The sequence below is a fragment of the Mammaliicoccus sp. G-M28 genome (assembly GCF_022386595.1).
GTDB classification, from domain to species: domain Bacteria; phylum Bacillota; class Bacilli; order Staphylococcales; family Staphylococcaceae; genus Mammaliicoccus; species Mammaliicoccus fleurettii.
The window spans coordinates 57,672-115,342 of record NZ_JAJNIF010000006.1; the positions used below are offsets into that span (position 1 = coordinate 57,672).

Sequence of the window (57,671 nt, forward strand, 5' to 3'; positions counted from 1 at the left end):
CACCATACTCAAGTTCATCTTTATTATGTGTATATGTTCCTGTTTGATTTATTTCATCTTGTATTTCTTGAATTCTTTTATGCGCTTTTGTTTCATCTATATTAAGTTCTTTATACATATCTATAATAAAAGTAGTCGCTTTTTCTTGTATCATAATTACACCTCTATGTACTAGTATAAGCGACTACTATATTTTGGCAATATGTGATTTATGACAAATTACCAATTATTAATATTCTTGCGTTCACCTTTGAAATTACCTGATTTTTTGTGACGTTCTTTCAATACATCAACTACTTCTTCAAATTTCACGCCTCGATCATGAAGAAGAACAAATAGGTGGTAAAGTACATCTGCTACTTCATTAGTTAGTTCCAAGTTATCATGTTTCATAGCAGCTATAACAACTTCGAAAGATTCTTCACCAAATTTTTTTGTAATTTTATCTATACCTTCAGATAACAAATAGTTAGTATAAGATTTTTGATTATTTGAGTTTACACTTTCTTGAATTGTTGACTCTAACGATTCAAGAGAATAAGGTTCATCGGTATTGAAACAACTAATCGAACCAGTATGACAAGTTGGTCCATCTGGATTAACTTGTAATAAAATTGTATCTTGGTCACAATCTAATTTTATATCTAAAACATGTTGAATATTATTTGAAGATTCGCCTTTTTTCCAAAGACGATTTTTACTTCTTGAATAAAACCAGCACACTTTTTCTTGAACTGTTAAGTTATAAGCTTCTTCATTCATATAGCCAAGCATTAGTACTTGACCTGATTGGTAATGTTGCAATATTGCAGGCACTAAACCTTTTGAAAAATCAGGTGTTAATTGACTCATCGTACATTCACTCCTTCGTTAGATAAATGTGTTTTAACGGCTTGAATTGTTGTTTCTTTATCATGGAAGATACTAGCAGCAAGTCCAGCTGATACGTCTGTTTCTGTGAATAAATCGACAAAATGTTGACTATTACCTCCGCCTCCTGAAGCGATGACTGGAATGTTTACGAGTTTAGTAATTTCGCTTAATAATGTGTGGTCGAAGCCTTGTTTAACACCATCATAATCCATACTTGTTACAAGCAATTCACCTGCGCCTAAACTTTCTACTTCTTTGACCCAGTCTAGCACACGTTTATCTGTTCTTTGTTTACCACCGTGAGTATAGCAATACCAATCTTGAAGTTGTTCTTCCCACTTAGCATCAACAGCTATACAAATACATTGTTTTCCAAACTTGTCACTTGCTTCACGTATGAAATTAGGATGACGTAAAGCACTTGAGTTTAAAGAAATTTTATCAGCACCATGATTTAGAAGGGAAGAAATATCGTCTAGAGTACTTATGCCTCCACCAATAGTTAGAGGGATAAAAAGTTTAGAAGCAGTTTGACTAATAATATCTAACATCATTTGATGTCCATTTTCAGTTTTAGATATGTCTAAAAACACGAGTTCATCTGCTGCTGCTTGGTTATAATATTCTGCTAATTCGACTGGGTGTCCTATATCTCTTAATCCTTTAAATTTTATTCCTTTAACGACTCGACCATCTTTTACATCTAAACAAGGGATGATTCTTTTCTTGATCATGAAATACCCTCCCAGAATTCATCAGTATTTGCTGCTTTTCCAACTATAGCTGCATGGACGTTTAATTGATTAAGTTGATCGATATCATCTTTGTTTCTTATTCCACCAGATGCAATAATTGGAATTGAAGTTGATTGCACTAATTTGCCAGTTAACTCAAAGTTAGGTCCAGATAACTTACCATCTTTTGATATGTCAGTATAAATAATACCTCCGATTGGAAGATGTTCAATTCTTTTAATGAAGTCGAATAGATTCATACCTGCATCTTCAATCCAACCGTTTAATTTGATTTCTTCAACGTATGCATCAACAGATAAATAAATTTTGTTTGGAAACTGGTTTGTAATTTGTTTTAACCAATTTAAATCTTGAATACCTTTTGTTCCGACAATGATGTATTCAATTCCTTTGTCGAAATATGATTGAATCGTGTCGATGCTTCTAATGCCACCACCAACTTCAATTGGTAAATGTGTTAAATTAACAAGTTGTTCTATGTAGTCCGCTTCTGTTGGTTGCTGTTTTTTTGCTCCTATTAAATCGATAACATGAATTCTAGAGACTTGGTCAAATTTTGAATAAAAGGCGATGGCTTCTTCAGCTGTGCGTGCCATGGATTCCTTTGAATCATATTTACCTTCAGTTAATCTCACACTTGTTGAATCAATTAAATCAATTGCTGGCCATATTTCAATCATTTAAAAACCCCTCTTTCAATGCTAAATCTAAAATTTCAAGTCCATAGTCACCACTTTTTTCAGGATGAAATTGAATGCCAATAATATTTTTTTGTTGAACAATTGCAGTAATCGGTTGCCCATAATCTGCAGTCGCTATGACAGGTAAATTAGTTGAAACATGATATGAATGTATAAAATAAACATCACCATTTAAAATAGGATGCTCACTTTGTAAATTATTCCAACCTAAATGTGGTACTGGATAGGGACTTTCTATAGGTTTAACTTTACCTTCAAGTAGACCGAGTCCTTTAGTAGCACCTTCCTCGCTAAATTCAAATAGAACTTGCATGCCTAAACAGATTCCAATAATTCTATGTGTATCTTTTATTTCATTAAGTACTTTATCTAAACCACTTTTTTGTAATTGATTCATTGCATCTTTGAAATGACCAACACCAGGTAACACTACATGTGTACTATTTTTTATAGTCGTAATGTCTGATGTTAATTCAGCTTCATAACCTAAATGAAGAAGGGCACGTTCAATATTCTTAATATTACCTAAACCGTAATCCATAATTGCTATCATTATTCAATCACACCCTTAGATGATGGGACACCATCGAAATCATCTTTACTTAAGGCAATTTTTAAACTTCTTGCAAATGCTTTAAATATAGCTTCAATTTCATGATGCGTGTTACCACCTCTAATTAAATCTATATGTGTTGTTAATCTAGCATTAATTACAAGTGCTCTAAAAAATTCTTCTACAAGTTCAGTATCAAAAGTTCCAACTTTTTCACGAGAAAATTGTGCATTAAATGATAAGAAGGGACGACCGCTAATATCTGTTACAACACGCGCTAGGGTTTCATCCATTGGAATATAAAAAGTGCCATACCTACTAAATGATTTTTTGTCTTTAATTGCTTCTAAAAGTAATTGACCAATTACAATACCTATATCTTCAACTGTATGATGGTCATCTACATGTGTATCACCATCTACATTTACTTTTAAAGTTATACCACTATGAAAACTAAATAAAGTGAGCATATGATCTAAAAATCCTACACCAGTATTAATTTGAGATGCTTCATCATTAAATAACAAATGAATATTAATATCCGTTTCTTTAGTTGATCTTGCTTTTTGATAAGTCATATCTTTGCCTCCATTCTTTTACGACTTTTTCTAAGTCTTCTAACTGTGGTTCAGTTGCGATAGAGTAGCGTACAGTTTGCTTCATGTTAGGTTCATCATAAAACCTAGGTAAAAACCCTTTACTATAAATATATTTGCCTAAATCTTGAGCTAAGTTACCATATGTTAATACGAAATTTGTTTTTGATGGCAAAACATTAATAATGTCACTTACATTATTTTCGAATATTGTTCTAAGTTTTACACATAATTGTCTTTGTCGGTTCAATAAAGAGCTTACAAGGTCCTTATCATTAAATAGCGCAGTCGCTATTGTTAAAGTTAAAGTATTTAAAGGATAGGGATGTGCAATACTATTTAAAGTTTGAATCGTTTTTTTCGTAGAAATAACTATACCAACTCTTAATCCGGCAAGTGCGAATGCTTTACTTAATGTCCTCATTTGAATGATGTGATCTTTCAATTCGATTTCATAAGCATCACCAAAATCTAAATATGCCTCATCAATAACAAAGTATCCTCCGATTTCCTTCATCAACTCAGAAATTTCTTCTAAAAATTCTGGAGAGTATTGAATACCTGAAGGATTATGTGGAACACTCATAATAAAAAATGCTGGTTTGATACGACGTATTTCATTTTTGATTTTGTCTAATGAAAATGTATAGTCTTGTTCAGCGTCAACATAATGGATAGGGCGATTAATTTGATGAGCATATGCTGTGTACATGAAAAAGTCAGGGTTCAATGTTAATACTGGACCATCTGGTAAAGCAATCATACATTTTTGAATCCATTCATCAGAACCATTTGCTGCTGAAATTTGATTAGGTGATAATTGATAATAATTAGCATAAGCATTAATAAATGCATCATATTCTTCATCAGGGTAAAAGTTAAAATCTGAATTGGATATAATTTCTTTTAATATTTCTTCATCCAAAGCAGGAATTGGACTTTCGTTTTTGTTAATTCTAATCATATTTCACGACTCCTTGTTGTTTGTTAATCTTACTTCTAATGATTGTTTATGTTGGTATAAACCTTCTTCTTCAGCTAATGCAATTGCACTTGGCGCAATTTCTTGATAAGCATGTTCATCAAGATGAATAACAGAGTGGCTAGTTAAGAAATCATTTACAGTAAGACCATTTGAAAACCTTGCTGTCTGATCTGTAGGTAGAACATGACTTGGACCTGCAGCGTAATCACCAATTGCTTCAGGTGAGTATTGACCTAAAAACATTGCGCCAACATATTTAATTTTGCCAATATATAAGTCTGGTTCAGTCGTTTGAATAGATAAATGTTCTGGTGCGATATAATTTACGACTTCAATCGTTTCATTAATATCTGTTGTTAAAATAGGATAATGAAAGTTTTTTATGCTTTTCTCAATAATGTTTTTTCTAGGTGCTAGATCTATTGCTTGTTGAAGCTTTTGATTAACTTTACTTAAAAATGACTGATCTGTTGATAATAAGAAAGTTCGAGCTTGTTCATCGTGTTCAGCTTGAGCTAAAATATCTTGAATGATATAGTCCACATTTGAATGCTCATCAGCAATAAGTGCAATTTCACTTGGACCAGCGATTTGATCAATACCAACTACACCATATAGTAATTGTTTACTTAGTGAGACAAATTGATTACCGGGACCAACAATTTTATCTACTTTAGGTATTGATTCTGTACCATATGCAAGTGCTGCAATACTTTGAGCACCACCTACTTGAAACACACGATTTACCCCTGTAATATGACATGCTGCTAATATAGCAGGGTCAATGCCATCTTTTTGTGGTGGGGTAACAACTATGATTTCTTTAACATTTGCTACTTTTGCAAGAGTAGCTGTCATTAAAACAGTTGAAGGATAACTCGCTTTTCCGCCTGGAACATAAATACCTACTTTTTCAATTGGATGGTAAAGTTGATAAGTTTGTCCTGTAGTTACATTTTCGTGCTTTATTTTTTGTTGAAACGCTTTAATATATTTATGACTCGTTTCGAGTGCTGATTTTAATTCATGTGAGATAAGATTAATACTGTTCTTAATTTCATGTTGAGGCACTTCAATTTGTTCTAGATCAACATTATCAAATTTTTTATTATATTTAAATATTGCTTGATCTTTATTTGTTTTTACATCTTCAATGATGTTTTTTACACTTTCAGTATTACGCTCATCAGCAATTCTGTCTTGCTCAAATTGTTTAATAAACTGTGTTTTAGATAGCATTGATAGACACCCCAATTTCTTCTATAAATGATTCGATAACATTAGATTTACTAAAGAAAGCATGTTTATTTGTTATTAATTTTGCATTTATATCCCCAATAGATTCTTTTTCAACAAGTCCATTAGATTTTAAAGTTGTGCCAGTTTGAACAATATCAACTATTGCATCAACCATATTCACAACGGCAGCTAATTCTACTGAACCAGATAGGGGAATGATAGAAACATCTTGTCCTTTATTTTTAAAATATGCTTTAGTAGTTTTCACATATGTTGTGGCAATTTTTTTATATTCTGTAACATCTGGTTTACTTGCAACAGCAAAATGACAAAACCCAAAAGGTAAATCAACTAAGTTATTAACATTGAGTTTGTCTTTTTCATCAAGAATATCACTGCCCGTTATACCAATATCAGCAATGCCTTGTTCAACATAAGTTGGTACATCATGACCTTTAACTAAGATAAATCTGACATTTTCGACTTGGATTTGCAGTTTACGCTCTCTTTTATTAAGCGCATCTGACCATTTTGAATTACCATTTGAATCTATAAATTTAATAAAATCTTTTAAAAGACGTCCTTTACTTAGCGCAACTGTTAACATAATAACCTCCTAAATTAATTTAATTGAATACCGAACCCAAAACCTTCTAAAGTACCGTTATAGTGTCCACCCGATGCGATAGGGTTACGATTATTATTTTGATAAAGTTGTATAAAACTTCCTACATAATATGATTTTGGAGGCATCGTTGTAATATCTAAATGGATATGATTAATGCCTGATGCCTCAAGAGTAGATTTCCAATACTGTAACGATTTATATGTTGGATGTTCAACATCAGCAAAATTCGTTAAGAAATCTAATTGATGATGTGTTGGTGTTTTTAATAGTTGAACTAAAGTATGGTTTTGAGAAAGTAATTTAGAAATTTTTGAAATATTTCTTTCACTTATTGCTAGAAATAATTCTTCAGTTTGTTCTTCTTTAGGCAATAAAAGGTCGAATAATTGATAATGACCAATAACTGCAAAGTCTACATTAAGTTCAAGCTCCTTTTGAATGAAATCATGAATGTACTGATAACATTGCAACATATCATTTCTTGTTGGATTAAATATCTCTACACCTAAATTAGTAAATATATGTTCATTAATTGAAATAGGACCAGCGTATGTGACACGAGACGCTTTTAATTGATATTCGCGGCTATAATGCTGAATTTGATCAGTCCAGTCATTTCTTAAACTATAAAAAGCATCACCATTTTTCCAAATACTTCTAGTATCTAGACTATTTAAATCATCCTGAGTCAATTGTTTCCATTGTAGTTTTTCAATGAAGTTCATATCGATGACTTCAAAATCTTTAGAACTAAAATACTTTAAGAACTTAAGTTCCTTTTCTTTCTTATTAATAACGTCATCTTTATATTTTACATAATCCATATTATAAACCTCGCTTTTACTCTCTACCAAGTTAAAGTATTTTTTTAATTATAAATGATACTATAACATGCATAAACTAACTAATCAATTGAAAGTTCTGAATATTTAAATTATCAAACAACGGAAAATAAAAAAAACCAAATTGCATATGCAATTTGGTTCCTCCGTATTTTATATTTCGTATATTATTCTATTTGTTGTGGTGTTCGGTGAACTAATAGTAGTATGAACACGATAAATACAAATACAGCAATCATTGTGAAGAATATCGTTCCGTTTGATATTTGAATAATTGTTCCGCCTAATATTGGTCCTATCATACTACCGATACTGAATGACATTGCGATCATTAAGTTACCAGCGGGTAGGTTATGCTTTGGTGTTAAGTCTGTCATATAACTTACACCTAAACCATAAAATGATCCTGTAAAGAGTCCTGCAATTAAAAATAATCCCATCATTATAAAGGTTGTATTAGGTAAAAAGTCACCTAAGAGGAATATGATACTTCCAATTAAAGTTAAACAGAGTAATACTTTTTTTCTACCATGAATGTCACTAAACATTCCTAACGGTACTTGGAATAGAATAGCACCTAAGCTGAACGCTGGTAATATTAATGTGATACTCGTAACATCAAGACCATTTCTTAAACCATAAACTGGAAAGTTACTATGTAGTCCCGCTTCGAATAATCCATATAATAATGGAAACATGAAAGCAATCCATGATGTTTTTATGACGTCTCCGAAGTTCTTCAATGTATTAATCATGCTAATAGGACGCACATTCGATGAAGGAAATTCATTATGAATTAAAAGTACTAACGAAATGGTAATGATAGAGAGCATTGCTGAAAGAATAAATGGTAATGCTTCTGAAACGTCTACGAGTTTAGCTAATAAAGGTCCAAGCATAAACCCTGCTGAAAAACTGAATCCATATACTGAAATTGTTCTACCAAGTTTATGTTTCGGTGTCATATGTGTTAACCATGTTTGTGTACTAAAATGAAGCATGTTATCACCAACACCAATTAAAAGTCTTAAAATAAACCATATAGATAAAGTTTTTAATGTAGGGAATAACAATAAAGATAAGGCAACTATAGCGCCACCAATTAGTATCATATATTTAAAACCGGATTTACGTACTAGTCCTTCAATAAAGAATGAAGAAAGAAATACGCCAATATATAAAGAAGTTGCATGTATACCGTTTACTGAACTAGAGATCCCGTTACGTTCAAATATTACTGAAATTAATGGTAAGAGCATTCCTTGTGAGAAACCGGAGATAGCTACAATAATTGAAAGTATAATAAATAATTTTTTGAATGAAGAATTTTTCATTTGTTAGCCTCCCACTTAATTTTACATCTTAAGTATTTTATCATAGAGATAAATGAGTTGATATATTTAAGTTACTTTTTAAAATTTAAATTAGAAAGTATGATAAAATAATATAAAATTATATAACCTGAGGAGTATTGAATAATGTATAAATATGAAGACGATAGTTTAATGTTACACACGGATTTATATCAAATCAATATGGGCGAAACTTATTGGAATGATGGGATTCATGAACGTAAAGCTATATTTGATCTATATTTTAGAAGTATGCCATTTAATAGTGGGTATGCTATTTTTAGTGGATTAGAGAGAATTGTACAATTTATTGAAAATTTCAAGTTTACAGATTCAGATATTGAATATTTGAGAGAAATTGGATATCAAGATGATTATTTAGATTATTTAAAAGCTTTACGTTTTACAGGTAACATTAGAGCGATGAAAGAAGGGGAGTTATGTTTTAATAATGAACCTCTCCTTAGAGTTGAAGCACCATTAATTCAAGCTCAACTAGTTGAAACAGCGCTATTAAATATCGTGAATTTTCAAACTTTAATTGCTACGAAAGCAAGTAGAATTAAGCAAGTGGTACGTGATGAAATTGTCATGGAATTTGGTACAAGAAGAGCACAAGAAATGGATGCTGCTATATGGGGTGCAAGAGCAGCGGTCATTGGGGGATTTGACTCAACAAGTAATGTTAGAGCAGGTAAATTATTTGGTATTCCGATTTCAGGGACACATGCACATTCAATGGTACAAACTTATGATGATGAATACATTGCTTTTAAAAAATATGCTGAAAGACATAAAAATTGTGTTTTCCTCGTAGATACATTCCATACACTTAAATCCGGTGTACCAAACGCTATTAAAGTAGCAAAAGAGTTAGGCGATAAAATTAATTTTATAGGTATTCGATTAGACTCAGGTGATATTGCGTATTTATCTAAAGAAGCAAGAAGAATGTTAGATGAAGCGGGATTCACTGATGCAAAAATATTTGCTTCAAATGACTTAGATGAAGAAACAATCACAAGTTTAAAAGCACAAGGAGCAAAAGTTACAGCTTGGGGTGTAGGTACTAAACTTATTACCGCATATGATCAACCAGCTCTTGGTGCTGTATACAAACTTGTGGCAATTGAAGATGAGAATGGTGAACTTTCAGATCGTATTAAAATTTCTAACAATGCAGAAAAAGTTACGGTTCCTGGTAAGAAAAATGTCTATAGAGTTATTAATACTTTAACGAACAAATCTGAAGGAGATTATATAACTTTAGAACATGAAGAGCCAAACAAAGAAGAACGTTTAAAAATGTTCCATCCCGTACATACTTATAAAATGAAATATATTAAAAACTTTAAAGCTGTTGATTTACATCACGATATTTTTACAAACGGTAAACTTGTTTATTCATTGCCAGAAATTAATGATATAAAACAATTTGCATTTGATAACCTTGAGATATTATGGGAAGAAAATAAACGTTATTTAAATCCTGAAGAGTACCCTGTAGACTTAAGTAAAGCTTGTTGGGATAATAAGAATAAAAAAATATTTGAAGTTGCAGAAAGAGTTGCAGAATCTATTAAGGATGTGGAACAGTAATGAGAGATTTGCAATCAACCATAGTTAAAGAAATGAATGTAAAAAAAGTAATAGACCCTAATAGTGAATTTGAAGAGATTAAACATTTTTTGAAATCTTATATAAAAGCTCATAGTTTTGTGAAGTCATTAGTATTAGGTATTTCAGGCGGTCAAGATTCAACATTGCTAGGTAAAATAGCACAGTTAACAGTAGAAGAATTAAATGCTGAAGAAAATGAACAATATCAATTTATCGCTGTTAGATTGCCGTATGGTGAACAGTTTGATGAACAAGATACACAAGATGCTTTAGATTTTATTAATCCAAGCAAACGTATAACAGTGAATATTAAACCAGCAGTTCAAGCAAGTATTCAATCATTAAAAGAATCAGGTGTTGAACTTACAGATTTTCAAAAAGGAAATGAAAAAGCGAGAGAGCGCATGAAAGTCCAATATTCAATTGCTTCAGCACATAGTGGTATTGTACTAGGAACTGATCATTCGGCTGAGAATATTACTGGATTCTTCACTAAGTTTGGTGATGGTTCTTGTGATATAGCTCCTTTATTTGGCTTGAATAAAAGACAAGGTAAAGCAATCTTAAAATATTTAGATGGTCCAGAACATTTAATTAATAAAGTACCTACTGCCGATTTAGAAGAAGATAAACCAGCTTTACCAGACGAAGAAGCTTTGGGAGTAACTTATGATGTAATTGATGACTTTTTAGAAGGTAAAAAAATAAATGAAAAAGATCAAGAAATTATTCAGAATCACTATGTAAGAAATGCACATAAAAGAGAAATGCCTTATACAAGATATACTTGGCCAAAATAATGCGTGACTTTCATAAGTTTGATTGATAAAATAATTCCAGTATTTTAATAAATGGAGGGTTTGCATGTCAGCTATATTAGATAATCCATGGCTAATGGTACTTTCTATATTTGTAATTAATATAGTATATGTATCCTGTTTAACAATGAGAACGATTTTAACACTAAAAGGATATCGATATATAGCCGCTGCTGTGAGTGTACTTGAAGTAGTCGTTTATGTTATCGGATTAGGTTTAGTAATAAATAGTCTTGACCAAATTCAGAATATATTAGCTTATGCACTTGGATTTGCAACGGGTATTATTGTAGGCATGAAGATAGAAGAAAAGATAGCATTAGGTTATATCGTTGTGAACGTTACAACTGCAGAATATGAAACAGATTTACCTAGAAAGTTGAGAGACTTTGGGTATGGTGTCACACATTATGTTGCAAAAGGAAGAGATGGAGATCGTCTTGTAATGCAAATATTAACACCACGTAGATTTGAATTGAAATTAATGGACACAATAAAACAGTTAGATTCAAAAGCTTTTATTATTGCATATGAACCTAAAAACATCCACGGTGGTTTCTGGGTTAAAGGTGTACGAAGTAAAAAATTAAAGGCGTATGATACTGATGAAGTTTAGAGTTGAAGAAAATGAAACGATAGAAATGTGTCTTAATAGAATGAAAGAACAAGGTTATACACCAGTGAAAAGATTTGAAAAACCTGTCTTTATTGAAAAGAAGAACGGTGATATTGAAGTACTTAGACAAGAAATACAATTTGTAGGCAAAAAAATGAATGATTAAATGATTGTTTGAAATCAAAATACCCTTGGAAGTTAGTCGAAAAATATAACTTCCAAGGGTGTTTTATTTTCATATTGTCTTTATTGTTTATGAAAAAACAAAGATGCGATTATAAGGACATATAAATTATAAATGGGAAACTACTTTCAATTTATTATCCGACTGTTACAATATATAATGAGAGAGATAAATGATTTAACAATCTAATTACGAACTTTATTTGATATTTTATAAATAATGTACGTGTTACAAAATGTTTGTTATAATGTAAATGACTAAAAAATGATAGGAGAATTTATCAATGATTGAACGTTATTCTAGAGAAGAAATGGCTAATATTTGGACTGAACAAAATCGTTTTGAAGCATGGTTAGAAGTTGAAATACTAGCGTGTGAAGCATGGAGCAAGTTAGGACATATTCCAGCTGAGGATGTTAAACTAATAAGACAAAATGCTAAAGTCGACGTTGATAGAGCTAAAGAAATTGAACAAGAAACGCGCCATGATGTCGTAGCGTTTACTAGACAAGTATCTGAAACATTAGGTGAAGAACGTAAGTGGGTACATTATGGTTTAACGTCAACTGATGTTGTTGACACTGCGCTTAGTTATGTAATTAAACAAGCTAATGAAATTATAGAAAAAGATATAGAAAGATTTTTAGAAGTCTTAAAGAATAAAGCGATTGAACATAAGACAACGTTAATGATGGGTAGAACACATGGTGTACATGCTGAGCCAACAACATTTGGTATAAAAATGGCACTTTGGTATACAGAAATGAAACGTAACTTAGAAAGATTCAAACGTGTTCGTGAAGAAATTGAAGTAGGAAAAATGAGTGGCGCAGTTGGTACTTTTGCGAATATTCCACCTGAAATTGAAGAGCATGTATGTAAAGAATTAGGCTTAGATTATGCACCTGTTTCTACACAAACACTACAACGTGATCGCCATGCTTATTACATTGCAACTTTAGGCTTAATTGCAACTTCTATTGAAAAATTTGCAGTAGAAGTACGTGGTTTACAAAAAACTGAAACACGTGAAGTAGAAGAAGCATTTGCAAAAGGTCAAAAAGGATCATCAGCAATGCCGCACAAACGTAATCCAATTGGATCTGAAAATGTAACAGGTTTAGCTCGTGTTATTAGAGGATATGTTACAACTGCATATGAAAATGTACCATTATGGCATGAAAGAGATATCTCTCATTCATCAGCTGAAAGAATCATGTTACCAGATGTTACAATTGCTTTAGATTACGCTTTAAATAGATTCACTAATATCATTGATAGATTAACTGTTTATCCTGAAAATATGAAACGTAATATCGATAAGACATTTGGACTTATTTATTCACAACGTGTTATGTTAACACTTATTAATAAAGGAATGGTTAGAGAAGAGGCTTATGATATCGTTCAGCCAAAAGCAATGGAATCATGGGAAACACAAACACCATTTAGAACTCTAGTAGAACAAGACGAGAAAATTACGAACTTGTTAAATGAAACTGAATTAGATGAATGTTTCGATGAAAAGCATCACTTAAATCAAGTAGATACTATATTTAGAAGAGCTGGTATTGAATAAAATTCTTTATACTGTACTTTAATAGGTTAGTGCGTTAAAATGCAATTAATGAACTTATATTAAACAGGGGTTGATTTTTTGCAAATCGAAAAATTAAGAGGTAAAGCATTAGACGAACTATTTGATGCTGTACTAACGCTAGAGACTAGAGAAGAATGTTATCAATTTTTTGATGATTTATGTACTGTCAATGAATTACAGTCATTATCACAACGATTACAAGTTGCGAAAATGATCAAACAAGGATTCACATATGCACATATCGAGAAAGAATCTGGTGCATCAACTGCGACTATTTCTCGAGTTAAAAGATCTTTACAATGGGGTAATGATGCATACACGATGATACTTGAAAGAATGAATATTGATTTTGAAAAATAAATAGTAAGAATATTTTTTGAGATTGGGATATAAATGTCCTAGAAATTTATAATAATCATTTTGGTAGCTCATAGAGCTATTATCAGAATGCCAGCAAAGTAATAGACTTTGTTGGCATTTTTTTATGCGCATGCTTTCCGCGGGCAGATAAGGTTAGTGTTAAAAGCAGTTCTAGGCAAAACTGCTGATAAGGGTAGCGTTAAAAGCATTTCTAGGCAAAACCGCTGATAAGAGGTGCGTTAAAAGCAGTACTAGGCAAAATTGCTGATAAGAGGTGCGTTAAAAGCAGTACTAGGCAAAACTGCTGATAAGGGTAGTGTTAAAAGCAGTACTAGGCAAAACTGCTGATAAGGGTAGTGTTAAAAGCAGTACTAGGTAAAACTGCTGATAAGAGTAGTGTTAAAAGCAGTTCTAGGCAAAATTGCTGATAAGAGGTGCGTTAAAAGCAGTACTAGGCAAAATTGCTGATAAGAGGTGTGTTAAAAGCAGTACTAGGCAAAACTGCTGATAAGGGTAGCGTTAAAAGCAGTACTAGGCAAAACTGCTGATAAGGGTAGTGTTAAAAGCAGTACTAGGTAAAACTGCTGATAAGAGTATCTATAAAAGCAGATTTGAATACAAAATGAAGCTTAAGACATAAATATCCTAAAACTTTAAAAAGAGCAGAAATTCAATTTTAATAATGAATTTCTGCTCTTATTTTTGAATAAAAATGAATATTCTCAACGATTTTGTAAAGTGCTGACGCCTGAGGGAATAGTATGAGTGAGAGACTACAGGCTCGAACCATACCCCTAGGCAAGCATGCACGAACAAAATCGTAAGATTGTATAAAAAGGTAGGCAAGCATGCACGAACAAAATCGTAAGATTGTATAAAAAGGTAGGCAAACATGCACGAACAAAATCGTACGATATGCTTATTTATTTTGATTAATTATTAAAATAGTAATATAATAATTAAATTCAGTAAATTAAGGAGCGTTACACATGAAGAAACTATTTTTAATCGTTGGAATATCTTCTATAGTGTTAAGTGCATGTGGCGTAAATAGTGATTCAAGCAATCATTCAAATACAGAAGATAAATCATCTACAGAAGAACAATCTAATGGTCAAAATAACAAAAATAATCAAAAAAATGAGCAACCTAATATTAAGAAGAAAGATGGCATAACTTATGTTGATGGTCATGTTTTCGCAAATAAGAAAGTAGACTTACCTAGTGATTACGCACCAGGTGAAAATAGAACTGCAAGAACTCAATTGAACCAACTGATTCAAGATGCTAGAAATGATGGATTAGATGTTGTTTTTAGAAGTGGATACCGTTCATATGAAGAACAAGAACAGTTATATAATGATTATGTAGCAAGAGATGGAGAAAAAGCAGCAAATCAATATAGCGCGAAACCAGGTAAATCAGAACATCAAACTGGATTAGCATTTGATGTGGGATCTAATAAAGCGACTGATGATTTTAGAAAATCTTTTGGTAATACAAACGAAGGAAAATGGATTAAAGAGCATGCACATAAATATGGTTTTATCGTGAGATATCCTAATGGTAAAGAGAACATTACAGGTTATCAATATGAACCTTGGCATTTAAGATATGTAGGTAAAGATTTAGCAAATGAAATAAATAAGCAAAATACAACATTAGAAGAATACTATAATTATGGTATGTAAGAAGCGAAAAGTTCGCTTCTTTTTTTATGTGAATCAACCTATTTAGTTTCGGAATTTAAAGGTAAAAATGCTATAATTAATCTTATGATATTTAAAGGAGTTTAACTATGTACGATATAAAGTTATGGAAACATGTGTTTAAATTAGATCCTGCTAAATCCATTACAGATGAGGATTTAATGATGGTATGTGAATCTGGTACTGACGCCATTATAATTGGTGGTACAGATAATGTTACAGAAGATAATGTATTAAATCTTATGAGTCGAGTTAGACGCTATCCATTACCATGTGCTTTAGAAATTTCTAATATTGAAAGTGTTGTACCTGGTTTTGATTTTTATTTTGTACCGAGTGTATTAAATAGTAATAAAGTTGATTACCACAATGGTATACTTCAACAAGCAATAAAGAAATATGGTTACATGATGGACTTTGATGAAATATTTCTTGAAGCTTATGTCGTCATGAATGAGGATAGTAAAGTTGCTAAACTGACAGAAGCTAGAACTCAATTGGATATTGAAGATTTGATAAGTTATGCAAGAATGGTCGACAAGTTATATCACATGCCAATATTTTATTTAGAATATAGTGGGAAATATGGAAATGTCGATGAAGTGAAAGAAGTGAAAGAACATTTAGAAAATGCTCAGTTAATATATGGTGGCGGCATTAACAATAAAGAAAAAGCTAAAGAGATGGCTGAATTTGCTGATACAATCGTTGTTGGCAATATTATATATAAAGATTTGAAAAAAGCTTTACAAACAGTAAAAGTAAAACAATAAAGGAAGGTTTTTATGAACGCATTGTTAGATAGAATGAATGACGAACAAAAACAAGCAGTCCAAACAACTCAAGGCCCATTACTTATTATGGCAGGTGCTGGTAGTGGTAAGACAAGAGTGTTAACACATAGAATCGCATATTTATTAGATGAAAAAGAAGTTAATCCTTACAATGTGTTGGCTATTACATTTACAAATAAAGCAGCTAAAGAGATGAAAGAAAGAATTAGTCATTTAGTTGGACCTGAAGCTGAAAGCATTTGGATTTCAACATTCCACTCAATGTGTGTAAGAATCTTAAGACGCGACATTGATCGTATAGGAATTGAAAGAAACTTTACTATTATTGATCCTACTGACCAAAAATCTGTTATAAAAGAAATTTTGAAAAAGGAAAACATTGATAGTAAAAAGTATGAACCTAGAACATTTATTGGAGCAATATCAAACCTCAAAAATGAATTAAAGACTGCCGAAGATGCAGAAAAAGAAGCAAATGATTTCTATGCAATGATGGTTGCACGTGTATATAAAGGATATCAAAATAAATTATTGAGAAATCATGCGTTGGATTTTGATGATTTAATTATGATGACGATTCAACTGTTTGATCGTGTACCTGAAGTATTAGAATTTTATCAAAATAAATTCCAATATATTCATGTGGATGAATATCAAGATACAAACAAAGCGCAGTATACACTTGTTAATTTATTAGCAAGTAAATTTCAAAATATTTGTGTAGTGGGTGACTCTGACCAATCTATTTATGGTTGGAGAGGCGCGGATATTAAAAATATTTTATCGTTTGAAGAAGATTATCCAAAAGCACAAACAATCTTTTTAGAACGCAATTACAGGTCTACAAAAACGATTTTAACAGCTGCTAATGAAGTAATACGTAATAATTCAGAGCGTAAACCAAAAGCTTTATGGACAGATAATACATCAGGTGAAAAAATTAAATATTATGAAGCTACAACTGAAAGAGACGAAGCGGAATACGTTATTCGTGAAATCTTAAAGAAAAAACGAGAAGGCTATAATAATCAAGATATAGCTATATTATATAGAACGAATGCTCAATCTCGTGTACTTGAAGAAACATTCTTGAAATCAAATATTCCTTATACAATGGTTGGCGGAACGAAATTCTATGATCGTAAAGAAATTAAAGACATACTTAGTTATTTAAGATTAGTTTCAAACAGTAATGATGATATAAGTTTTGAAAGAATTATTAATACACCTAAACGTGGTGTAGGTCCAACATCTGTTCAAAAAATCGCACAATATGCAGCTATGAATAACTTGAGTTACTTTGATGCTTTAGGTGAAGTTGATTTTATAGGATTATCTAAAAAGGTCACTCAAGAAGGTGCTGATTTTTATGAGATGATGAATAACTTAATGCAACAGCAAGAGTTTTTATCTATTACTGAACTTGTTGAACAAATATTAGATAAATCTGGATATAGACGTATGCTTGAAAATGAACAAACGATTGAATCTCAAAGTAGACTTGAAAATATTGATGAATTCTTATCAGTTCCTAGAGACTATGAGAAAAATACACCTATAGAAGAACAATCACTTATGAATTTCTTAACAGATTTATCATTAGTTGCAGATGTTGATAATGCTGATCTAGAAGCGGGCGTTACATTGATGACAATGCACTCTGCAAAAGGATTAGAATTTAAAGTTGTCTTTATAATTGGTATGGAAGAAAGTATTTTTCCACACTTTAGAAGTTTACAATCTGGCGAAGAACATGAAATGGAAGAAGAGCGAAGAATCGCATATGTTGCTATAACACGTGCTGAACAAGAGCTTCATTTATCTCACGCCACAACGCGTACATTATTTGGTAGATCTCAAGCTAATATGAAATCTAGATTCTTAAAAGAAATTCCAGAAGATTTACTGGATGGTGTTAAGCCGAAAACTTCATTTAAAACAAAACAGACTTCTGTACCGAAACGTGGATTTGCAGGACGTATGAATACGCAACAAAAACCAGAAACTTCATGGAATGTTGGTGATAAAGTTACTCATAAATCATGGGGAGAAGGTATGGTCAGTGCTGTAAATGATAAAAATGGTTCAGTTGAATTGGATATTATATTCAAAAAAGAAGGACCAAAACGTTTATTAGCTCAATTTGCACCAATTGAGAAAAAGGGAGAGTAAACTATGGATGAATTAAAAACAAGAGTTGAAGAACTTCATCAACTGTTACATCGTTATAATCGCGAATATCATGTATTAGATAACCCAACAGTACCTGATAGTGAATACGATAAGTTATTAAATGAATTAATTTCTATAGAAGAACAGCATCCTGAATTAAAGACGGCTGATTCACCAACTGTTAGAGTTGGTGGACCACCGTTATCTCAATTTGAAAAAATTAATCACGACACGCCTATGTTGTCTTTAGGGAATGCTTTTAATGAGGAAGACTTAAAAAAGTTTGACCAACGAGTTAAAGAAAAAGTAAATCATGTTAAATACACTTGTGAATTGAAAATTGATGGGCTTGCAGTTTCACTAAAGTATGTTAACGGACGCTTTGTGCAAGGCTTAACACGAGGTGATGGCACAACAGGTGAAAATATAACCGAAAACTTAAAAACAATACATGCAATCCCTTTAACAATTAAAGAACCACTATCTATAGAAGTTCGTGGTGAAGCATTTATGCCTAGAAAGTCATTTATGTCTTTAAATGAAATTAAAGAGCAAAATGGTGAACAACTTTTTGCCAATCCTAGAAATGCAGCTGCAGGTTCTTTAAGACAGCTCGATTCTAAATTAACCGCAAAAAGAAAACTTGATATATTTCTATATAGTGTAAATGATTTAACAGAAATAGAAGCGGCTAGTCAATCTGAAGCATTGAATAATTTAGACGAATTAGGATTCAAAACGAATAAAGAAAGAGAAACTTTTGATGATATTGATGGGGTCTTATCTTTTATTAGTAAATGGACGGAACAAAGAAATCAGCTGTCCTACGATATTGATGGTATAGTCATAAAAGTAGATGATCTCAGTCAGCAAGAAGAACTGGGCTTTACACAAAAGTCTCCGAGATGGGCAATTGCATATAAATTCCCAGCTGAAGAAGTGTTAACAACTTTAAAAGATATTGAGCTTAGTATTGGAAGAACTGGTGTCGTAACACCTACAGCAATACTAGAACCTGTTAAAGTAGCAGGGACAACTGTATCAAGAGCATCTTTACATAATGAAGACTTAATACACGAAAAAGATATTCGTATAGGTGATAAAGTTATTATCAAAAAAGCTGGAGATATAATACCTGAAGTTGTTAGAAGCATTGCTGAAGATAGAACTGACGATAGTGAAGTTTACCATATGCCAACGCACTGTCCTAGCTGTGAACATGAGTTAGTCAGAATTGAAGGAGAAGTTGCGTTAAGATGTATAAATCCTAAATGTCCTGCACAACTTGTTGAAGGTATGATTCACTTTGTTTCTAGACAAGCAATGAATATTGATGGTCTAGGTGATAAAATAATAGAACAACTTTATCAAAATGATAAAATTAAAGATGTTGCTGATTTATATTACTTAACAGCAGAAGATTTGTTACCTTTAGAACGTATGGGTGAGAAAAAAGTTCATAATTTATTGACTGCAATCGAAGCATCAAAAGAAAAGTCTTTAGAACATTTATTGTTCGGATTAGGTGTTAGACACCTTGGAACAAAAGCTAGTAGAATTATATCTGAAAAATATGAATCAATTGATCGATTATTTGAAGTGACAATTGATGATTTAACATTAATACCTGATGTAGGGCATAAGATGGCTCAATCACTTGTTACTTATATGGAAAATGAAGATATTAAAGTATTAATAGACAAGCTAAAAAAGAAAAATGTTAATATGTCTTATACAGGTACAAAACAATCTGAAATAGAAGGTCATCCTGATTTTAGTGGAAAAACATTTGTGTTAACTGGTAAAATGGCAGAGATGTCAAGACCAGAAGCTACAAAAGTAATCCAATCACTTGGTGCAAAAGTAACAGGAAGTGTAACAAAAAATACAGATGTTGTTATTGCTGGTGAAGATGCAGGTTCCAAACTAGAAAAAGCTGAAAAATTAAATATCGAAGTTTGGTCAGAAGAAGATTGGTTAAACAAATATCGTAATATCAATGAATAGAGGTTAAAGATATGAAAAAAGGGTTTCTTATTTTAGCGTCTGTAATATTGCTTTCAGCATGTTCATCAGATACTACTCAAAAAGCAGATCAAGAAAAATCTGATAAAGAAAAAGAGCAAACAAAACAAATATCTACAGGAATGCAAATTTCTAGCGATTATTACCGTACTTTATTACCATTCAAAGTCAGTGCTGCTAGAGGATTAACACAAGACAACATGATTTCAAGTTATAACAGTGAAGCATTCGAAAGTGGTTTGTTAGATATAAGTAAACAAACATTTTCACCAGATGATTACCTATATAGAGATGGACAGTTTTTAGATAAAGATACAGTAAGTGCGTATTTAGCACCTAAATATACTAAAGCAGAAATTAAGGATATGAGTGATGAAGAAAAAGAGCAAAGTAAAGCTAAAGAAAACCTAGGACTCAATCCAACGCATGATGGAGAAACAGATCCTGAAAAAATAGCAGATAACTCACCTACATACTTATCTCATATAATCGAACAAGACTATTTCACAGAAAGTGATGCTAAAAAACAAAAAATATCTGGAATGACAATTGGTTTAGCAATGAATAGTGAATATGTTTATCAAAAAGAAGATTATGGTGAAACTTATACTAAAAACTTAGATAATAAAGAAGTTCAGAAAAAAGGTAAAGAGATGGCTGAAGAAATATTATCTCGCTTACGTGTAAGAGATGATCTTAAAAATGTTCCTATTAATTTTGCTATCTTCATTCAATCAGGTGAAGGTGATATTAAACCTGGAAAATTTGTTGCCCATGCATCTAGTGAAGGCGGTAAAAGAACAGTAAAAAGTTGGGAAAAAATTAATCAAAAAAATGTTACACTCCCATCTTCTGAAGCATCAAACTTAGACAAAAATTTAAATACTAATTTTGAACAGTTTAATCAAGACTTACAAAAGTACTTCCCGAATTTCACACAATCAGTTGGTACTGGTAAGTTTGATGATGACAAACTTACTGAACTTGAAGTGAAAATTCCACTTGATTATTATGGAAAAGCTGAAGTAATAGGGGTAACTCAATATGTAGCTGATTTATCTCAAAAATATTTCAAAGGTGTAGATGATATTGAAATATCAATTGTTGATGGGGAAGAACCACAAGCTTTAATTACAAAAGATAAAGACGATGATGAACCACAAATTCATATTTATAAATAGTGATTAGAACAGAAATTTGATTTATAAAAATATTTATCTATAACAAAAAAGCTCTGAACAACCCTTAATAGGGTGTTCAGAGCTTTTTGTTTAATTAGTCTTCTTTTAAAACACGATTCATATGATCTAAACTATCAATAACTTCTTTTGTTGGTTTTTTAGTAAATGAACTTACTATTACTGTAACAACGACGTTCGTAAAGAAACCTGGAATGATTTCATATAGTTCGAATATGCCGCCATGACTCTTCATCATAATCCAGAATAATACAACGATAGAAGAAGTAACCATACCTGCAATAGCGCCGTTCTTAGTTAAACCTTTCCAATATAATGACATTAATACAAGTGGACCAAATGCAGCACCAAATCCTGCCCAAGCATTACCTACAAGGTTTAAGATTGTGTCGTTTGGTGTCCATGCAAGTAATATAGCTATAATTGCAACTAATAATACTGCAAATCTACCTATCAAAACAAACTCTTTATCACGGTCTGCTTCAAGACCACGCTTTTTAGTTATGATTCTGTAGAAGTCTTGTGTTAAAGCACTTGATGTTACTAATAATTGTGAAGATATTGTACTCATAATAGCTGCTAAAATAGCTGCTAAGAAGAATCCACCAACTAATGGATGGAACAATACTTGACTCATTAAAATAAATATTGTTTCTGGATTATCGATTGTATGACTTGTTTCATGAATGTAAGCAATACCTGTTAAACCTACTAAACATGCACCAATTAATGAAATAGCCATCCAACCTATACCAAAACGTCTAGCTTGAGGTAGTAATTTGTGAGATTTAATTGACATAAATCTTACTATAATATGTGGTTGTCCAAAATAACCAAGTCCCCATGCAATAAGACCAATAATACTAATAGCTGAAGTACCTTTAAATAAATCTAAGTTTGATGGTTTAACTTCTGCCACTGTATTAAAAGTGTCTAAACCATTTAATGTTAATAATGCCGCAATAGGTACCATTACCATTGCTATTAACATAATCACACCTTGGAAGAAGTCTGTAAGTGAAACAGCTAAATATCCTCCAAAGAAAGTATATAATACAACTATACCACCCGTTATGATAATACCTAGTCTGTAGTCAACTCCGAAAGCACTTTCGAATAAAGTACCACCAGAAACCATACCTACTGAGGTATACAACGTAAAGAATACTACGATAATAATCCCTGAAATAATTTTTAATACATGTGTATCATCTGCGACACGTTTCTCAAAGAAATCTGGAATTGTAATTGCATTTCCAGTATGTTCAGTATAGACACGTAATTTCGGCGCTACTAATATGTAATTTAACCATGCACCTACTGTTAAACCGATTGCTAACCAAGTTGCTGATAATCCAATGTTGTAAACTTCACCTGGAAGTCCCATAATCATCCAACCACTCATATCGGATGCACCAGCGGATAATGCTGTTACATAAGGACCTATACTACGGCCACCTAGCATGTACTCATCTAAATTGCTTGTTGATTGTTTATAAGCATAATAACCAATTGCTAATAAAACTACAAAGTAGACTATAATCATGAAGTAAGTCTGCCAGCCTGAAGCAACTCCAGCACTAGCGTCAATTTGTCCTAAAATAAACATATTCCCGCTCCTTTATTTTTTATATTTTTTAAAGTTGCACGTTGACCATTATACACAAATGAAATAATAATCAAAGGGTAAAAAGTAACTTTTGTGCATATCTAGTCTACCATGTTTATTAAATTGTGTCACAATTTGTCCACAAATATAAATTATGATAAGTTGCTTAATAGCTTGTTCTATAAGCGTTTCCTCAAGATGTGATTTAATATTTTTATAAGTCTAAATTTTAATGAATAAAATTTTAAAAAGAATTTTAATTTTTTAATATTTTTTCCATTTCGTCGAACTTTTTAATATCTTCAGGAGCTTTCGTAAATAGACTGACTAATATTGTTAATACGAGACTTGATATAAATCCTGGAATAATTTCATAGAATTCAAAAATGCCACCGTGATTTTTCATGAATATCCAGAAAATAACAACGATTGAACCAGATAAAATACCTGCAATTGCTCCATATTTAGTGAGTCGTTTCCAATATAAAGATAACAAGACGAGTGGGCCAAAAGCTGCACCAAAACCAGCCCATGCATTACCAACTAAATTTAAAATCGTATCATTTGGGTTCCAAGCTATGTACATTGCAACTATTGAAACGATTAATACTGATAAGCGTCCTACAAGTACGAATTCTTTTTCGTGATCTTTATCTTGTAATGTTTTGCCTCTTATTAACATATAAAAATCTTGAGTTAATGCACTTGAAGTTACAAGAAGTTGAGAAGAAATCGTACTCATTATGGCAGCTAAAATTGCTGCTAAGAAAAATCCAGCAATTAATGGATGAAACAAAATTTGGCTCATAACAATGAATATTGTTTCAGGATTATCTACTTTTACATTTGTTTGTTCGACAAAAGCAATGCCTAGAAGTCCTGTAATACAAGCCCCGATTAATGAAATTGCCATCCAAGATATTCCGATTTTACGAGCTTTAGGCATAAGTTTATGTGATTTAATAGACATAAAACGTACTATTATATGTGGTTGCCCAAAATATCCTAATCCCCAAGCAAGTAAACTGATAATGCCAACAGTCGTCGTACCTTTAAACCAATCTAAGTTCGTTGGCTTGAGTTGACCGACTTCTGCAAAAGTATCTAGTCCATTTAATTTTAATAAAGCTACTATTGGAACAAGGACTAAAGCAAGTATCATAATGACACCTTGAAAGAAATCAGTTAATGAAACGGCGAGATAACCACCAAATAATGTGTATAGAATAACGATACTCGCAGCTATTAATAGACCTACGTGGTAATCTATACCGAAAGCACTGTTGAATAACACACCACCTGCAACCATTCCTGAATGTGTGTATAAAGTGAAAAATACTATAATAACTAGTCCGGAAATCACTTTTACAATTCTTGTATTATCTGATAAACGCTTTTCAAAATAGTCAGGTAAAGTTATCGCATTATCGGTTAACTCAGTATAAATTCTTAATCGAGATGCAACGAGCATATAATTTAACCAAGCACCGATTGTAAGTCCTATCGCTATCCAAGTTGCAGATAAACCAGTGCTATAAACGGAACCAGGTAACCCCATGATCATCCAACCACTCATATCTGAAGCACCTGCTGATAGGGCAGTTACTAATGGCCCTAAGTCTCTACCACCCAACATATATTCATCGAGCGTACTCGTCGAACGTTTGTAAGCATAGAATCCAATTGCTAGTAGAATTGCAAAATAAACAGCAATCATGACATATGTTTCCCAAGTAGTTTCGACCTTAACATTCTTAAATGCATTTCCAAGTATAAACATGAAAAACCACCTCTTACTCATTGACATAAAATTCAGAAAAAATTCTGATAATTTATTATACACAATGTATGCGCTTTCATGAAGCTAATTTTCAATAACTTTAGATTTTTATATGAAAATTTGGTAAAATTGTATGATGTTAGATTAACTAAGGAGGCGTCGCACATGACGAAGGTAACATCTGAGCAAGTTGAACATGTTGCTAATTTAGCTAGACTTGAAGTTTCACAAGACGAAGTCAATGAATTCACAAAATCTTTAGAGAAGATCTTAAACTTTGCAGGACAATTAGATGAAGTTGATACTGAAAATGTTGAACCAACATTCCATGTATTGGATTTACAAAATGTTCTAAGAGAAGATAAGAGTGAATTAGGAATTCCTCAAGAACAAGCATTACTTAATGCTAAAGAAAAAGAAGCGGGACAATTTAAAGTTCCAGCTATTATGAATGAGGAGGACTAAGGCATGACAATTCGTTATGAAACAATTGAGCGTTTATCAGAAATGATTAAAAATAAAGAAATTAAGCCATCTGAAATTGTAAGAGATATTTTTGAAGCAATTGAAGCAGATGATATAAATGTCAAAGCATTCTTAGCTTTAAACAAGGAAGAAGCAATTAAAAAGGCTGAAGAACAAGATAAACTACAAGCTGAAGATAAAATGGAAGGTAAGTTATTTGGTATTCCAATGGGTATCAAAGACAACATTATTACTGAAGGTGTAGAAACTACATGTGCAAGTAAAATGTTAGAAGGCTTTATTCCTATTTATGAATCAACAGTGATGAAACAATTAAATGCTGAAAATGGTATTTTAGTTGGTAAATTAAATATGGATGAATTTGCAATGGGTGGTTCAAATGAGAACTCTTACTTTAAGACAACTGTTAACCCATTTGACCATAAAGCAGTACCTGGTGGATCATCAGGTGGTTCAGCTGCAGCAGTAGCAGCAAGCTTAGTACCATTTGCTTTAGGTTCAGATACAGGTGGCTCAATTCGTCAACCAGCATCTTATTGTGGTGTAGTAGGTATGAAACCTACATACGGTCGAGTATCACGTTTTGGTTTAGTAGCATTTGCATCTTCATTAGATCAAATTGGCCCAATTACACGTAGTGTTAAAGACAATGCATTAATTTTAGAAACTATTTCTGGACACGATGCTCAAGACTCAACAAGTGCGCCAATTGAAAATGTGGATTTCACATCTGAAATTGGTAAAGATATTAAAGGATTAAAAATAGCTGTTCCAGAAGAATTTATTGGATCTGGTGTTTCTGAAGACGTTAAGAACTCAGTTAATGAAGCAGTTAAGACACTTGAGTCACTTGGTGCAACTGTAGACCGTGTATCATTACCAAATACGAAATACGGTGTTGCGAGTTACTATATTATTGCATCTTCTGAAGCTTCAGCTAACTTAGCTCGATTCGATGGTATCCGTTATGGTTATCATTCAAAATCAGCTCATACACTTGAAGAATTATATAAAAAGTCTCGTGGAGAAGGTTTTGGAGATGAAGTTAAACGACGTATTATGTTAGGAACATTTGCATTAAGCTCAGGTTATTACGATGCTTACTACAAAAAAGCTCAAAAAGTACGTACTTTAATAAAACAAGATTTTGAAAAAGTATTTAATGACTATGATGTTATCGTAGGACCAACTGCACCAACAACAGCATTTAACATTGGTGAACAAGTCGATGATCCATTGACAATGTATGCAAATGATATTTTAACAATTCCAGTTAACTTAGCAGGTGTACCTTCTATCTCAATTCCTTGTGGTAAATCAAATGGTCGTCCAATTGGTTTACAAATTGTTGGTAAACCATTCGATGAAAAAACATTATACAAAGTTGCTTATCAATACGAAACTCAATTTAACTTACATGATGACTATAAAACATTACAAGGAGTGTGAATCTGAATGCATTTTGAAACAATAATCGGCTTAGAAGTACACGTCGAACTAAAAACAGAATCAAAAATGTTTTCACCATCACCAGCTCATTTTGGTGCGGAACCTAATACAAATACAAACGTAATTGACTTAGCATATCCAGGTGTCTTACCAGTAGTTAACAAGACTGCTGTGGACTGGGCTATGCGTGCAGCAATGGCATTAAACATGGACATTGCTAAAGAATCTAAATTCGATAGAAAAAACTATTTCTATCCAGATAATCCAAAAGCTTACCAAATTTCTCAATTCGATCAACCAATCGGCGAAAATGGTTGGATTGATATTGAAGTAGACGGAGAAACAAAACGTATCGGTATTACGCGTTTACACATGGAAGAAGATGCGGGTAAACTATCACATAAAGATGGTTACTCATTAGTGGATTTAAACCGTCAAGGTACGCCATTAATTGAAATCGTATCAGAACCAGATATTCGTTCACCTAAGGAAGCTTATGCTTATTTAGAAAAATTACGTGCAATCATTCAATATACAGGCGTTTCTGACTGTAAAATGGAAGAAGGATCTTTACGTTGTGATGCAAATATATCATTACGTCCATATGGTCAAGAAGAGTTCGGTACTAAAGCAGAGCTTAAGAACTTAAACTCATTTAACTATGTACGTAAAGGTTTAGAACATGAAGAAAAACGCCAAGCAGAAGTATTATTAGCAGGCGGAGAAATTTTACAAGAAACACGTCGTTTTAACGAATCAACTGGAGAAACAATTTTAATGCGTATAAAAGAAGGTTCAGATGATTATCGTTACTTCCCAGAACCAGACTTAGTACCATTATATGTTGATGATGAATGGAAAGAGCGTGTTCGTAAGACAATTCCTGACTTACCAGACGTACGTAAAGAACGTTACGTAAATGATTTAGGATTGCCAGCATATGATGCTCATGTATTAACATTAACTAAAGAAATGTCAGATTTCTTTGAAGAAGCTATTAAACATGGCGCAGATGTTAAATTAACTTCTAACTGGTTAATGGGTGGAGTAAATGAATACTTAAACAAAAATCAAATAGAATTAAATGATACTGCACTTACACCTGAAAACTTAGCAGGAATGATTAAGCTAATAGAAGACGGTACAATGAGTAGTAAAATCGCTAAAAAAGTATTCCCAGAATTAGCACAAAATGGTGGAGACGCTCATCAAATTATGAAAGACAAAGGTCTTGTTCAAATTTCAGACGAAGCGACATTATTAGGATTTGTTACTGAAGCTTTAGATAACAATCCACAATCAGTAGAAGACTTTAAAAATGGTAAAGGTAAAGCAATGGGCTTCTTAGTTGGTCAAATTATGAAAATTTCAAAAGGACAAGCTAACCCACAAGTTGTTAACCAAATACTAAAATCAGAATTAGAAAAAAGATAAATATAAAGATATAAGTTAGAATTGAGAGACTTATATTAATTAACGCTCATTCATTAGCTAAACCTAATGAATGAGCGTTTTTTTTTATCGTGTAAGGGACAAAATTCTGAGAAATGTTCGTAAGAGGGGCTGTCACTAAGGAGCATAATTCGGAATTCTGCCAGTAAGAACAATCTAAGGAGCATAATTCGGAATTCTGCTAGTAAGAACAGTCTAAGAAGCACAATTCAGAATTCTGCCAGTAAGAGCATTCTAAAAAGCATAATTCGGAATTCTGCCAGTAAGAACAACCTATTTACGCTCTATTATTTGCTGAAAATAACTTTCTTCATTTATGTTATTGCTTGCATGGTCGTTGAGTTAAAGTACAATGGTAATAAATCATATTGATAATGGAGGACTGACTGCACATGACACAATTAAAAATTGCTAAAAATGAAAATGAAGTTAATTTAGAATTAAGTCAAGCTAATAGACATGGTTTAATTGCTGGTGCTACTGGTACTGGGAAGACAATTACTTTAAAAGTTTTGGCTGAGCAATTCTCAAAAGCTGGTGTTCCTGTTTTTATGTCTGATATTAAAGGGGATATTTCTAGCATAGCTGAATCTGGTTCTATCAATGATAAAATTCAAGAACGACTAGACTTATTAAAGCTTGATGAATATAGCAATAATGCGTATCCTGTAACTTTATTTGATATTTTTCAAAAAAATGGTGTTCCTGTAAGAACAACTATTACAGAAATGGGTCCTCTTTTAATTGGTAAATTATTAGACTTGAACAATACTCAGCTTGGTGTTTTAGATATTGTATTTAAAGTTGCTGATGAGAGTGGACTATTACTAATTGATATGAAAGACTTTAAAGCACTCTTAAAAGAAATAAATGCTAATAGGGCCGAGTATGCTGAAAAGTACGGAAATATTTCTTCTGCTTCTATAGGTGCGATTCAACGTTCGTTGTTAAGATTAGAATCTGAAGGTGCAGAAACTTTCTTTGGTGAACCAGCTCTAGAGTTAGAAGATTTTATTAAATTTGATGAGTCTGGTAAAGGTATGATTAACGTATTAGACGCATCTGTCTTATATCAAAAGCCAAAATTATATGCTACATTCTTATTGTGGTTATTATCTGAATTATTCGAGAGTCTACCTGAAGTTGGAGATCCTGAAAAGCCTAAAATTGTGTTCTTCTTTGATGAAGCTCATTTATTATTTAATGATAGTTCCAAGGAACTTATTGAAAAAGTTGAACAAGTTGTACGATTAATTCGTTCTAAAGGTGTAGGGATTTATTTTGTAACTCAAAATCCAATTGATATACCTGAATCTGTTCTCGGACAACTTGGTAACAGAGTTCAACATGCATTAAGAAGTTATACACCTAAAGACCAAAAAGCAATTAAAAGTGCAGCACAAACATTCAGACAAAATGAAAATTTTGATACAGCTCAAGTGATTGGAGAATTAAAAACTGGTGAAGCTCTTATTTCATTCTTAAATGAAGAAGGACAACCAAATATAGTTGAACGTGCATTTATCCGTCCTCCAGAAAGTAAAATTGGTGTAATTGATGAACATGTCAAAAAAGACCTTATAAATAATTCGCCATTGAACGAAACTTATAAAGAAACATTTGATCGAGAAAGTGCTTTTGAAATGCTGCAGAAAAAAATAGAAAAGCAACCAGAAACATCTGAAGAAAGTAAAAGTTCTAAGAAAACTAAAAATACACAAAAAGACTCAGAACCAAAGAAAAAAGAGAAGTCTTCTCAATTCCAAAAAGAAACTTCAAAATTACTTTCTACGGTAGGGAGACAAATTGGAAGAGAAATTGTGAGAAATATTTTTGGAACAAAAAAACGCTAATCATTTTTTACTTTCTTATATTTAACATTTGCTTTAATATAAAGATATAAGAAAATACAAGAGGGATCACAATGAAGAAAAAAGCTAGGATCATTTATAACCCAACATCAGGACGAGAAGTATTTAAAAGGGCATTACCTGATGTGTTAATTAAATTAGAACAAGCTGGATACGAGACAAGTGCACATGCTACCACAAGTGCTGGTGATGCAACAAATGCAGCTAGAGAAGCATTAAAGTACGATTATGATGTTATCATTGCAGCTGGTGGGGATGGTACATTAAATGAAGTGATTAATGGAATAGCAGAAGCTAAAAAACGTCCTAAATTAGGATTAATTCCTATGGGTACTGTAAACGATTTTGGTAGAGCATTACTTATACCGAATAGTATTATGGAAGCCGTTGATACGATTATTAAAGGTGATTTAGTTCCAGTTGATGTAGGTAAAATGAATAATCGTTATTTTATAAACATTGCTGGTGGCGGAAAAATTACAGAAGTATCATATGAAGCACCAAGTAAACTTAAAACGATGGTAGGTCCATTAGCCTATTATATTAAAGGTTTAGAGATGTTACCTCAAATTAAGGCGACAGATATTCGCATTGAATATGATGGAAATGTATTTCAAGGTGAAGCAATGATGTTCTTAATTGGCCTAACAAATTCTATCGGAGGATTTGAAAAGCTTGTACCTGATGCAGATATTAATGATGGGAATTTCACATTGCTCATTTTAGAAAAAGTGAACATTGCTGAACTAGGTCATATTATGACGCTTGCTTCAAGAGGTGATCATATCAATCACCCTAAAGTTCATTATTCAAAAGCTAAAACAATAAACGTTTCATCATTTGAACAAATTCAATTAAATGTTGATGGAGAATTTGGTGGCGTATTACCTGCTAATTTCTTGAACTTAAAACAACATATAGAAGTATTTTCTAAACTTGAAAGAGTGAAGAGAGAACATGGTATTGAAACGGTAGAAAAAGAACGAGAAAGATTACACGAAGAACTAACAGAAGAATAAATACAGGGGGACATTATTTTGTCCCTTTTTTCTATGTTTAACGTGAAAGAAGGAGTTATTATGGCAGGTATAGTTAATAAAAACGAAATATACACAGGACAAGTGATCGATTTTACACATGAAGGACATGGTGTTGTTAAATTTGATCGTTATCCTATTTTCGTACCAAATGCAATAAAAGATGAAACGATTGAATTTAAAGTTATTAAAGTAAAAAAGCAATTCGCTATCGGTAAATTAATAACAATTAAAGAAGCATCTGAAAAAAGAATTGAACCACCCTGTGAGTATTATAGCGTGTGTGGAGGATGCCAACTTCAACATTTGAGCTATAGAGCACAATTAGAAATGAAAAAAGAACAAGTTGTAAACTTATTTAAACGTAAATCAAACTTTGAAGATACGGTTATTCATGAAACAATCGGAATGGAAAATCCATGGCAATATCGAAATAAATCACAAATACCAGTGGGTAAGAATGAACAAGGCGAAATTGAGTTAGGTTTCTATAGACAGAGAAGCCATGATATCGTAAATATTGACCATTGTATGATACAAGATGAAAAACATGATCAAATTATGATTAAACTTAAAGCTTTATTAGAGCAAATTAATATAAGCATTTATAATGAGCGAAAACATAAAGGTGAGTTAAGACATATCATATTGAGAAGCGGATATTATACTGGAGAAACAATGGTTATATTTGTAACAAACAGCAAACAATTAAGCCATAAAAACAAAATTATAGAATATATCACGTCAGAATTTGATAATGTTGTAAGTATTAAACATAATATAAACTTAGAAAAATCAAACGTTATAATGGGTAATACGTCACATACATTGTATGGACAAGACACGATTTCTGACAAACTCTCAGAATTTCAGTTTAAAATATCTGACTCTTCTTTCTATCAAATCAATCCAGTACAAACAGAGAAATTATATAACAAAGCTTTAGAATATGCACAATTAGATGGAGAAGAAACAGTTATAGATGCATATTGCGGAATCGGGACAATAGGATCTTATATGTCACCAAAAGCTAAACATGTTTACGGCGTTGAAGTTGTAGAGCAAGCTATAGAAAATGCGAAAGAAAATGCAGAAATCAATCATATAGATAATGCGACATGGGAAGCAGGAAAAGCAGAAGAAATCATTTTAAAATGGCAAAAAGAAGGTATAAAGCCAGAAGTCGTAATGGTCGATCCACCAAGAAAAGGATGCGATCAAACATTTATTGAAACTTTAATAGAACTTTCACCTAAGAGAATTGTGTATATATCATGTAATCCAGCAACACAAGTAAGAGATGTAGAGATATTAAAAGGAAGTGGTTATCAATTAAAAGAAATCACACCTGTAGATATGTTTCCACATACTACACATGTAGAGACAGTTGCTTTAATAGAAAAAATAACTGATTAAACAGCTAGCCATTATTACTAATATAATGAGAAGAGGCAGAGACAATTAATTTGTTTCTGCCTCTTCTTTTTGAGCTATTTTATTGTATGAATGCGCATACATCTGTATAAATAAATTAAGGAGGGTTGTTTATGAAGAACGTATTAATGAGTGCCATATCGGTCTGTTTTTTATTGTCTGCTTGTGGTAGTGATTCTAGTAAAGATGCTAGTGAGAAGACTGAAGAAACAAAAAACCAAACCCAAAATAATGCAACTAAACAACAGGGTGAATCGGATAATCAAAAAGATAGCAAGGAAACTAAAGGTGTTGAAACAGTGGTTGATAACTTAGATACGCCATGGAGTATTGCGAAGACTAGTGATACTTTTTATTTAACTGAGCGTCCTGGCAAGATTGTTAAGATTAAAGGGGATAAGAAGATAGAACAGAAAGTGAACTTAGAAGAAGATGTATCAACTGCTGCTGAGGCTGGTCTATTAGGTTTAGTTCTTGCACCAGATTTTGAGAATTCTAATGAAGCTTACGCGTATTATACGTATGAAAATAATGATGGACAGTTCAATCGCATCGTGAAGTTGAAACTAGATGGCGATACATGGAATGAAGAAGCATTATTGTTAGATGATATTCCTAGTGGTCAATATCATCATGGAGGAAGACTGAAAATTGGACCTGATAATAAGTTATATGCAACAACCGGTGATGCTTCTGATGAACAAAATGCACAAGATAGAAATTCACTAGGTGGAAAAATTTTAAGATTGAACCTTGATGGTAGTAAACCAAGTGATAATGCATTTTCTAATTCTTATGTTTATAGTTATGGTCATAGGAATCCACAAGGCATGGTTTGGACTTCAGATGATAAGATGTATGCGAGTGAACATGGTAATCAAGCGAATGATGAAATAAATGAAATTACAAAAGGACATAATTATGGATGGCCAGTAATTGAAGGTAATGAAGAAAAATCTATTATGGAATCTCCATTATTCACTTCAGGATCAGATGATACTTGGGCTCCATCAGGTCTTGCTTATCATGATGGGATAATTTATTCTGCTGCTTTACGTGGTGAAGGTATAATGAAGTTTGATATAAATAATAACAAAATGAATAAAGTTGCTTCTGATTATGGAAGAATTAGAGATGTTTATATCGTAAATAATGAAATATATTTCATTAGTAATAATTCCGATGGTAGAGGAAACCCTTCAGGTAATGACGATAAATTGTATAAAGTATCTTTAAGTCAATTGAAATAATAAAATGACATAAATTGTGTAATGATTAGTAATAACGGCAATTATATTTTATAATAAGCATGTAAAGATTATTAAGAATTGGTTTTATGGGGGAGTTAGATGCTTAAAATTGACTTAATTAACAACGTTTCTATTTTAAAAAGATTAGCGTTATTACAGTTTGTTCTATTTCTTTCACTAATACTAATTAGTTTTAAAGTTATAGCAAATGTTGTATATGTTTATGATGAGGGGTTTTTAAGGAATATCGTAACCGGGATAATTGGTTTAATTGTATTAGTATTTGTACATGAATTGATTCACGGTATTTGCTTTAAATTATTTAATCCTTCTTCTAAAGTTAAATATGGTTATATGAATGGTATGTTTTTTGCGACAATGCCTCATGCTATATTTAATAGGAAGCAGTTTTATATTATTTTGCTAGCACCTTTTGTCATAATAAGTTTAGCTTTACTTGTCTCTTTATTATGGCTACAAGTATCTTCTATCATTTATATCTTTTCTTTTCATGGTGCAGCTTGTATAGGGGATTTCTATATGGTTCAAATTATTTATAGTAATAAACAGATGAAATACGTTGAAGATACTGAAGTAGGAATTAATCTATTTTCAGAGAACAAAGACTTACAATCAACAAGTTAATAGAAATTTTGATATAATATATAGGAATTTGGGCAACCAACTTCCTATTTTTTTGTAGAGGTGTATACAATGGAACGGCGAATAATTCATATCGATATGGATGCTTTCTTTGCTCAAGTGGAAGTGAGGGATAATCCAACATTAAAAGGTAAACCAGTCATTATAGGTGGACGAGCTTCTGGTAGAGGTGTGGTTTCAACAGCTAGTTATGAAGCTAGAAAATTTGGTGTACATTCTGCAATGCCAATGGCTCAAGCACATAAACTATGTCCTGATGGTTACTATGTTCGTCCAAGGTTAAATCATTATAGAGAAGTTTCGAATGACATCATGGCTATCTTTAAGAGTTATACAGATATCGTTGAGCCATTATCATTAGATGAAGCATATTTAGATGTTACAGAGCTCGTTAGAAGAGACTTACCAGCTTCAATGATCGCACAGTATATCCAAAGAGATATTTACGATAAGACGCATCTTACATCATCTGCAGGTGTATCTTATAATAAATTTTTAGCAAAACTCGCCAGTGGAATGAATAAACCGAGTGGAAGAACAGTCATAGATTATGAAAATGCACACGATTTATTGATGTCATTACCTATAGGAGATTTTGCAGGTATTGGAAAAGTAACCGAAGAAAAAATGAAAGAAAAAGGTATCCATACTGGGAAAGACTTATATCAATATAATCAAATGGAAATGATTCAGCTATTTGGAAAAAGAGGCGTCAGTTTTTATAATAAAGTGCGTGGTATTGATCACTCTCATGTTAAACCTACAAGAATTAGGAAATCAATCGGAAGAGAAACAACCTTTGAAACAGACCAAAATGATGATGATTTCATATTAAACACTATACGTCAGTTAAGTGGAGAAGTTGCTAATAGAGCAGATAGACATGAATTAGCCGGAAGAACAATTACAGTTAAGTTAAAAACACACGACTTTGAAACACTTTCTAAACAAACTAGTAGCAATACACCAGTATACGATGAAGTGGAAATATATAATATCGCATATGATTTGTATAATTCTCTTAAAGATACCGACATAGCTATCCGCTTAGTTGGTGTATCCATTGGGAATTTAGTTTCTAGAACTTACCGTAATTTAACGATATATGATTTCATATAAACACTTAACTTGATATTTAATTTTATCCTTAGTATTCTAATATAAGTTATGAACGAGTTTCATTTAAAAGAAAAAAGGGTATTATTTAATACTTACAAATAAGAAGGTAGAGATTGATATGAAATTTAAATTTTCAATTATAGCGATTACAGTGTTATTGATTATATTATTTATTAAAAGCTCCATTGATACAGGTACATTTGATGTAATAAAATTACTAGGAATTGTTGCAATTGCAATATTGTTATTCTGGTTAGATAAAAAACTAGAAAGACCTGTTAACAAAGCAAGCTTGAGAAGAGATTTAAAAAAAGAATTTCAACACAAAGAATAATATTGAAAAACAGTGAAGAAATATAACATTTCGTCACTGTTTTTTTATACATATTTTTTATCAGATAATGATTTGCCATATATACTTAGGACTGAATCTAAATCTGGGTAATGTTTTAAGAGTCGGTACGTTATGATCGCACATGCTTTTGCATCATTTAAGGCATGGTGATGTCCTTTAAAATCAATATTATAGTACGACATCATAGGTGCCAAGCCATATCGGGGGTTGTTTATAGTTTTTCTTGCTAATATACATGAACAAAAATAAGTTAAATCAGGAATCTCAATATCAAGTTTCATGAGTGATTTAAACAATACATTCATATCAAATTTAGCATTATGAGCAACGACTGGTAAATCACCGATAAAGTCCATCATATATGGAAAGACAATATCAAATGTAGGTGAATTAGTTACGTCTGAAGGTTTGATTTTATGAATTTTAATATTCATACTAGAAAAATAATCTTCAGGATTCACTAAAGTATAAAAATTTTCCGTAATTTGATGATCAACTACTTTAACCATCCCTACAGAACATATACTTTCGGGACTACCGTTAGCAGTTTCAAAATCTAGTGCTACGAATGAAGACATTTCATCACTTCCTTTAGAACGTAATTATAATCATATAAGGACATAAAGTAAATCATGATGAATTATAAATATAAGGTGTTAAAAGTTGATTGAATGACCGTAAGTGAGTGTGTGTAAGGGACAAAATTCTGAGAAATGTCCGTAAGAGGTAGTGTAAGGGACAAAATTCTGAGAAATGTCCGTAAGAGGTAATGTAAGGGACAAAATTCTGAGAAATGTCCGTAAGAGGTGCTGTCTAAGGAGCACAATTCAGAATACTGCCAGTTAGCGCAATCTAAGGAGCACAATTCAGAATTCTGCCAGTAAGCCCCACAACCAAGCCCCACAACCAAGCCCCGCAACCAACTCCACCCTCATTTTCCACACAAAAACCTAGCTAGGACAATTAATTTGTCCTAGCTAGGTTATATAATTCTAAATAATCAATTTTATTCAGAGCCTTCATCAAAGCTACGTGATGCTAGTTCTTTTTCATATATAAATAGTGCGTTGTTGTCTTCTTGAATTCTTTCTAAGTAATCAATATGCGTTTCAAACATTGATTCTTCTTCAACTTGTTCATCTAAGAACCAATTTAAGAATGAAATTGTAGCAAAGTCTTTTTCATCTTTAGCAATTTCAGATAAATTATAGAAACGACGTGTTACATCTTGTTCTTGTGCTAAACCATCTTTAAATGTTTCTAATAAAGAATTGAATTCTGTTTTTGGAGCATCTAATGATGTGAAGATAGCTTTTTCACCACGATCATTAATATAGTTATATATTTTCATGCCATGGAAACGTTCTTCTTTAGCTTGTTGAATATAGAAGTTTGCAAATCCATCGTAACTCTTGTCTGCACAATAAGCTGCCATTGCCATATATGCATGTGCTGCGTAAAATTCATGATTTAATTGATTGTTTAAAGCATCTAGAATATTTTTTGATAACATAAAATATCTTCCCTTCTATAATGAAAATCTATTACATCTTTATTATACAATAACAACAATTGGAAACCAACGAATTAACATAGTGAAACTCTTTTTTTAAAGCTTTTGAACGTGGTATAATAATGTGACAGAATAAGGAGGTAACGTATGAAGAAGTATGTTGCGAAAAATGTAGCGAAACTTGCGCGTTATGCAAGTAGAAAAGTAGGTAAACAAGGTACGGATCTTCCGGGACAATTAGCACGTAAAATAGACCCACTTATTTTAAGAAAGTTAGCTAATGATGTAGATGAAATCGTGATGATCAGTGGTACGAACGGAAAGACTACAACTTCTAACTTAATCGGTTATACATTAAAGAAGAATAATATCGATATTATACATAATACTGAAGGTGCCAATATGGCCGCGGGTATTACTTCAAGTTTTATTGTGCAATCTAATAAAAATACTAAAATTGCAATAATTGAAATAGATGAAGGTTCAATTCCAAGAGTGTTAAAAGAAATGACACCTACAATGATGGTTGTAACAAACTTCTTTAGAGATCAAATGGATAGATTTGGTGAGATTGATACGATGGTTGATAATATTGCTAATTCTATTAAAGATAAAGGTATTAAATTATTACTAAATGCAGATGATCCTTTTGTTAGTAGATTGAAAATAGCTAGTGATGATATTGTTTATTATGGCATGCAAAAGGGCATTCATGACTTTGAGCAAAGTACGATGGTTGAAAGTAAATATTGCCCGAATTGTGGACGCTTATTAAATTATAGTCATGTCCATTACAATCAAATAGGTCATTATACATGTGAATGTGGATTTAACAGAGCAACGCCTCAGTATGAAGTAACTTCGTTTAAACAAGAACCTTTTATACATGTTGGTCTAAATGATGCACATTTTGATATGAAAATAGCAGGTGATTTCAATGTGTTTAACGTTATTGCTGCCTATACAGTATTAAGAGAATTAGGACTTAATGATCAATCTATCAAAACTGGGTTTGAATCTTATACATCAGATAATGGTCGTATGCAATATTATAGAAATAATAAAAAAGAAGCATTAATTAACTTAGCTAAAAATCCAGCAGGACTAAATGCTAGTCTATCTGTAGGTGAGCAAGTTGACGGTGAAAAAGTTTATTTAATTAGTTTAAATGATAACGGCGCTGATGGTAGAGATATTTCTTGGATTTATGACGCTGATTTTGAAAAATTATCTAGACAAAATATTAAAGCAATTATTTGCACAGGACAAAGAGCTGAAGAGTTAGCTTTAAGATTAAAATATGCAGAAGTCAATGCAGACGTTATAATTGAAAATTCAATAGAAAAAGCAACTGAACTTTCAATGACTTATTCGCAATTTACAGTTGCGATACCTAACTATACATCATTGGCACCAATGCATAGGACGTTAAATAAATCCTTTAAGGAGGAAGCATAATGTTACCTATAAAGATATTTCATTTTATGCCGGATAAATTAAATTTATATGGAGATATAGGCAATATTATTGCACTTAAACAACGTGCAAAATGGCGCGATATTGAAGTTCAAGTAGTAGATATAACAGATACTGAGAATTTGAACTTAGATGATTGTGATATCTTCTTTATTGGTGGAGGTAGCGATAGAGAGCAAAGTCTTGCTACAGAACAATTAAAGAAAATTAAAACACAACTTAAAAATGCTATAGAAGACGGTATGCCAACTTTAACGATTTGTGGAGGTTATCAATTTTTAGGTTCAGAATATGTAACACCAGATGGTACAAGATTAGAAGGATTAAATATTCTTGATATATACACAGAATCTAAGAAAGATCGTTTAATAGGAGATATTGTAATTGAATCAGAAACGTTTGGACAAATCGTAGGATTTGAAAATCATGGTGGAAGAACATATCACGAATATCCAACATTAGGTAGAGTAGTTGATGGATTTGGAAATAATGATAATGACAAACGTGAAGGCATTCACTATAAAAATCTATTAGGTACATATTTACATGGGCCGATTTTACCAAAGAACCATGAAATTACAGATTACTTATTAAAACAAGCATGTATTCGTAAAGGACTAGAGTTTAAACCTGAACAATTAGACAATACTGTTGAAGAAGCTGCTAAACAAGCTATCATTAAAAGGTTGTTGAAAGCTAAATAGCAGAAGTAGAACATAATATAAACAACCTCCCAATCGAGATGATTGGGAGGTTGTTTATATTTCTAATGATTAAGATTAGTAAACAAATTCATTAGAGTGCATTTTGAATATTATTTAGATATTTTAGAATATCTATCATTCAATATTTTATTGATCATCAATAGCTCATAAATGACATGACTTTTAATTTGATTTTCGTCAAATTCATCAAGACCTTTCACACTATTTTTAAGTGTTGATGCTGCTTTTTTCTGTTTCATAAATTCATTGGTTGATTCTAGGTGTTCATACGATTTTAAGAAATTCGAGAGTGCTATACGCTCTTTTTCTGTAAAAATAATATGAGTGTTCTCAGGTAAATAAATTAAATTTAATAAATGTGCATTAAGTAAACGATTTGTATGATATTTCATTTCAACTTTTCTTATGTGCGATTTTGATTCTTTCTTTGTTCGATGATAATCATATTCTTCTTTTTGATATTTAATGAGCTGTTCAATTTTAGTAGCTGACTGTTGCAACGTTGTCATATTTTTCATAGAAGTAGCAGATTCATATTCACCAAGTAAAAGTTCTTTAAGTCTGTTTATGTATATCTTTAATATTTTATTATCCATTTCACTATTAATACTTTCAATTTGATAAATATATTTAGGAGGTAAAATAATAAAATTAACGATACCTGCAGTAGCAAGCCCAATAGTGGTAGTTGCTAATCGAGAAACAAAGTTATAAACAAATGCTTCATGAATAACAGGTACCATAGCAACTGCAGTAATAGCAGCCACTAACATACCATCCATTAATTTAAGTTGATAGCATATTAAAATAGTTACAGTAGCTGCTAATGAATAACTTAAAGGCGATTCACCAAAGAAATATGTACTAATGACAGCAATGAATGCACCAAGTATAGAAGCGGGAAAACGTACATAAGCTTTTTTTAAAGAAGCTTTAGCTGTAGGTTCTATTGTTACGATAGAAGTAATTACAGCAAATATAGGGTTTAAACTTAAAGACATACAAATTAATGCAGTTAAAAATGTAGCCAATCCTGTTTTAATAATTCTTGCACCGATAATTCGAGATAACCAATTTTCCTTCATACACAAAACTCCGAAATCATTTTTTTATAGTATAACATGCATTTTCTGATATAATTAAAAACGACAAAAAAATTTTAAAAAGAAAGAACGGGATTTAAATGATAATTCAAAACAATGAAGAACTTGAAGGCCTAAAAGAAATAGGCAAAATATGTGCAATAATTCGTGATGAGTTGAAAGCAGCAACTAAACCCGGCATAACTACTAAAGAAATAGATAACATTGCAAAGGAAAGATTTGAAGAATTAGAAGCTGAATCAGCTCCTATTGCAGAATATGATTTTCCAGGGTATACATGTATAAGCGTAAACGAAGAGGTAGCACATGGTATTCCAGGTAAACGTGTAATACAAGAAGGTGATTTAGTTAACATCGATGTATCAGCACGTAAGAATGGTTACTATGCTGATACAGGCATCTCATTTGTTGTAGGTGAAGCGGATGATCCTAAGAAACAATTAGTTGTTGATGTAGCTGCAATGGCGTTTGAAGAAGCTATGAAAAAAGTTAAACCTGGTTCTAAGTTATCTCAAATTGGTAGAGCGGTTAATTCTACAGCACGTAAACATGGCTTAAAAGTCATCAAAAACTTAACTGGACATGGTGTAGGTTTATCTTTACATGACTCACCACAACACGTCATGAATTATTTTGACCCATTAGAAAAACAATTACTAAAAGAAGGAATGGTTCTTGCAGTAGAGCCTTTTATATCTTCTAATGCAACAATTGTAAGTGATGGAAAAAATGATTGGGCATTTGAAACGAAAGATAAAAGTTATGTAGCTCAAATTGAGCACACAATTGTCGTTACTAAAGATGGTCCATTATTATTAACTAAACTAGAAGATTAATATTAGAGGCTGGGACAATTAATTTGTCTCAGCCTCTAATTAATATATTGGCAGTAGATGACTGGGACGACGAAATCTTTTTTATGAAATTAGATTTCTGTCATAATCTCTTTTCTAAGACTAAGGACCGATTGTAATTTCGTCCCTAGGTCCATTTTGAAATATTGAATAACATTTTATAATAGAGTTTAATCTGACAGAAGTAGGTGATTCTATGTTTAATGTTGTTTCAAATCAATTAAAACAACTCATTCTTGTTTCTTATTATGAAAGTTTAGATACATGCGCTAAGCATTTAGATGTTAAAATAAAAGCTATGAAGCAATATATAAGTTATTTAGAACAGAAAAAATGTCAATTAAGTAAATTAATTGATAATTATACTTTAGAATTAGACAATAAGTATATGGATAAAATAGAAGACTTTAAAATTACTTGTGCTAAAAAACTTGAAGACTATGATTTACAATTTTTGCAAAAACAAATTAACATGTTAGAAAGTGAATTAGCTAAAATAGAAGAAGCAATTAAATGTACTTTAGACCAAATAGCTAATACGATTGCAGAACGTTCTATGCTTACACAAATGAATTCACTTCTCTAAGATTGGGGTGGTAAGTTGAAGAATAAATTTATATCAACAGAATTGTTAATTATACTCACTGTATTAATTCTGTTGTCGAACATTTACTATATTTTCTTTGAAAAAATAGGATTATTACTTGTCGTAGTAATGGGGATTATTTTTATTTATGTAGGTTATTTATATTTTCATAAATTACGAGGATTAATTATATTTTGGATTGGCGCTATATTATTAATTTATGCCTTACTTTCTAATCCATATATGCTTGCCATTTTATTTTTATCACTCATTTTTTTAGTAGTAAGATATATTATATATCGAAAAAAACCGCTAAAAGTGGAACATGTAGAAAATACATCCAATGAAAATATAAATGAATCATTTATAAAACAGAGATGGTTTTCACCACAAAAAACACCTCACTACATTTATAAATGGGAAGATATACAAATTCAACAAGCAATTGGAGATATAGAATTAGATTTATCATTAGCTGCTAATTTGTCCGAGAATAATGTAATTGTTGTAAGACAATATATTGGTAAGACACAAATAATTGTACCTTATAATTATCATGTGAATGTCCATATAACAGCATTATTCAGCAGGTTGTATATGAATGATCAAGTTTATAGAGTAAGAAATGAGACTGTGCATTACGAAGAAAACAGTCATAAAAATACTTTTAAAGTTAATATTTTCTTCTCAACATTTATGGGTGATGTTGAGGTGATATTCCGATGAATAACTACACTAGAATAATTGGGTCAATGCTCATTCTTATATATACAATTGTCGGTATATTATTTTTCTTAGATCGTATATTTATTAATATCATATATTTTCAAGGTATATTTTACACACAAATTTTAGGTGTACCTGCATTTTTATTTATAAATATAGTTGTCATCCTGTTATGTATTATTATAGGTTCAGCTGTAGCTTATAAAATTAATCAGCAACATCATTGGATAAAAGAACAAATAGAAAGATCAATACAAGGTGAAATATTAGGCGTAAATAATCATGAAATAGATTTACACCAAGAAACATTGGAAATTTACCACACTTTGATACCACTTCATGAAGAGCTTTATACTTTGAGATTGAAGTCACAAAAAATTATAAATGAATCGTATCAAATGAAAGACTCAGTCGTAAAAAAAATTATAGAAGATGAAAGACAACGATTAGCAAGAGAGTTACATGATTCAGTGAGTCAGCAATTATTTGCTGCTAGTATGATGCTTTCTGCTATTAAATCTTCAAATCTTGATGAACCACTTTCCAAACAAGTTGATTTATTAGAAAAAATGATACAAGATTCTCAATTAGAGATGAGAGCCTTATTATTACACTTAAGACCATTAGGACTTAAAAATAAATCATTAGGTGAAGGAATAAAAGATTTAGTAATAGACTTAAAACAAAAAATCCCTATGAAAGTTGTCTATGACATAGAAGATATAGATATTGCAAAAGGTACAGAAGACCATCTTTTCAGAATTACACAAGAAGCAATTTCAAATACATTGCGTCATTCTAAAGGTTCAAAAGTCTCAATCGAGTTAATTGAAACGAGTGATTATGTTATATTACGTATACAAGATGACGGAATAGGATTTGATACGTCGAATAGAGATTCACAAAGTTATGGTCTAAATACAATGAACGAACGCGCATTAGAAATTGGAGCAACTCTAAATATTATTTCAATGCCTAAATCGGGAACACGTATTGAAGTTAAGGTACCAAATAATAAGGAGGAACAGTATGACAATTAAAGTATTATTCGTAGATGATCATGAGATGGTTCGTATAGGTATTTCCAGTTATTTATCTACTCAAGAAGATATATCAGTCATAGGGGAAGCTGCTTCTGGTAGAGAAGGCATTGAAAAAGCCGAACAACTCGAACCCGATGTTATTTTAATGGATTTAGTAATGGATGATATGAATGGTATTGAAGCTACAGAACATATAAAGAAAAACCAACCAAGAGTTAAAATTGTTATGCTAACTAGTTTCATTGAAGATAGTGAAGTGTACCAAGCTTTAGATGCAGGTGTAGATAGTTATATATTAAAGACAACTTCTGCAGATGACATTGCAAATGCAATACGTAAAACATACAACAAAGAATCAGTATTTGAACCAGAAGTTTTAGTGAAAATGCGTAATAGAATGAACCAAAAAGCAGAATTATTTGAAATGCTTACTGAGCGTGAAATGGAAATCTTGCTATTAATTGCAAAAGGGTATTCAAATCAAGAAATAGCAAGTGCATCTCATATTACAATTAAAACAGTAAAAACACATGTAAGTAATATACTTAGTAAGTTAGAAGTTCAAGATAGAACCCAAGCTGTTATTTATGCATTTCAACATAACTTAATATCATAGGAAACATAGGCTGGACAAATATACTATATATTTAAAAGAGCAGAAATTCATTGTTAAAATTGAATTTCTGCTCTTTTTCTTGTATAAGTTTTTACACTTCTTTTGACTTGTGTGAATATGGATATCCATAGTTACACTTCTTTTGACTTGTGTAAATATGAGTATCCATAGTTACACATCTTTTAACTTGTGTGAGCATGGGTATCCATAGTTACACTTCTTTTGACTTGTGTGAGCATGGGTATCCATAGTTACACTTCTTTTGACTTGTGTAAGCATGAGTATCCATAGTTACACATCTTTTAACTTGTGTGAGCATGGATATCCATAGTTACACTTCTTTTAACTTGTGTGAGCAAGGGTATCTATAGTTACACTTCTTTTGACTTGTGTAAATATAGGCATCCTATAAGAAAAGAGGCTGAGACAAATTAAATTGTCTCAGCCTCTATGCATTATTTTGTGAATTCATATCCATTTTGAATGACTTCTAAATCACCATTGTGCGGATCAATTACGAATCCATGAATTGGAACGGATTGATCAAATAATGGATGGTTATAAACTTTTTGAATATTAGATTGTACGTTTTGTGTGACATCATCAAAGCCTCTTAAGAACTGTTGAATATCAATGCCAGAATGTTCTATCGTATTCAATGTATTATCGGTAACACCACGACTTTTCATAGTATCAATTACTGAATCAACATCTAAATTACCCATTCCACAATCTTTATGACCCATTATTATGATTTCTTCAGCACCAAGTGCATAAATCGCAACTAATAAACTACGCATTGTTGACCCATAGGGATGTGAAATTGTAGCTCCTGCATTTTTAACAACTTTCACATCACCATTTTTAAATCCTAATGCACGAGTAGATAGTTCTGTTAATCGAGTATCCATGCAAGTTAATAATACTGCTTTAGCGTTTGGTTTCTTTGTTGTAATAAAATTTTTGTATTCTTGGTTGGATACAAAAGTTTTGTTAAATTCTAATATATCATTCAATAGAGGCATTAGTCATTTCACCATTTTCTGTTAAGTTATTAAATGCTTGTTCTTCCGGTGACCCGTTCTTAAGCATTTTCTTTTGATGTAATACAGCATTAATTTCTGCACCTATAATTACGATTAATCCTGTTAGGAATAACCAAAGCATAAGTACAATAATACCACCGATACTACCGTATGTTTTTGAATAGTTCGCAAAGTTATTTACATATAATCCGAAAAGTGCACTTGAACCAAGCCACACAATTGTAGTGAAAGCTGCTCCAGGAATTACGGATAATACTTTAATTTTAATGTTAGGTGCTAACGCATAAAGTGTAACAAATACGATAAACGTAACTATTAGTGGTAGCACAACTTTTATTAAGCTAAAGACCCAACGTAGTTCAGATTCTAATCCTAAAGGTCCAAATAATAAATTACCTATTTGTTGACCGAAGATAGGTAATGCAATAGCAATACCAAAGACTACCACCATGATAACTGTGAAGAATACACTCATGATTTTTAGAACAACTGCATTTCTCCCATCTTCAACATCATATGCAACATTGAATGCATTCATCAAGGCAGTCATACCATTTGAGGCTGACCATAATGCTGCAATTAAACCAAATGAGAATAGTCCGCCACTCGCATTACTCATGACGTCATCAATTATTCCAGTTATAAGTGAAGCTGTATCTCCTGGTGCATTATCTGAAATCATTTTTGTGATAGTGTCAGGATCAACTTGGAATATTGGAATTAACGTCAAAATAAAAATAAGAGTAGGGAATAATGCAAGTAAGAAATAATAAGATAGTTGTGCTGCTAATCCAGTAGCATTATCTTTACCTATTCTATAAATTAATGTAGATAATATATTTCCATCTTTAGTGAACTTTGCTGGTTTATTAATTTTAGATACGAAAAATATTTGGTTATCTTTCTTAGCTGTTTTCGATTCAAATCTCTGTGGTGGAATATAATTTTCTTTTTTTATAGATTTCTTTTGTTCATCTTTAAAGTTTTTAGCTTGTTCTAAAAACTTTGAACTTGATTTATCATTTCCCATGAGAATTCTCCTAATTTAATATAATGTTAAAAAAGACTAGGATATTTGAATAAGCCTAGTCTTTACTATAAATTATGAATGATTTGGACCTGAGATTTGTCTTTCGTTCTTTTTCTCAATGAATGTATCTTTTGCATCCATAATTGATTGTTCTAATTCTGGATTTTTACGACGAATTTCTTCTATAACATCTTTCCAATATAGAACTTCATCTTTAATTTGATTTACTTTAGAAGGTTCTTTAGAGCTTTTACCTTCTTTAACGTTTTGAACTTGGTTAGATAATGATTGGCGTGTATTCTTATCAGCTAATGCGATAATTGCGCCAATAGTACCACCTATTAAAATAGCAGGAACTAATTTGTTTTGCATAATGTTTTTCCCCTTTCATATATATAACTTTAAAATTAACATTGACCTACATATCATATCATAAATATTTATTGATTTAGAGAATATAGGCACTAATACATTAAAATTATCACTAATCCTATTCATTCCCATAATTTCAAAGATGTAAACACAATTGTAAATTATAATAAAGCATTAGACAATAACTTTTCAAAAGGCATAATATCTAAGTTTCTACCGATTTTAATTTTGAAATGTCCAGCTCGCGTCCATAAAGTGATTTCACCGCTTAAATCGAGCAATTTACCAGCGTTCTCAGTAGACCACATGAGTATGATGTTATAAGGTATAGAGTATGTTTCAATTTTTTTACCTGTAATACCTTGTATATCACGTATGATGATTCGTTTATTAGTAAATACAGCTGTGTCTCTAAATGTTTTGAATGCACTATATGCTTGTTCACCATCAACAAGATATTGACTTATATTATCAGGTACAGCAACTTGTTCGAATAGAGTCCATGAAAGGATATCTTGTACTGCCATAATAAATCACTCCTAATGTACCGATTTGTATATATTGTATAAAAGTTTCATATTAATTGTAAAGCGAATATACGAGTTTGGTAGTTTTAATTGTAAGTACTTTTTGCTAAACTTAAATTTGAAAGGATGATAAAAAGATGACTGAATCAATTGAACAAATGGTAGATGATATAAAAGGCAAGTTAAGGCTCGTTAATACAAGCGTATTAAATAAAGATACGATTCCTGAAGAAAAGAAAGATGAATTAAAGGAAATACATACTATGGTCATGTCTAGAAAAAACATTTCAGCTAGTGAAATGACTGCAATTACTCAAGCATTAGGAGACCTTAGAAAATAGTCAAAGGGTGGTAATACAAATGGGATTTGAAAAGCAATTGCAAAAATATGCAGAACTATTAGTAAAAGTCGGGTTGAATGTTCAGGAGAAAGAACCTGTATATATTCAAGCTTCAATCGATGCAAGTGAGTTTGTTCACTTAGTTGTTGAAGAAGCATATAAAGTAGGGGCATCAGACGTTAAAGTAAAATATAAAGACGATAGAATTTCACAATTGAAATATCAATATGAGTCAGAAGAATTTTTCGAAGACGTTAAACAATATGATATAGATGAAAGAATGGATTATTTAAATAGAAAAGCAGCATTTTTATCTATTATTTCATCAAGTCCTGATAGCTTAAAAGAAGCAGATCCTAAAAAGATAAGTAAAGCGATGGCTGCTAATGGAAAAGCCTTTAAAGATTATATGGTAGCAGTGCAAAGTGACCATATGAGTTGGTGTGTTGCATCATACCCATCAGTAGGTTGGGCGAAAATGATGTTCCCAGAATTAGATGATCAAGAAGCGGTGAATAAACTTCTAGAAACAATTTTAAAAACTGTTCGAGTTGATCAAGAAGATCCTGTTAAAGCATGGGAAGAACATGATCGATTATTACATGAAAAAGCAAATTACTTAAATCAAAAGAAATATAAATCACTACACTACAAATCTGAAGGTACTGATTTAACGATTGAATTACCAACTGGACAATATTGGTCTGGTGCAAGTTCAATAAATTCTAAAGGTAATAGCTTCGTTGCTAATATGCCTACAGAAGAAGTATTTACTGCCCCACATAAAAATGGTGTTAATGGGACTGTAAGCAATACCTTACCTTTAAGTTATTCTGGTAATATAATTGATGATTTTACATTAACTTTTAAAAATGGCGAAGTTGTAGATTACAAAGCTGGAGTAGGTGAAGAAATTTTAAAAAGTATTCTAGAGACTGATGAAGGTGCTAAAAGATTAGGTGAAGTAGCCCTTGTACCTGTAGATTCACCAATATCAAATATGAATACTTTATTCTATAATACGTTGTTTGATGAAAATGCATCTTGCCATATTGCGTTAGGTTCTGCATATGCGTTTTGTATTGAAGGCGGCAAAGAAATGTCAGCAAAAGAGTTAGCAGAGAATGGACTAAACGACTCTACAACACATGTTGACTTCATGATAGGAAGTAAATCGTTATCTATAGATGGCGTATTAGAAAATGGTGTGAAAGAGCCATTATTTAGAGATGGTAATTGGGCATTTTAATATATAGCCATTTAAGATTACATCATGTATAATATAGATAAATAAGGTCATTATAGTTAGTCATTCAAAGGAGGGGATATCATGAGTACACCAATGGAATGGAGTGTTATGATTGCATTTGTGTTCGCAATATTTACATTTGGCGGAGCATTAATGATGTATCTAGTTGTTACATTCGATAGTAAAGAATCTGTACGAATTGATACTGCTGAAGAAGCACTAGAAAAGAAAGTTTTTGATGATGAGGAACATTATCATTAAAATAAGTGTTGGTGAGGCTGGGACAAATTAATTGTCTCAGCCTCTAATTATTATTAGTAAATAAGTAAACAACAAGTGGGGTTATTAAATTGGAAGAAAAAAAAGCAATGAAAAAATCAAGAAGTGTTAAATCAATACAAATTTTTCCAGAAGATACAAATCATCATAATACAATGTTTGGTGGTAAATTAATGGCTGAAATTGATGAAATAGCTGCTATAGCTGCGATGAGACATAGTGGGAACTCAGTTGTTACAGCTTCTACAGATTCAGTTGATTTTTTACAACCAATTAGAACAGGTGAAGTACTTTCGTTAGTGTCATTCGTTACACACGCTGGAACATCTTCAATGGAAATATGTGTGAAAGTAATCAGTGAAGATAATATAAATCATAAAAAACATTTAGCAGCTTATAGCTTTTTAACATTTGTAGCTTTAGATAAAGAAGGTAAAAAAGCAAAAGTACCTGCTATTTATCCCGAATCAGAAGATGAGAAATGGTTTTATGAAAGCGCAAAAGAAAGAGTTAAACTACGTCATGAAAGAAGACATGAAAGTAAGAAAACGTTAGACTTTATGTCAACGAAGTTATATATCTAATATAGGACATAAAAAACGCTCAATCTGTTGAAATACTTTACAGATTGAGCGTTTTTTTATGAAGTGATTTACACTTTCAATAATGGTTATTGATTCATTCTTAATTCATTTGCTTTAAAGTCTACATCTTTATAATACATATCTTTTACAAGTAAGTTAGGACCAAGGCATCTTACTTTAGGGCAATGGCAATTTAAAGATTTTGCTAAAGATGAATTCATCCATGTTTGATAAACATCTTCTAACTTATCTTGCTTAATATTTGCGATTGAACCTGTTTCATCTCCGAAATCTGTAACGATTACGTCACCTGAAAAAACATTAACGTTTAGACGGCTTCTTCCATCTGGATCATTTCTTAAGCTAACATTTTTTGCATCTTTTAATCTAGATAATAAATTTTGATCTGATTCATTCATAAAGCAAGGATAGAAAGGTAACGTACCAAATAACATCCAAGTATCTTCATTTCTAAAATCAAGTATTTCATGAATCGTTTCTTTCATCTCATCTAAACTCATAATATTTAATTGACTAGCAAAGTCTGATGGATACATTGGATGAATTTCATGTCTACTACACTTCATATCATGGACAATCTCGTTATGAATTTTATGTAAATATGGTTTTGTACTTTTATTTAACATCGTCTCAGCAGATACAAACATACCTTGCTCTGACAAAGTAGCTGAGTTTTGAATCATTTGTTCATAAAGTTTATATCTTGCTTTTAAAGGTGGTTTTTTATCCATAACGTGGAATCCAACTTCACTGAATTCATCAATTGTTCCCCAATTATGAGAAATATGCATAACGTCTATATATTCAGCAATTTCTAAATAACGATCTAACGGTAAAGTTAAGTTAGAGTTCATTTGCGTATATATACCTCTTTTATGAGCATATTTCAAAAGTGGTACGACGGTTTCTCTAATTGATTTTTTACTAAACATTGGCTCTCCGCCAGTTATAGAAATTGTCTTTAAATGAGGTACTTCATCTAATCTTTTTAAAATAAGTTCCATTGGTAAAGTATCTGGATCTCGTAATTGTAAAGTATATCCAACAGCACAGTGAGCACATCTCATATTGCATAGTGTTGTTGTAGTAAATTCTATATTGCTTAATTGCAATGAACCATGTTGATCTATATCATTGTAAGCTTCCCATGGATCATTTTGAATTGAGATAGGACTTTTTAAGTCGTATATCATGCTATATCCTTCTTTCTGAATTTTTTCCTATCTATGAGCGTACCACTTGTGAATAGATTTTCCAATACTGTTTTATGATTGTTTTTATACTTGTAATCATTCATAATAAAATTATTAAAAATAAAAGGAGTATTTAAATGAGTAAAAAAACATCACTCAATGAAATTAAACAAAGATTATCTGAATTTTTAGATGAGATGGAAGCAATGAACCCAGAAGATATGGAAGTGTCTGACGTTGATGAATGGATTGCTTTATTAGACGAACTAGAGAAAAAAGTACAATCTATGCATGATTAAATGCTAACTACTAATTACTTTTTTCAAAAAAAGGTATTTAAAATGATGAGTTGTATATAAAACATACGTTTAAAACTTTTCATAAGTGGTATACAAGTATTAGAATCATTATGAAAGGAAGAGATTGATATTATGAGTAAGAAAATAGCAGCAGTTGTAACTGACTTATTTGAAGATGTTGAATTAACGAGTCCACAAAAAGCATTAACAGACGCTGGACATGAAGTAGTCATTGTTGGTGAAGAAAAAGGAAAAGAAATCACTGGTAAAAAAGGCGAAAAAGTTAAAGTAGACTTAGGTATAGATGAAGTAAATGCTGCAGATTATGATGCAGTCTTAATTCCTGGCGGTTTCTCACCAGACTTATTACGTGGAGATGAACAAGGTCGTTTTGGTGAATTTGTTAAACATTTCGTACAAAATGAAAAACCATCATTCGCAATTTGCCACGGACCTCAATTATTAATAGATACTGATTTATTAGAAGGAAAAACTGTAACAAGTTTCTTATCAGTTCGTAAAGATCTACAAAATGCAGGTGCTAAAGTCGTTGACGAATCTGTAGTCGTTGACAAAGGCATCGTCACAAGTCGAACTCCAGATGACTTAGAAGACTTTAACCGCGAATCACTTGCATTGCTACAATAGATGCTTTTGATTGCCACTCACCTTTATGGTGGGTGGTTTTTTTGTATTTCATATTATATAATTTTTTTATAATATGAAAAGGAGTACGAATTATGGAGATAATTAAAGATGAAAAATATTTAAAATCAATAATAGGACGTGCTGAATTAAGCGACAATTTATTTAACAAAGTACAAAATAAATCTAGTGGAAATGATGGTGAAAGATATTTTAACGCTATTTTGAAATGTATGGAGCATATCGTTTATATAAATGATTTTCAATTTACATTAAATAACCAAGTACAAATTGATATGTTAGTTATTGATGATCGAGCAATATATTTATTCGAAATCAAAAATTATAAAGGCATTTATTACTTGGAAGATACCTTCTTTAAAAATAATTATGGTAATTCTATCATATCACCATTAATTCAAATCGAAAGAGCAAAGAATGAATTTCATAACCTGTGTAAATATCTCGAGATAGATAGACCCATTATATCTAAACTAGTATTTACAAACCCTTACTTCAACTTCAAAAATCCAACCCCTTATAAAGAAAGAATCATCTTACCCTCGGAATTAGGCATTATAAATCAACTTTTTTCAAATCAAAATCCAGAAGAAAATATAAAAATAAAACAAAAGCTATTAGCAGAAAGAAATAGTTTTGATAATCAATACTATAAAAGCATTACATTACCATTTAAAAACATAAAACCTGGAATTAAATGTCCAAAATGTAACCATATGTTTACAGTAAAGATAAAACATAAAAGACAAAAATGTACTTGTATGTATTGCGAATCAATAATGGATAAGAAATTTGTATACGAATATAACTTGAAAGAATTATGGTATTTAAAACAAGACAGTTTCACAATTTCAGAAGCAATTTGGTGGTTAGGAGGGGGAAATGACAAGACTATCAGAAGGTTATGTGATCAAATATTTTCCTACATTGGTAAGAGAAATAAAAATTACTTTCTTGATTAAAATAGCTGAAAATAAGGGACAAAATTCTGAGAAATGTCCGTAAGAGGTGCTGTAAGGGACAAAATTCTGAGAAATGTCCGTAAGAGGTGTTGTAAGGGACAAAATTCTGAGAAATGTCCGTAAGAGGTGTTGTAAGGGACAAAATTCTGAGAAATGTCCGTAAGTGGTGTTGTAAGGGACAAAATTCCGAGAAATGTCCGTAAGAGGTGCTGTAAGGGACATAATTCTGAGAAATGTCCGTAAGAGGTGCTGTAAGGGACAAAATTCCGAGAAATGTCCGTAAGAGATGCTGTAAGGGACATAATTCTGAGAAATGTCCGTAACGGAGCAACCTATGCACCACAATTCGGAATTCTGCCACTAAAGCCAAACTTTAGACTCATACAAAAAAGTGCGGTTCACGTCACATGTGAACCGCACTGCTTTATTTAGAAGAATCTTCTTATGATTGTTTTAAGAGGTGGCATTTTTTCGAGTCTGTTTTCTTCCATTGCTGTTCTTATTTCAAATTTTGCATATCCTTTAGCTTCATCCCATATGATTTTACCTGGGAGTGGAGCAGCGTCTGGATCTACTTTTACATTTATAACAACTGGTTTATTTGCATGTTTAGCTTTCTCTAATGTTGGTGCTAAATCTTCTACAGTGGCCACGTTATAACCAATACCACCACAGCTGTCTGCGAATTTAGCGAAATCAATATCACCTAAATCGATTGCATATTCTAGTTCACCGGCTGATTGTTGTTCATATTTTATGAATGATAATTCTTGGTTATTAAGTACAACTACAATAATTGGTAGTTTATAGTTAACAGCTGTAACGAAGTCTTGCATGACCATTGCGAAACCACCATCACCAGCTATAGCAATTGCTTGTTTATCTGGGTATGCTATTTTACTTGCGATAACACCTGGTAAGGCACATCCCATTGTTCCAAGCCAAGATGATGTAATGAATTGATGATTATGACCTAATTGTAAATATCTTGTACTCCATACTGTAGAAGTTCCGACATCAACAGAAAATACAGTGTCATCATTAGAGATTTTTTCAATCTCTGACATTAATAGTTCTGGTCTTATTGGTAAACTCTTATTATTACGATCTTCATCTAACCATTTATTCCAACTCTTCATATTTTGCTGACAGGCTTTAAGGAATTTACGGTCATCAACTTTATTACTTGCTAAAGTTAATGCTGCTAAGACATTTTTTGTATCTCCTATTAAGCCTACATCTACATTAAATCTGTTACCGATATTATTTTTGTTGATATCGATTTGAATACAAGGGATATCTTTGTCTGGTAAGTAATCTACATATGGATAATTAGTTCCGACTAGTATTAAGAGATCTGCATCTTTTGAAGCTTCAAAGGCTGGTTTAGTACCAATTTTACCTAAGTTCCCCATGAAGTTAGGGTGCTTATCAGGAATAATACCTTTTGCTGGTAATGTTATAAGTCCTGGTGCATCTATATGATCTATAAATTCTAACAGTTCATTTTTAGCGTTTTTTGCACCGGCACCAGTTAACACAACTGGTTTTTTACTATTGTTAATTAATTCTGCTGCTTTAGAGATATCTTCATCTTTAGCAAAAGTTACTGCATTTTCAAATCTATATTTTTCTCTTGGTACGTTATCTTCAATTTTTTCGCCTAAAATATCACTTGGAATAGTTAATACTGCTACACCTTTTTTAGCGTAAGCTGTCTTGATTGCTTCATCAACAATTTCGTGAACATTTTCAGCAGAGTCTAATTGTTTATTATAAACTGCTACATCTTCAAAAAGAGCTGTTAGATTAACTTCTTGGAAATATTTTGTGCCTAATAATTTAGAATCGGTTTGTCCAGCCAATACAAGCATAGGTACGTTGTCCATTTTTGCGTCATACATACCATTTAACATATGTATCGCTCCTGGACCTCCTATACTTAAAGCAACAGCTAATTTGCCAGTTAACTTGGCATAGCTACTTGCTGCTAATGTGGCAACCTCTTCGTGTCTAACGTCATAGAATTTAATGTTATCTTCTTCTGTTTTTAAGGCATCTACTACTTTATCTATAGAATCACCAGGAATGCCATAAACATGGTCAATCTGCCAATTTTTTAAAACTTGTACAAGTGCATTATTTGCTTTAATTTTTGCCATTTAAAATTCCTCCTCATGTTTAATGTATACCCGAATAGGCTAAAAGTTATACTTCAATATAAGACTCTGGACTGATTTTAATGATTTTAAGTAAAAAGAAGTGTTTAAAATACATATTACAAGCTATAATGATGTAAGAAATACTAATAAGGGAGAATAAAGATGGGTCTATTTAGCAAAAAAAAGAATGATATTCCACAACCTAATTCTCAAGAAGAAGTTCAATATAGACGATATCAACACTATTATCAAGAACCTGTACAACCGAGAAAAAGAAAAAGGGGATCAAAGGTGTTTCTCTTTATAGCAATATTAATTATACTTGTTATTGCATTCTATTTAGCAGTAATGTATATGTGGTCAAGAACTTCTGATGTAGATGAATTAGTTAAAATAGAAGATAAATCAGCATTTGTTCAAGTTGAAGATATGCCTGACTATACTAAAAATGCTTTTGTTGCCGTTGAAGATAAAAGATTTTACGATCATGAAGGTATAGATTTAAGAGGTGTGTCTAGAGCACTTGCAGTTAGTTTGAAAAATGGACAATTAACACAAGGTGGTAGTACCATCACCCAACAAGTCGTGAAAAATTATTTTTACTCTAATGAAACGCAATTAACAAGAAAAGTTAAAGAAATGTTTGTTGCGAAACGTGTAGAAGGTAAATATAGCAAAAATGATATTTTAAGTTATTACGTAAATAATATTTACTTTGGAGAAAATAATTATACTATTGAAGAGGCTGCAAATTATTACTTCGGTGCAACTGTAGATAAAAACAATCCGAACTTACCTCAAGTTTCAGTATTACAAAGTGCTATACTAGCAAGTGTTGTTAATGCACCATCTAACTTTGATATTAACAATATAAGTGATAGTTATATGACGAGAATAAAAACTACTCTAGAAAAAATGAAACAACAGAACTATATTACTGATTCTGAGTATACACAAGCTATAAATGAATTAAACCAATAATAAAACACACTGAGTTAAGTGATTAAACTTTTAAACTCAGTGTGTTTTATTGTATCCTATTAATATGTGTGGAGGGATGTAAAGTGCTTAAAATTACTAAAATAGAAGTACAGAAGAAAAATAAAGAACGTTTGAATTTATTTATTAATGATGAATTTGAAATGGGTATTGATCAAGCTACATACATCTACTTTAACTTAAGGAAAGATTTAGAAATAACTAAAAGTAAGTTGCAAGAAATAAAAGATTATGATCAATATAGACAGGCATTAAATCAAGCAATTATATATTTGTCACATAAAAAAAGAACGACACATGAAGTTGAAAAATACTTAGCAGAAAAAGAGTACTCCATAGAATTGATTTCTCAAGTTATAGATTATTGTAAATCAAATAAATACATAAACCACGAAGATTATATTGAAAGTCTAAAAAATACAATATTAAAGACAACTGATAAAGGTCCGGACCATTTCGAAAGAGTAGCAAAAGAAAAAGGACTTGAACCAGAATTGATTTTTACTTATAAAGAAAAATTCGAATTGGAAATGTCTGAAGATAGAATACCTAATATTGCTAAAAAAATAATGCAAAAAAAGAAACAGCCTCCAAATCGACTTAAACAAACAATCGTGCAAACTTTGCAACAAAGAGGCTATGCATTTTCACTAATTAATGAGCATTTAACTGATTTAAATATTGAACCCACATCTGATGATGTAGAAAATATTTTGATGAAAGATTTAGAAAAGGTATATAATAAATATCAAAAGAAATATAATGGATATGAACTCAAATCTCATGTCATTCAAGCTTTAGTGAGAAAAGGGTATACATTTGATATGATTAATGACAAATTAAGAGAAAGTGGTATTGTAGATGAATAACGAAAAGAAATTAGTAGAAATGAATGAATTTGAACTTAAAAATGTAATCGCTGAATATAGGGAAAAGATGAGAAAATCAGAAATGATGGGTATACTTAATGAATATGAAGTATATAAAAGAAAAGCGCTCATAGCAGAAAGTTACCTTGTAGATACTTCGAAAATTGAAATTGGAAAAGTATATGGTTTAGTAGGTGACACACCGAGTTACTTTAAAGTTGAACGTATTAAAGGCGTATTTGCTTGGGGATTTAGATTAAAAGGTTCAAAAATTGAAGAAGGCATTCCTGTAAGTCTTCTACAA

General features: G+C 31.6%; 60 protein-coding genes (2 of these 60 cut by a window edge). 38 read left to right on the forward strand and 22 right to left on the reverse strand.

Features of this window, described 5'->3' with window-relative positions; genetic code table 11:
• From LQ609_RS07395 to LQ609_RS07445, 11 genes are all read right to left on the reverse strand, one after another.
• On the reverse strand, positions 1 to 154 hold the 5' end (the start) of the coding sequence (locus tag LQ609_RS07395) for a nitric oxide synthase oxygenase (protein ID WP_078358199.1). Its footprint begins 905 nt before the window's first position; the window shows 154 of its 1,059 coding nt (coding positions 1-154); the start codon lies at positions 152 to 154; the stop codon falls past the left edge of the window.
• Between the two features lie 65 nt (positions 155 to 219).
• Complete coding sequence (gene hisIE / locus LQ609_RS07400; RefSeq protein ID WP_078358202.1) at positions 220 to 852, reverse strand: bifunctional phosphoribosyl-AMP cyclohydrolase/phosphoribosyl-ATP diphosphatase HisIE; 633 nt, start codon at positions 850 to 852, stop codon at positions 220 to 222.
• Positions 849 to 1,607, reverse strand: coding sequence for an imidazole glycerol phosphate synthase subunit HisF (gene hisF / locus LQ609_RS07405; RefSeq protein ID WP_078358205.1), 759 nt, complete (start codon positions 1,605 to 1,607; stop codon positions 849 to 851). The genes hisIE and hisF overlap by 4 nt, the downstream gene beginning before the upstream one ends.
• Positions 1,604 to 2,308 (reverse strand): 1-(5-phosphoribosyl)-5-((5-phosphoribosylamino)methylideneamino)imidazole-4-carboxamide isomerase, encoded by a 705-nt coding sequence (gene hisA, locus LQ609_RS07410; protein ID WP_078358207.1) that lies wholly within the window; start codon positions 2,306 to 2,308, stop codon positions 1,604 to 1,606. Before hisA ends, hisF begins: the two co-directional genes overlap by 4 nt.
• Positions 2,301 to 2,882 (reverse strand): imidazole glycerol phosphate synthase subunit HisH, encoded by a 582-nt coding sequence (gene hisH / locus LQ609_RS07415; protein WP_078358209.1) that lies wholly within the window; start codon positions 2,880 to 2,882, stop codon positions 2,301 to 2,303. The genes hisA and hisH overlap by 8 nt, the downstream gene beginning before the upstream one ends.
• Complete coding sequence (hisB, locus tag LQ609_RS07420; protein ID WP_078358212.1) at positions 2,882 to 3,460, reverse strand: imidazoleglycerol-phosphate dehydratase HisB; 579 nt, start codon at positions 3,458 to 3,460, stop codon at positions 2,882 to 2,884. The genes hisH and hisB overlap by 1 nt, the downstream gene beginning before the upstream one ends.
• Positions 3,432 to 4,442 (reverse strand): pyridoxal phosphate-dependent aminotransferase, encoded by a 1,011-nt coding sequence (locus tag LQ609_RS07425; RefSeq protein ID WP_078358214.1) that lies wholly within the window; start codon positions 4,440 to 4,442, stop codon positions 3,432 to 3,434. The genes hisB and LQ609_RS07425 overlap by 29 nt, the downstream gene beginning before the upstream one ends.
• Positions 4,443 to 4,445: 3 nt before the next feature.
• Positions 4,446 to 5,702, reverse strand: a complete 1,257-nt coding sequence (gene hisD / locus LQ609_RS07430; protein ID WP_078358215.1) for a histidinol dehydrogenase — start codon at positions 5,700 to 5,702, stop codon at positions 4,446 to 4,448.
• Entirely contained in the window at positions 5,692 to 6,309 is a 618-nt protein-coding gene (hisG, locus tag LQ609_RS07435; RefSeq protein ID WP_078358216.1) for an ATP phosphoribosyltransferase, read from the reverse strand. Before hisG ends, hisD begins: the two co-directional genes overlap by 11 nt.
• A 14-nt stretch (positions 6,310 to 6,323) precedes the next feature.
• Positions 6,324 to 7,154 carry an ATP phosphoribosyltransferase regulatory subunit gene (locus tag LQ609_RS07440; RefSeq protein ID WP_078358217.1) on the reverse strand — a complete coding sequence of 277 codons (831 nt, stop codon included), beginning with the start codon at positions 7,152 to 7,154 and terminating at the stop codon, positions 6,324 to 6,326.
• A 185-nt stretch (positions 7,155 to 7,339) separates the two neighbouring features.
• Positions 7,340 to 8,506, reverse strand: coding sequence for an MFS transporter (locus tag LQ609_RS07445; protein WP_078358218.1), 1,167 nt, complete (start codon positions 8,504 to 8,506; stop codon positions 7,340 to 7,342).
• 144 nt (positions 8,507 to 8,650) lie between these two features.
• Here LQ609_RS07445 and LQ609_RS07450 point away from each other — a divergent pair, with 144 nt between their 5' ends.
• The 11 genes from LQ609_RS07450 to LQ609_RS07500 all read left to right on the forward strand — a co-directional run bounded on the left by LQ609_RS07450 (position 8,651) and on the right by LQ609_RS07500 (position 21,603).
• Complete coding sequence (locus tag LQ609_RS07450; protein ID WP_078358220.1) at positions 8,651 to 10,123, forward strand: nicotinate phosphoribosyltransferase; 1,473 nt, start codon at positions 8,651 to 8,653, stop codon at positions 10,121 to 10,123.
• Positions 10,123 to 10,944: an ammonia-dependent NAD(+) synthetase gene (nadE, locus tag LQ609_RS07455; protein WP_078358222.1), complete on the forward strand. Its 822-nt coding sequence runs from the start codon at positions 10,123 to 10,125 to the stop codon at positions 10,942 to 10,944. Before LQ609_RS07450 ends, nadE begins: the two co-directional genes overlap by 1 nt.
• Before the next feature lie 64 nt (positions 10,945 to 11,008).
• Entirely contained in the window at positions 11,009 to 11,578 is a 570-nt protein-coding gene (locus tag LQ609_RS07460) for a DUF2179 domain-containing protein (RefSeq protein WP_078358224.1), read from the forward strand.
• Positions 11,568 to 11,744 carry an NETI motif-containing protein gene (locus LQ609_RS07465; RefSeq protein WP_078358225.1) on the forward strand — a complete coding sequence of 59 codons (177 nt, stop codon included), beginning with the start codon at positions 11,568 to 11,570 and terminating at the stop codon, positions 11,742 to 11,744. Before LQ609_RS07460 ends, LQ609_RS07465 begins: the two co-directional genes overlap by 11 nt.
• 301 nt (positions 11,745 to 12,045) lie before the next feature.
• Positions 12,046 to 13,341, forward strand: coding sequence for an adenylosuccinate lyase (gene purB, locus LQ609_RS07470; RefSeq protein WP_078358226.1), 1,296 nt, complete (start codon positions 12,046 to 12,048; stop codon positions 13,339 to 13,341).
• Between the two features lie 78 nt (positions 13,342 to 13,419).
• Complete coding sequence (locus tag LQ609_RS07475; RefSeq protein WP_078358228.1) at positions 13,420 to 13,722, forward strand: YerC/YecD family TrpR-related protein; 303 nt, start codon at positions 13,420 to 13,422, stop codon at positions 13,720 to 13,722.
• 989 nt (positions 13,723 to 14,711) lie between these two features.
• Positions 14,712 to 15,413, forward strand: coding sequence for a M15 family metallopeptidase (locus LQ609_RS07480; RefSeq protein ID WP_078358230.1), 702 nt, complete (start codon positions 14,712 to 14,714; stop codon positions 15,411 to 15,413).
• A 107-nt stretch (positions 15,414 to 15,520) separates the two neighbouring features.
• Entirely contained in the window at positions 15,521 to 16,204 is a 684-nt protein-coding gene (gene pcrB / locus LQ609_RS07485) for a heptaprenylglyceryl phosphate synthase (RefSeq protein WP_239734531.1), read from the forward strand.
• Between the two features lie 12 nt (positions 16,205 to 16,216).
• The gene (gene pcrA, locus LQ609_RS07490; RefSeq protein ID WP_239734532.1) at positions 16,217 to 18,397 is read left to right on the forward strand and encodes a DNA helicase PcrA; all 2,181 of its coding nucleotides are present in this window, start codon (positions 16,217 to 16,219) and stop codon (positions 18,395 to 18,397) included.
• Positions 18,398 to 18,400: 3 nt separating this feature from the next.
• A complete protein-coding gene (gene ligA / locus LQ609_RS07495) occupies positions 18,401 to 20,404 on the forward strand; it encodes an NAD-dependent DNA ligase LigA (protein WP_239734533.1) in 2,004 nt (667 codons plus the stop codon).
• 11 nt (positions 20,405 to 20,415) lie between these two features.
• Positions 20,416 to 21,603 (forward strand): CamS family sex pheromone protein, encoded by a 1,188-nt coding sequence (locus LQ609_RS07500; RefSeq protein ID WP_078358240.1) that lies wholly within the window; start codon positions 20,416 to 20,418, stop codon positions 21,601 to 21,603.
• A 94-nt stretch (positions 21,604 to 21,697) separates the two neighbouring features.
• Here the strand turns inward: LQ609_RS07500 and putP (LQ609_RS07505) are convergent, their stop codons facing one another.
• Positions 21,698 to 23,230, reverse strand: coding sequence for a sodium/proline symporter PutP (putP, locus tag LQ609_RS07505; RefSeq protein ID WP_275584147.1), 1,533 nt, complete (start codon positions 23,228 to 23,230; stop codon positions 21,698 to 21,700).
• Positions 23,231 to 23,486: 256 nt separating this feature from the next.
• Positions 23,487 to 25,010, reverse strand: a complete 1,524-nt coding sequence (gene putP / locus LQ609_RS07510; RefSeq protein WP_239734534.1) for a sodium/proline symporter PutP — start codon at positions 25,008 to 25,010, stop codon at positions 23,487 to 23,489.
• A gap of 165 nt (positions 25,011 to 25,175) precedes the next feature.
• Here putP (LQ609_RS07510) and gatC point away from each other — a divergent pair, with 165 nt between their 5' ends.
• The 10 genes from gatC (at position 25,176) to LQ609_RS07560 (ending at position 36,105) form a co-directional block, all read left to right on the forward strand.
• The gene (gene gatC, locus LQ609_RS07515) at positions 25,176 to 25,475 is read left to right on the forward strand and encodes an Asp-tRNA(Asn)/Glu-tRNA(Gln) amidotransferase subunit GatC (RefSeq protein ID WP_078358244.1); all 300 of its coding nucleotides are present in this window, start codon (positions 25,176 to 25,178) and stop codon (positions 25,473 to 25,475) included.
• Positions 25,476 to 25,478: 3 nt separating this feature from the next.
• Complete coding sequence (gene gatA / locus LQ609_RS07520; protein WP_078358246.1) at positions 25,479 to 26,945, forward strand: Asp-tRNA(Asn)/Glu-tRNA(Gln) amidotransferase subunit GatA; 1,467 nt, start codon at positions 25,479 to 25,481, stop codon at positions 26,943 to 26,945.
• 6 nt (positions 26,946 to 26,951) lie between these two features.
• The gene (gene gatB / locus LQ609_RS07525; protein WP_078358248.1) at positions 26,952 to 28,379 is read left to right on the forward strand and encodes an Asp-tRNA(Asn)/Glu-tRNA(Gln) amidotransferase subunit GatB; all 1,428 of its coding nucleotides are present in this window, start codon (positions 26,952 to 26,954) and stop codon (positions 28,377 to 28,379) included.
• 410 nt (positions 28,380 to 28,789) lie between these two features.
• On the forward strand, positions 28,790 to 30,250 hold the full coding sequence (locus LQ609_RS07530) for a helicase HerA-like domain-containing protein (RefSeq protein WP_107509761.1): 1,461 nt from the start codon (positions 28,790 to 28,792) through the stop codon (positions 30,248 to 30,250).
• 71 nt (positions 30,251 to 30,321) lie between these two features.
• Positions 30,322 to 31,287, forward strand: coding sequence for a diacylglycerol kinase (locus LQ609_RS07535; RefSeq protein ID WP_078358251.1), 966 nt, complete (start codon positions 30,322 to 30,324; stop codon positions 31,285 to 31,287).
• Positions 31,288 to 31,347: 60 nt separating this feature from the next.
• On the forward strand, positions 31,348 to 32,721 hold the full coding sequence (gene rlmD, locus LQ609_RS07540; RefSeq protein ID WP_078358261.1) for a 23S rRNA (uracil(1939)-C(5))-methyltransferase RlmD: 1,374 nt from the start codon (positions 31,348 to 31,350) through the stop codon (positions 32,719 to 32,721).
• Positions 32,722 to 32,852: 131 nt separating this feature from the next.
• Positions 32,853 to 33,989: a PQQ-dependent sugar dehydrogenase gene (locus LQ609_RS07545; protein ID WP_239734535.1), complete on the forward strand. Its 1,137-nt coding sequence runs from the start codon at positions 32,853 to 32,855 to the stop codon at positions 33,987 to 33,989.
• 99 nt (positions 33,990 to 34,088) lie between these two features.
• Entirely contained in the window at positions 34,089 to 34,634 is a 546-nt protein-coding gene (locus LQ609_RS07550; RefSeq protein WP_119634442.1) for a DUF3267 domain-containing protein, read from the forward strand.
• A gap of 69 nt (positions 34,635 to 34,703) precedes the next feature.
• Entirely contained in the window at positions 34,704 to 35,771 is a 1,068-nt protein-coding gene (gene dinB, locus LQ609_RS07555; protein WP_078358257.1) for a DNA polymerase IV, read from the forward strand.
• A 118-nt stretch (positions 35,772 to 35,889) separates the two neighbouring features.
• The gene (locus tag LQ609_RS07560) at positions 35,890 to 36,105 is read left to right on the forward strand and encodes a hypothetical protein (protein ID WP_078358259.1); all 216 of its coding nucleotides are present in this window, start codon (positions 35,890 to 35,892) and stop codon (positions 36,103 to 36,105) included.
• 44 nt (positions 36,106 to 36,149) lie between these two features.
• Here LQ609_RS07560 and LQ609_RS07565 read toward each other — a convergent pair whose 3' ends face one another.
• Positions 36,150 to 36,704 (reverse strand): 3'-5' exonuclease, encoded by a 555-nt coding sequence (locus LQ609_RS07565; protein ID WP_078358260.1) that lies wholly within the window; start codon positions 36,702 to 36,704, stop codon positions 36,150 to 36,152.
• 428 nt (positions 36,705 to 37,132) lie between these two features.
• Positions 37,133 to 37,639, reverse strand: coding sequence for a ferritin (locus tag LQ609_RS07570; RefSeq protein ID WP_078358494.1), 507 nt, complete (start codon positions 37,637 to 37,639; stop codon positions 37,133 to 37,135).
• Between the two features lie 147 nt (positions 37,640 to 37,786).
• Here LQ609_RS07570 and murT point away from each other — a divergent pair, with 147 nt between their 5' ends.
• On the forward strand, positions 37,787 to 39,097 hold the full coding sequence (murT, locus tag LQ609_RS07575) for a lipid II isoglutaminyl synthase subunit MurT (protein WP_078358495.1): 1,311 nt from the start codon (positions 37,787 to 37,789) through the stop codon (positions 39,095 to 39,097).
• Entirely contained in the window at positions 39,097 to 39,819 is a 723-nt protein-coding gene (gene gatD, locus LQ609_RS07580; RefSeq protein WP_078358496.1) for a lipid II isoglutaminyl synthase subunit GatD, read from the forward strand. Before murT ends, gatD begins: the two co-directional genes overlap by 1 nt.
• Before the next feature lie 110 nt (positions 39,820 to 39,929).
• Here gatD and LQ609_RS07585 read toward each other — a convergent pair whose 3' ends face one another.
• Positions 39,930 to 40,925, reverse strand: a complete 996-nt coding sequence (locus tag LQ609_RS07585; protein ID WP_078358497.1) for an FUSC family protein — start codon at positions 40,923 to 40,925, stop codon at positions 39,930 to 39,932.
• A 98-nt stretch (positions 40,926 to 41,023) separates the two neighbouring features.
• Here LQ609_RS07585 and map point away from each other — a divergent pair, with 98 nt between their 5' ends.
• From map to LQ609_RS07610, 5 genes are all read left to right on the forward strand, one after another.
• A complete protein-coding gene (gene map, locus LQ609_RS07590; RefSeq protein WP_078358498.1) occupies positions 41,024 to 41,779 on the forward strand; it encodes a type I methionyl aminopeptidase in 756 nt (251 codons plus the stop codon).
• Between the two features lie 214 nt (positions 41,780 to 41,993).
• Entirely contained in the window at positions 41,994 to 42,383 is a 390-nt protein-coding gene (locus LQ609_RS07595; RefSeq protein WP_078358499.1) for a hypothetical protein, read from the forward strand.
• Between the two features lie 15 nt (positions 42,384 to 42,398).
• A complete protein-coding gene (liaF, locus tag LQ609_RS07600; RefSeq protein ID WP_078358500.1) occupies positions 42,399 to 43,109 on the forward strand; it encodes a cell wall-active antibiotics response protein LiaF in 711 nt (236 codons plus the stop codon).
• Positions 43,106 to 44,149: a sensor histidine kinase gene (locus tag LQ609_RS07605; protein ID WP_078358501.1), complete on the forward strand. Its 1,044-nt coding sequence runs from the start codon at positions 43,106 to 43,108 to the stop codon at positions 44,147 to 44,149. The genes liaF and LQ609_RS07605 overlap by 4 nt, the downstream gene beginning before the upstream one ends.
• On the forward strand, positions 44,139 to 44,768 hold the full coding sequence (locus LQ609_RS07610) for a response regulator transcription factor (protein WP_078358502.1): 630 nt from the start codon (positions 44,139 to 44,141) through the stop codon (positions 44,766 to 44,768). Before LQ609_RS07605 ends, LQ609_RS07610 begins: the two co-directional genes overlap by 11 nt.
• Before the next feature lie 455 nt (positions 44,769 to 45,223).
• Here LQ609_RS07610 and LQ609_RS07615 read toward each other — a convergent pair whose 3' ends face one another.
• The 4 genes from LQ609_RS07615 to LQ609_RS07630 form a co-directional block, all read right to left on the reverse strand.
• Complete coding sequence (locus LQ609_RS07615; RefSeq protein WP_107509732.1) at positions 45,224 to 45,793, reverse strand: beta-class carbonic anhydrase; 570 nt, start codon at positions 45,791 to 45,793, stop codon at positions 45,224 to 45,226.
• A complete protein-coding gene (locus LQ609_RS07620) occupies positions 45,777 to 46,844 on the reverse strand; it encodes a YihY/virulence factor BrkB family protein (RefSeq protein ID WP_078358504.1) in 1,068 nt (355 codons plus the stop codon). The genes LQ609_RS07615 and LQ609_RS07620 overlap by 17 nt, the downstream gene beginning before the upstream one ends.
• Positions 46,845 to 46,916: 72 nt before the next feature.
• On the reverse strand, positions 46,917 to 47,216 hold the full coding sequence (locus tag LQ609_RS07625) for a YtxH domain-containing protein (protein WP_078358505.1): 300 nt from the start codon (positions 47,214 to 47,216) through the stop codon (positions 46,917 to 46,919).
• A gap of 161 nt (positions 47,217 to 47,377) precedes the next feature.
• Positions 47,378 to 47,743: a PH domain-containing protein gene (locus LQ609_RS07630; protein WP_078358506.1), complete on the reverse strand. Its 366-nt coding sequence runs from the start codon at positions 47,741 to 47,743 to the stop codon at positions 47,378 to 47,380.
• Between the two features lie 137 nt (positions 47,744 to 47,880).
• Here LQ609_RS07630 and LQ609_RS07635 point away from each other — a divergent pair, with 137 nt between their 5' ends.
• The 4 genes from LQ609_RS07635 to LQ609_RS07650 all read left to right on the forward strand — a co-directional run bounded on the left by LQ609_RS07635 (position 47,881) and on the right by LQ609_RS07650 (position 50,196).
• Complete coding sequence (locus LQ609_RS07635; protein WP_078358507.1) at positions 47,881 to 48,084, forward strand: DUF1128 family protein; 204 nt, start codon at positions 47,881 to 47,883, stop codon at positions 48,082 to 48,084.
• A 19-nt stretch (positions 48,085 to 48,103) separates the two neighbouring features.
• On the forward strand, positions 48,104 to 49,333 hold the full coding sequence (locus LQ609_RS07640; RefSeq protein ID WP_078358508.1) for an aminopeptidase: 1,230 nt from the start codon (positions 48,104 to 48,106) through the stop codon (positions 49,331 to 49,333).
• Between the two features lie 81 nt (positions 49,334 to 49,414).
• Positions 49,415 to 49,594, forward strand: a complete 180-nt coding sequence (locus LQ609_RS07645) for a hypothetical protein (protein ID WP_078358509.1) — start codon at positions 49,415 to 49,417, stop codon at positions 49,592 to 49,594.
• A 107-nt stretch (positions 49,595 to 49,701) separates the two neighbouring features.
• Positions 49,702 to 50,196, forward strand: coding sequence for an acyl-CoA thioesterase (locus tag LQ609_RS07650; RefSeq protein ID WP_078358513.1), 495 nt, complete (start codon positions 49,702 to 49,704; stop codon positions 50,194 to 50,196).
• Positions 50,197 to 50,282: 86 nt separating this feature from the next.
• On the opposite strand, the gene yfkAB is transcribed toward LQ609_RS07650, so the two are convergent.
• Positions 50,283 to 51,410, reverse strand: a complete 1,128-nt coding sequence (gene yfkAB, locus LQ609_RS07655; protein ID WP_078358510.1) for a radical SAM/CxCxxxxC motif protein YfkAB — start codon at positions 51,408 to 51,410, stop codon at positions 50,283 to 50,285.
• Between the two features lie 137 nt (positions 51,411 to 51,547).
• Here yfkAB and LQ609_RS07660 point away from each other — a divergent pair, with 137 nt between their 5' ends.
• The 3 genes from LQ609_RS07660 to LQ609_RS07670 all read left to right on the forward strand — a co-directional run bounded on the left by LQ609_RS07660 (position 51,548) and on the right by LQ609_RS07670 (position 53,337).
• Positions 51,548 to 51,709 (forward strand): SE1561 family protein, encoded by a 162-nt coding sequence (locus LQ609_RS07660; RefSeq protein ID WP_088369017.1) that lies wholly within the window; start codon positions 51,548 to 51,550, stop codon positions 51,707 to 51,709.
• A 132-nt stretch (positions 51,710 to 51,841) separates the two neighbouring features.
• A complete protein-coding gene (locus LQ609_RS07665; RefSeq protein ID WP_078358511.1) occupies positions 51,842 to 52,357 on the forward strand; it encodes a type 1 glutamine amidotransferase domain-containing protein in 516 nt (171 codons plus the stop codon).
• A gap of 92 nt (positions 52,358 to 52,449) precedes the next feature.
• Positions 52,450 to 53,337, forward strand: coding sequence for a nuclease-related domain-containing protein (locus tag LQ609_RS07670; protein WP_078358512.1), 888 nt, complete (start codon positions 52,450 to 52,452; stop codon positions 53,335 to 53,337).
• A 428-nt stretch (positions 53,338 to 53,765) separates the two neighbouring features.
• Here the strand turns inward: LQ609_RS07670 and LQ609_RS07675 are convergent, their stop codons facing one another.
• Positions 53,766 to 55,499 (reverse strand): pyruvate oxidase, encoded by a 1,734-nt coding sequence (locus tag LQ609_RS07675; RefSeq protein WP_078358477.1) that lies wholly within the window; start codon positions 55,497 to 55,499, stop codon positions 53,766 to 53,768.
• Between the two features lie 162 nt (positions 55,500 to 55,661).
• On the opposite strand from LQ609_RS07675, the gene sgtB reads away from it, so the two are divergent.
• The 3 genes from sgtB to LQ609_RS07690 form a co-directional block, all read left to right on the forward strand.
• Positions 55,662 to 56,480: a monofunctional peptidoglycan glycosyltransferase SgtB gene (gene sgtB, locus LQ609_RS07680; protein WP_239734536.1), complete on the forward strand. Its 819-nt coding sequence runs from the start codon at positions 55,662 to 55,664 to the stop codon at positions 56,478 to 56,480.
• Between the two features lie 83 nt (positions 56,481 to 56,563).
• Entirely contained in the window at positions 56,564 to 57,367 is an 804-nt protein-coding gene (gene recX / locus LQ609_RS07685; RefSeq protein WP_078358479.1) for a recombination regulator RecX, read from the forward strand.
• Positions 57,360 to 57,671: the 5' portion of a YfhH family protein gene (locus LQ609_RS07690; RefSeq protein ID WP_078358480.1), read on the forward strand. 6 nt of this gene lie beyond the right edge of the window; only the first 312 of its 318 coding nucleotides appear in the window; it begins with the start codon at positions 57,360 to 57,362; the stop codon falls past the right edge of the window. Before recX ends, LQ609_RS07690 begins: the two co-directional genes overlap by 8 nt.

Coding starts and splice junctions, on each gene's coding strand:
- hisIE (WP_078358202.1), bottom strand. CDS start 852: ATGAGTCAATTAACACCTGATTTTTCAAAAGGTTTAGTGCCTGCAATA.
- hisF (WP_078358205.1), bottom strand. CDS start 1,607: ATGATCAAGAAAAGAATCATCCCTTGTTTAGATGTAAAAGATGGTCGA.
- hisA (WP_078358207.1), bottom strand. CDS start 2,308: ATGATTGAAATATGGCCAGCAATTGATTTAATTGATTCAACAAGTGTG.
- hisH (WP_078358209.1), bottom strand. CDS start 2,882: ATGATAGCAATTATGGATTACGGTTTAGGTAATATTAAGAATATTGAA.
- hisB (WP_078358212.1), bottom strand. CDS start 3,460: ATGACTTATCAAAAAGCAAGATCAACTAAAGAAACGGATATTAATATT.
- LQ609_RS07425 (WP_078358214.1), bottom strand. CDS start 4,442: ATGATTAGAATTAACAAAAACGAAAGTCCAATTCCTGCTTTGGATGAA.
- hisD (WP_078358215.1), bottom strand. CDS start 5,702: ATGCTATCTAAAACACAGTTTATTAAACAATTTGAGCAAGACAGAATT.
- hisG (WP_078358216.1), bottom strand. CDS start 6,309: ATGTTAACAGTTGCGCTAAGTAAAGGACGTCTTTTAAAAGATTTTATT.
- LQ609_RS07440 (WP_078358217.1), bottom strand. CDS start 7,154: ATGGATTATGTAAAATATAAAGATGACGTTATTAATAAGAAAGAAAAG.
- LQ609_RS07445 (WP_078358218.1), bottom strand. CDS start 8,506: ATGAAAAATTCTTCATTCAAAAAATTATTTATTATACTTTCAATTATT.
- LQ609_RS07450 (WP_078358220.1), top strand. CDS start 8,651: ATGTATAAATATGAAGACGATAGTTTAATGTTACACACGGATTTATAT.
- nadE (WP_078358222.1), top strand. CDS start 10,123: ATGAGAGATTTGCAATCAACCATAGTTAAAGAAATGAATGTAAAAAAA.
- LQ609_RS07460 (WP_078358224.1), top strand. CDS start 11,009: ATGTCAGCTATATTAGATAATCCATGGCTAATGGTACTTTCTATATTT.
- LQ609_RS07465 (WP_078358225.1), top strand. CDS start 11,568: ATGAAGTTTAGAGTTGAAGAAAATGAAACGATAGAAATGTGTCTTAAT.
- purB (WP_078358226.1), top strand. CDS start 12,046: ATGATTGAACGTTATTCTAGAGAAGAAATGGCTAATATTTGGACTGAA.
- LQ609_RS07480 (WP_078358230.1), top strand. CDS start 14,712: ATGAAGAAACTATTTTTAATCGTTGGAATATCTTCTATAGTGTTAAGT.
- pcrB (WP_239734531.1), top strand. CDS start 15,521: ATGTACGATATAAAGTTATGGAAACATGTGTTTAAATTAGATCCTGCT.
- pcrA (WP_239734532.1), top strand. CDS start 16,217: ATGAACGCATTGTTAGATAGAATGAATGACGAACAAAAACAAGCAGTC.
- ligA (WP_239734533.1), top strand. CDS start 18,401: ATGGATGAATTAAAAACAAGAGTTGAAGAACTTCATCAACTGTTACAT.
- LQ609_RS07500 (WP_078358240.1), top strand. CDS start 20,416: ATGAAAAAAGGGTTTCTTATTTTAGCGTCTGTAATATTGCTTTCAGCA.
- putP (WP_275584147.1), bottom strand. CDS start 23,230: ATGTTTATTTTAGGACAAATTGACGCTAGTGCTGGAGTTGCTTCAGGC.
- putP (WP_239734534.1), bottom strand. CDS start 25,010: ATGTTTATACTTGGAAATGCATTTAAGAATGTTAAGGTCGAAACTACT.
- gatC (WP_078358244.1), top strand. CDS start 25,176: ATGACGAAGGTAACATCTGAGCAAGTTGAACATGTTGCTAATTTAGCT.
- gatA (WP_078358246.1), top strand. CDS start 25,479: ATGACAATTCGTTATGAAACAATTGAGCGTTTATCAGAAATGATTAAA.
- gatB (WP_078358248.1), top strand. CDS start 26,952: ATGCATTTTGAAACAATAATCGGCTTAGAAGTACACGTCGAACTAAAA.
- LQ609_RS07530 (WP_107509761.1), top strand. CDS start 28,790: ATGACACAATTAAAAATTGCTAAAAATGAAAATGAAGTTAATTTAGAA.
- LQ609_RS07535 (WP_078358251.1), top strand. CDS start 30,322: ATGAAGAAAAAAGCTAGGATCATTTATAACCCAACATCAGGACGAGAA.
- rlmD (WP_078358261.1), top strand. CDS start 31,348: ATGGCAGGTATAGTTAATAAAAACGAAATATACACAGGACAAGTGATC.
- LQ609_RS07545 (WP_239734535.1), top strand. CDS start 32,853: ATGAAGAACGTATTAATGAGTGCCATATCGGTCTGTTTTTTATTGTCT.
- LQ609_RS07550 (WP_119634442.1), top strand. CDS start 34,089: ATGCTTAAAATTGACTTAATTAACAACGTTTCTATTTTAAAAAGATTA.
- dinB (WP_078358257.1), top strand. CDS start 34,704: ATGGAACGGCGAATAATTCATATCGATATGGATGCTTTCTTTGCTCAA.
- LQ609_RS07560 (WP_078358259.1), top strand. CDS start 35,890: ATGAAATTTAAATTTTCAATTATAGCGATTACAGTGTTATTGATTATA.
- LQ609_RS07565 (WP_078358260.1), bottom strand. CDS start 36,704: ATGTCTTCATTCGTAGCACTAGATTTTGAAACTGCTAACGGTAGTCCC.
- LQ609_RS07570 (WP_078358494.1), bottom strand. CDS start 37,639: ATGTTATCAAAAAATATTCTAGATGCTTTAAACAATCAATTAAATCAT.
- murT (WP_078358495.1), top strand. CDS start 37,787: ATGAAGAAGTATGTTGCGAAAAATGTAGCGAAACTTGCGCGTTATGCA.
- gatD (WP_078358496.1), top strand. CDS start 39,097: ATGTTACCTATAAAGATATTTCATTTTATGCCGGATAAATTAAATTTA.
- LQ609_RS07585 (WP_078358497.1), bottom strand. CDS start 40,925: ATGAAGGAAAATTGGTTATCTCGAATTATCGGTGCAAGAATTATTAAA.
- map (WP_078358498.1), top strand. CDS start 41,024: ATGATAATTCAAAACAATGAAGAACTTGAAGGCCTAAAAGAAATAGGC.
- LQ609_RS07595 (WP_078358499.1), top strand. CDS start 41,994: ATGTTTAATGTTGTTTCAAATCAATTAAAACAACTCATTCTTGTTTCT.
- LQ609_RS07605 (WP_078358501.1), top strand. CDS start 43,106: ATGAATAACTACACTAGAATAATTGGGTCAATGCTCATTCTTATATAT.
- LQ609_RS07610 (WP_078358502.1), top strand. CDS start 44,139: ATGACAATTAAAGTATTATTCGTAGATGATCATGAGATGGTTCGTATA.
- LQ609_RS07615 (WP_107509732.1), bottom strand. CDS start 45,793: ATGCCTCTATTGAATGATATATTAGAATTTAACAAAACTTTTGTATCC.
- LQ609_RS07620 (WP_078358504.1), bottom strand. CDS start 46,844: ATGGGAAATGATAAATCAAGTTCAAAGTTTTTAGAACAAGCTAAAAAC.
- LQ609_RS07625 (WP_078358505.1), bottom strand. CDS start 47,216: ATGCAAAACAAATTAGTTCCTGCTATTTTAATAGGTGGTACTATTGGC.
- LQ609_RS07630 (WP_078358506.1), bottom strand. CDS start 47,743: ATGGCAGTACAAGATATCCTTTCATGGACTCTATTCGAACAAGTTGCT.
- LQ609_RS07635 (WP_078358507.1), top strand. CDS start 47,881: ATGACTGAATCAATTGAACAAATGGTAGATGATATAAAAGGCAAGTTA.
- LQ609_RS07640 (WP_078358508.1), top strand. CDS start 48,104: ATGGGATTTGAAAAGCAATTGCAAAAATATGCAGAACTATTAGTAAAA.
- LQ609_RS07645 (WP_078358509.1), top strand. CDS start 49,415: ATGAGTACACCAATGGAATGGAGTGTTATGATTGCATTTGTGTTCGCA.
- LQ609_RS07650 (WP_078358513.1), top strand. CDS start 49,702: ATGAAAAAATCAAGAAGTGTTAAATCAATACAAATTTTTCCAGAAGAT.
- yfkAB (WP_078358510.1), bottom strand. CDS start 51,410: ATGATATACGACTTAAAAAGTCCTATCTCAATTCAAAATGATCCATGG.
- LQ609_RS07660 (WP_088369017.1), top strand. CDS start 51,548: ATGAGTAAAAAAACATCACTCAATGAAATTAAACAAAGATTATCTGAA.
- LQ609_RS07665 (WP_078358511.1), top strand. CDS start 51,842: ATGAGTAAGAAAATAGCAGCAGTTGTAACTGACTTATTTGAAGATGTT.
- LQ609_RS07670 (WP_078358512.1), top strand. CDS start 52,450: ATGGAGATAATTAAAGATGAAAAATATTTAAAATCAATAATAGGACGT.
- LQ609_RS07675 (WP_078358477.1), bottom strand. CDS start 55,499: ATGGCAAAAATTAAAGCAAATAATGCACTTGTACAAGTTTTAAAAAAT.
- sgtB (WP_239734536.1), top strand. CDS start 55,662: ATGGGTCTATTTAGCAAAAAAAAGAATGATATTCCACAACCTAATTCT.